The 57,473-nt window shown below is 51.5% G+C and carries 60 protein-coding genes (2 of these 60 running past the window's edge); 6 read left to right on the top strand and 54 right to left on the bottom strand.

All coding sequences use genetic code 11. The annotated features are described in order from the left end of the window. Positions 1–1,410 carry the 3' portion of an FAD-dependent oxidoreductase gene (locus F459_RS0109225; protein ID WP_020612449.1) on the top strand. Its footprint begins 675 nt before the window's first position, so the window shows 1,410 of its 2,085 coding nt (coding positions 676–2,085); its start codon lies beyond the left edge, outside the window; it ends in the stop codon at positions 1,408–1,410. Beyond that, positions 1,411–2,379: a polyprenyl synthetase family protein gene (locus F459_RS0109230; protein ID WP_020612450.1), complete on the top strand. Its 969-nt coding sequence runs from the start codon at positions 1,411–1,413 to the stop codon at positions 2,377–2,379. Here the strand turns inward: F459_RS0109230 and F459_RS0109235 are convergent. Further along, positions 2,376–4,166: a methyl-accepting chemotaxis protein gene (locus F459_RS0109235; protein WP_169517943.1), complete on the bottom strand. Its 1,791-nt coding sequence runs from the start codon at positions 4,164–4,166 to the stop codon at positions 2,376–2,378. The two genes, F459_RS0109230 and F459_RS0109235, sit on opposite strands and share 4 nt — an antisense overlap. 168 nt (positions 4,167–4,334) lie before the next feature. Here F459_RS0109235 and F459_RS23590 point away from each other — a divergent pair, with 168 nt between their 5' ends. Continuing rightward, positions 4,335–4,616, top strand: coding sequence for an HPr family phosphocarrier protein (locus F459_RS23590; RefSeq protein ID WP_020612452.1), 282 nt, complete (start codon positions 4,335–4,337; stop codon positions 4,614–4,616). Beyond that, on the top strand, positions 4,613–4,978 hold the full coding sequence (locus tag F459_RS0109245) for a cupin domain-containing protein (protein WP_020612453.1): 366 nt from the start codon (positions 4,613–4,615) through the stop codon (positions 4,976–4,978). The genes F459_RS23590 and F459_RS0109245 overlap by 4 nt, the downstream gene beginning before the upstream one ends. Here the strand turns inward: F459_RS0109245 and F459_RS0109250 are convergent. The 51 genes from F459_RS0109250 to mraZ form a co-directional block, all read right to left on the bottom strand. Then, a complete protein-coding gene (locus F459_RS0109250; protein WP_020612454.1) occupies positions 4,941–5,873 on the bottom strand; it encodes a carbohydrate kinase family protein in 933 nt (310 codons plus the stop codon). The genes F459_RS0109245 and F459_RS0109250 overlap by 38 nt on opposite strands. 2 nt (positions 5,874–5,875) lie before the next feature. Further along, positions 5,876–7,561 carry an energy-dependent translational throttle protein EttA gene (ettA, locus tag F459_RS0109255; RefSeq protein WP_020612455.1) on the bottom strand — a complete coding sequence of 562 codons (1,686 nt, stop codon included), beginning with the start codon at positions 7,559–7,561 and terminating at the stop codon, positions 5,876–5,878. Positions 7,562–7,585: 24 nt separating this feature from the next. Next, complete coding sequence (locus tag F459_RS0109260) at positions 7,586–9,574, bottom strand: chemotaxis protein CheA (protein ID WP_020612456.1); 1,989 nt, start codon at positions 9,572–9,574, stop codon at positions 7,586–7,588. A gap of 3 nt (positions 9,575–9,577) precedes the next feature. Then, positions 9,578–10,213: a DnaJ domain-containing protein gene (locus F459_RS0109265; protein WP_020612457.1), complete on the bottom strand. Its 636-nt coding sequence runs from the start codon at positions 10,211–10,213 to the stop codon at positions 9,578–9,580. Beyond that, positions 10,206–11,882: an Hsp70 family protein gene (locus F459_RS0109270; protein WP_020612458.1), complete on the bottom strand. Its 1,677-nt coding sequence runs from the start codon at positions 11,880–11,882 to the stop codon at positions 10,206–10,208. Before F459_RS0109270 ends, F459_RS0109265 begins: the two co-directional genes overlap by 8 nt. Next, a complete protein-coding gene (locus F459_RS0109275; RefSeq protein WP_020612459.1) occupies positions 11,866–12,420 on the bottom strand; it encodes a DUF6115 domain-containing protein in 555 nt (184 codons plus the stop codon). The genes F459_RS0109270 and F459_RS0109275 overlap by 17 nt, the downstream gene beginning before the upstream one ends. Positions 12,421–12,427: 7 nt before the next feature. After that, positions 12,428–12,757 carry a hypothetical protein gene (locus F459_RS0109280; RefSeq protein ID WP_020612460.1) on the bottom strand — a complete coding sequence of 110 codons (330 nt, stop codon included), beginning with the start codon at positions 12,755–12,757 and terminating at the stop codon, positions 12,428–12,430. Then, on the bottom strand, positions 12,757–14,703 hold the full coding sequence (locus tag F459_RS0109285; protein ID WP_020612461.1) for a FapA family protein: 1,947 nt from the start codon (positions 14,701–14,703) through the stop codon (positions 12,757–12,759). The genes F459_RS0109280 and F459_RS0109285 overlap by 1 nt, the downstream gene beginning before the upstream one ends. Before the next feature lie 16 nt (positions 14,704–14,719). Then, complete coding sequence (gene whiG, locus F459_RS0109290) at positions 14,720–15,508, bottom strand: RNA polymerase sigma factor WhiG (protein WP_020612462.1); 789 nt, start codon at positions 15,506–15,508, stop codon at positions 14,720–14,722. 3 nt (positions 15,509–15,511) lie between these two features. Further along, positions 15,512–16,126, bottom strand: a complete 615-nt coding sequence (locus tag F459_RS0109295; protein ID WP_020612463.1) for a hypothetical protein — start codon at positions 16,124–16,126, stop codon at positions 15,512–15,514. 54 nt (positions 16,127–16,180) lie between these two features. Next, positions 16,181–17,050: a MinD/ParA family protein gene (locus F459_RS0109300; protein ID WP_020612464.1), complete on the bottom strand. Its 870-nt coding sequence runs from the start codon at positions 17,048–17,050 to the stop codon at positions 16,181–16,183. A 2-nt stretch (positions 17,051–17,052) separates the two neighbouring features. Next, on the bottom strand, positions 17,053–18,258 hold the full coding sequence (flhF, locus tag F459_RS0109305; RefSeq protein ID WP_020612465.1) for a flagellar biosynthesis protein FlhF: 1,206 nt from the start codon (positions 18,256–18,258) through the stop codon (positions 17,053–17,055). Between the two features lie 21 nt (positions 18,259–18,279). Further along, positions 18,280–20,370, bottom strand: a complete 2,091-nt coding sequence (gene flhA / locus F459_RS0109310) for a flagellar biosynthesis protein FlhA (RefSeq protein ID WP_020612466.1) — start codon at positions 20,368–20,370, stop codon at positions 18,280–18,282. Between the two features lie 24 nt (positions 20,371–20,394). Next, positions 20,395–21,534, bottom strand: a complete 1,140-nt coding sequence (gene flhB / locus F459_RS0109315) for a flagellar biosynthesis protein FlhB (protein WP_020612467.1) — start codon at positions 21,532–21,534, stop codon at positions 20,395–20,397. After that, entirely contained in the window at positions 21,531–22,331 is an 801-nt protein-coding gene (gene fliR, locus F459_RS0109320) for a flagellar biosynthetic protein FliR (RefSeq protein WP_020612468.1), read from the bottom strand. The genes flhB and fliR overlap by 4 nt, the downstream gene beginning before the upstream one ends. Before the next feature lie 8 nt (positions 22,332–22,339). Continuing rightward, a complete protein-coding gene (fliQ, locus tag F459_RS0109325; protein ID WP_020612469.1) occupies positions 22,340–22,609 on the bottom strand; it encodes a flagellar biosynthesis protein FliQ in 270 nt (89 codons plus the stop codon). A gap of 11 nt (positions 22,610–22,620) precedes the next feature. Beyond that, on the bottom strand, positions 22,621–23,403 hold the full coding sequence (gene fliP / locus F459_RS0109330) for a flagellar type III secretion system pore protein FliP (protein WP_020612470.1): 783 nt from the start codon (positions 23,401–23,403) through the stop codon (positions 22,621–22,623). Then, positions 23,400–24,011: a FliO/MopB family protein gene (locus F459_RS0109335; protein WP_020612471.1), complete on the bottom strand. Its 612-nt coding sequence runs from the start codon at positions 24,009–24,011 to the stop codon at positions 23,400–23,402. The genes fliP and F459_RS0109335 overlap by 4 nt, the downstream gene beginning before the upstream one ends. Before the next feature lie 64 nt (positions 24,012–24,075). After that, positions 24,076–25,203 carry a flagellar motor switch phosphatase FliY gene (gene fliY, locus F459_RS0109340; protein ID WP_020612472.1) on the bottom strand — a complete coding sequence of 376 codons (1,128 nt, stop codon included), beginning with the start codon at positions 25,201–25,203 and terminating at the stop codon, positions 24,076–24,078. 1 nt (position 25,204) lies between these two features. Further along, entirely contained in the window at positions 25,205–26,230 is a 1,026-nt protein-coding gene (gene fliM / locus F459_RS0109345; protein WP_020612473.1) for a flagellar motor switch protein FliM, read from the bottom strand. A gap of 9 nt (positions 26,231–26,239) precedes the next feature. After that, positions 26,240–26,785, bottom strand: coding sequence for a flagellar basal body-associated protein FliL (gene fliL / locus F459_RS0109350; protein WP_013254165.1), 546 nt, complete (start codon positions 26,783–26,785; stop codon positions 26,240–26,242). Between the two features lie 92 nt (positions 26,786–26,877). Then, complete coding sequence (gene motB, locus F459_RS0109355; RefSeq protein WP_020612474.1) at positions 26,878–27,606, bottom strand: flagellar motor protein MotB; 729 nt, start codon at positions 27,604–27,606, stop codon at positions 26,878–26,880. Between the two features lie 11 nt (positions 27,607–27,617). Continuing rightward, positions 27,618–28,400 (bottom strand): motility protein A, encoded by a 783-nt coding sequence (locus F459_RS0109360; protein ID WP_020612475.1) that lies wholly within the window; start codon positions 28,398–28,400, stop codon positions 27,618–27,620. 3 nt (positions 28,401–28,403) lie between these two features. Continuing rightward, positions 28,404–28,601, bottom strand: a complete 198-nt coding sequence (locus tag F459_RS0109365; protein ID WP_013254162.1) for a flagellar FlbD family protein — start codon at positions 28,599–28,601, stop codon at positions 28,404–28,406. A gap of 29 nt (positions 28,602–28,630) precedes the next feature. Beyond that, positions 28,631–30,016, bottom strand: a complete 1,386-nt coding sequence (gene flgE / locus F459_RS0109370) for a flagellar hook protein FlgE (protein ID WP_020612476.1) — start codon at positions 30,014–30,016, stop codon at positions 28,631–28,633. Further along, positions 30,013–30,462 carry a flagellar hook assembly protein FlgD gene (gene flgD / locus F459_RS0109375; RefSeq protein WP_020612477.1) on the bottom strand — a complete coding sequence of 150 codons (450 nt, stop codon included), beginning with the start codon at positions 30,460–30,462 and terminating at the stop codon, positions 30,013–30,015. The genes flgE and flgD overlap by 4 nt, the downstream gene beginning before the upstream one ends. A gap of 18 nt (positions 30,463–30,480) precedes the next feature. Beyond that, positions 30,481–31,902, bottom strand: coding sequence for a flagellar hook-length control protein FliK (locus F459_RS0109380; protein WP_020612478.1), 1,422 nt, complete (start codon positions 31,900–31,902; stop codon positions 30,481–30,483). A 32-nt stretch (positions 31,903–31,934) separates the two neighbouring features. Further along, positions 31,935–32,552, bottom strand: a complete 618-nt coding sequence (locus F459_RS0109385; protein WP_020612479.1) for a periplasmic-type flagellar collar protein FlbB — start codon at positions 32,550–32,552, stop codon at positions 31,935–31,937. A gap of 3 nt (positions 32,553–32,555) precedes the next feature. After that, on the bottom strand, positions 32,556–32,996 hold the full coding sequence (gene fliJ / locus F459_RS0109390) for a flagellar export protein FliJ (RefSeq protein WP_020612480.1): 441 nt from the start codon (positions 32,994–32,996) through the stop codon (positions 32,556–32,558). Then, positions 32,971–34,332, bottom strand: a complete 1,362-nt coding sequence (locus tag F459_RS0109395; RefSeq protein WP_020612481.1) for a FliI/YscN family ATPase — start codon at positions 34,330–34,332, stop codon at positions 32,971–32,973. Before F459_RS0109395 ends, fliJ begins: the two co-directional genes overlap by 26 nt. Beyond that, positions 34,329–35,249, bottom strand: coding sequence for a flagellar assembly protein FliH (fliH, locus tag F459_RS0109400; RefSeq protein ID WP_020612482.1), 921 nt, complete (start codon positions 35,247–35,249; stop codon positions 34,329–34,331). The genes F459_RS0109395 and fliH overlap by 4 nt, the downstream gene beginning before the upstream one ends. Positions 35,250–35,282: 33 nt before the next feature. Further along, the gene (gene fliG / locus F459_RS0109405) at positions 35,283–36,335 is read right to left on the bottom strand and encodes a flagellar motor switch protein FliG (protein WP_013254154.1); all 1,053 of its coding nucleotides are present in this window, start codon (positions 36,333–36,335) and stop codon (positions 35,283–35,285) included. A gap of 3 nt (positions 36,336–36,338) precedes the next feature. After that, on the bottom strand, positions 36,339–38,048 hold the full coding sequence (gene fliF, locus F459_RS0109410) for a flagellar basal-body MS-ring/collar protein FliF (protein ID WP_026294977.1): 1,710 nt from the start codon (positions 38,046–38,048) through the stop codon (positions 36,339–36,341). A gap of 64 nt (positions 38,049–38,112) precedes the next feature. After that, on the bottom strand, positions 38,113–38,451 hold the full coding sequence (gene fliE / locus F459_RS0109415) for a flagellar hook-basal body complex protein FliE (RefSeq protein WP_013254152.1): 339 nt from the start codon (positions 38,449–38,451) through the stop codon (positions 38,113–38,115). 3 nt (positions 38,452–38,454) lie between these two features. Then, positions 38,455–38,913, bottom strand: coding sequence for a flagellar basal body rod protein FlgC (gene flgC, locus F459_RS0109420; RefSeq protein ID WP_020612484.1), 459 nt, complete (start codon positions 38,911–38,913; stop codon positions 38,455–38,457). 14 nt (positions 38,914–38,927) lie between these two features. Then, positions 38,928–39,344, bottom strand: coding sequence for a flagellar basal body rod protein FlgB (gene flgB / locus F459_RS0109425; protein WP_020612485.1), 417 nt, complete (start codon positions 39,342–39,344; stop codon positions 38,928–38,930). 53 nt (positions 39,345–39,397) lie between these two features. Then, the gene (hslU, locus tag F459_RS0109430) at positions 39,398–40,741 is read right to left on the bottom strand and encodes an ATP-dependent protease ATPase subunit HslU (protein ID WP_020612486.1); all 1,344 of its coding nucleotides are present in this window, start codon (positions 40,739–40,741) and stop codon (positions 39,398–39,400) included. Then, a complete protein-coding gene (gene hslV / locus F459_RS0109435) occupies positions 40,738–41,289 on the bottom strand; it encodes an ATP-dependent protease subunit HslV (RefSeq protein ID WP_020612487.1) in 552 nt (183 codons plus the stop codon). Before hslV ends, hslU begins: the two co-directional genes overlap by 4 nt. After that, complete coding sequence (locus F459_RS0109440) at positions 41,286–42,227, bottom strand: tyrosine-type recombinase/integrase (protein ID WP_020612488.1); 942 nt, start codon at positions 42,225–42,227, stop codon at positions 41,286–41,288. Before F459_RS0109440 ends, hslV begins: the two co-directional genes overlap by 4 nt. Further along, positions 42,220–43,233 (bottom strand): DNA-processing protein DprA, encoded by a 1,014-nt coding sequence (gene dprA / locus F459_RS0109445; protein WP_020612489.1) that lies wholly within the window; start codon positions 43,231–43,233, stop codon positions 42,220–42,222. Before dprA ends, F459_RS0109440 begins: the two co-directional genes overlap by 8 nt. Next, complete coding sequence (locus F459_RS0109450) at positions 43,226–43,948, bottom strand: tetratricopeptide repeat protein (RefSeq protein ID WP_020612490.1); 723 nt, start codon at positions 43,946–43,948, stop codon at positions 43,226–43,228. The genes dprA and F459_RS0109450 overlap by 8 nt, the downstream gene beginning before the upstream one ends. A 16-nt stretch (positions 43,949–43,964) precedes the next feature. After that, the gene (locus F459_RS0109455) at positions 43,965–44,900 is read right to left on the bottom strand and encodes a site-specific tyrosine recombinase (protein WP_020612491.1); all 936 of its coding nucleotides are present in this window, start codon (positions 44,898–44,900) and stop codon (positions 43,965–43,967) included. Positions 44,901–44,912: 12 nt separating this feature from the next. Then, the gene (gene ftsZ / locus F459_RS0109460; protein ID WP_020612492.1) at positions 44,913–46,091 is read right to left on the bottom strand and encodes a cell division protein FtsZ; all 1,179 of its coding nucleotides are present in this window, start codon (positions 46,089–46,091) and stop codon (positions 44,913–44,915) included. Between the two features lie 94 nt (positions 46,092–46,185). Beyond that, positions 46,186–47,421 carry a cell division protein FtsA gene (gene ftsA / locus F459_RS0109465; RefSeq protein WP_020612493.1) on the bottom strand — a complete coding sequence of 412 codons (1,236 nt, stop codon included), beginning with the start codon at positions 47,419–47,421 and terminating at the stop codon, positions 46,186–46,188. Between the two features lies 1 nt (position 47,422). Beyond that, positions 47,423–48,241 carry a cell division protein FtsQ/DivIB gene (locus F459_RS0109470; RefSeq protein ID WP_020612494.1) on the bottom strand — a complete coding sequence of 273 codons (819 nt, stop codon included), beginning with the start codon at positions 48,239–48,241 and terminating at the stop codon, positions 47,423–47,425. Further along, positions 48,238–49,383, bottom strand: coding sequence for a putative lipid II flippase FtsW (gene ftsW, locus F459_RS0109475; RefSeq protein WP_020612495.1), 1,146 nt, complete (start codon positions 49,381–49,383; stop codon positions 48,238–48,240). Before ftsW ends, F459_RS0109470 begins: the two co-directional genes overlap by 4 nt. Before the next feature lie 9 nt (positions 49,384–49,392). Further along, positions 49,393–50,472: a phospho-N-acetylmuramoyl-pentapeptide-transferase gene (gene mraY / locus F459_RS0109480; RefSeq protein WP_020612496.1), complete on the bottom strand. Its 1,080-nt coding sequence runs from the start codon at positions 50,470–50,472 to the stop codon at positions 49,393–49,395. Further along, a complete protein-coding gene (locus F459_RS0109485; RefSeq protein ID WP_020612497.1) occupies positions 50,465–51,901 on the bottom strand; it encodes a UDP-N-acetylmuramoyl-tripeptide--D-alanyl-D-alanine ligase in 1,437 nt (478 codons plus the stop codon). The genes mraY and F459_RS0109485 overlap by 8 nt, the downstream gene beginning before the upstream one ends. After that, positions 51,894–52,187, bottom strand: a complete 294-nt coding sequence (locus F459_RS0109490) for an FtsB/FtsL family cell division protein (protein ID WP_020612498.1) — start codon at positions 52,185–52,187, stop codon at positions 51,894–51,896. The genes F459_RS0109485 and F459_RS0109490 overlap by 8 nt, the downstream gene beginning before the upstream one ends. Continuing rightward, positions 52,188–53,135: a 16S rRNA (cytosine(1402)-N(4))-methyltransferase RsmH gene (gene rsmH / locus F459_RS0109495; RefSeq protein WP_020612499.1), complete on the bottom strand. Its 948-nt coding sequence runs from the start codon at positions 53,133–53,135 to the stop codon at positions 52,188–52,190. It abuts the gene before it with no gap. A gap of 23 nt (positions 53,136–53,158) precedes the next feature. After that, entirely contained in the window at positions 53,159–53,614 is a 456-nt protein-coding gene (gene mraZ / locus F459_RS0109500) for a division/cell wall cluster transcriptional repressor MraZ (RefSeq protein ID WP_013254135.1), read from the bottom strand. Positions 53,615–53,797: 183 nt separating this feature from the next. Between mraZ and F459_RS0109505 the strand changes: the two genes are divergently transcribed. Continuing rightward, positions 53,798–54,046, top strand: a complete 249-nt coding sequence (locus F459_RS0109505; RefSeq protein ID WP_020612500.1) for a hypothetical protein — start codon at positions 53,798–53,800, stop codon at positions 54,044–54,046. Positions 54,047–54,055: 9 nt separating this feature from the next. Here F459_RS0109505 and F459_RS0109510 read toward each other — a convergent pair whose 3' ends face one another. Beyond that, positions 54,056–55,639, bottom strand: coding sequence for a glycoside hydrolase family 57 protein (locus tag F459_RS0109510; protein WP_020612501.1), 1,584 nt, complete (start codon positions 55,637–55,639; stop codon positions 54,056–54,058). 18 nt (positions 55,640–55,657) lie between these two features. Continuing rightward, complete coding sequence (locus F459_RS0109515; RefSeq protein ID WP_020612502.1) at positions 55,658–56,413, bottom strand: DUF4912 domain-containing protein; 756 nt, start codon at positions 56,411–56,413, stop codon at positions 55,658–55,660. A 109-nt stretch (positions 56,414–56,522) separates the two neighbouring features. On the opposite strand from F459_RS0109515, the gene F459_RS0109520 reads away from it, so the two are divergent. After that, a protein-coding gene (locus F459_RS0109520; RefSeq protein WP_033301507.1) for a DUF3536 domain-containing protein crosses the window boundary here: on the top strand, positions 56,523–57,473 show its 5' end (the start). The gene runs 1,464 nt beyond the window's last position; only the first 951 of its 2,415 coding nucleotides appear in the window; it begins with the start codon at positions 56,523–56,525; its stop codon lies beyond the right edge, outside the window.

The raw sequence follows: 57,473 nt of genomic DNA on the forward strand, positions 1-57,473 counted from the left end.
CACGGCGTGGAAATCTGCCTCGAAAGCAGAATTACCGAAGTAACTCCCGATGGCTTTTCAACAAACAACTGTGATTCCCACGACGCAAAAACCTTTATCTGGACCTGCGGCGTTTTCGGAACGGCCTTCGGCGGGGAGTTGGATCTCGAGCAGGGACACTGTAGCAGACAGCGGGTGGATGAATATCTGAGAAGTCCGGGAAAAGAGAATGTCTTTCTTACCGGGGATATGGTGTGGTTCCTTGAAAATGAAAAGCCACTTCCCCAGATTGTAGAGACGGCATTGCAAACCGCAGAGGTGGTTGCTCACAATATTATCGCTTCCATCGAGGGAAGCCCCATGAAGGCTTTTAAGTCGAACTACCATGGTTTCATGGTCTCTATCGGTGGAAAATATGCAGTAAGCCACAACATGGGCATGTCCATGTCGGGCTTTTTCGCAATGGCCCTAAAGCACCTCATCAACGTTCATTATCTTCTTGGTCTTGCAGGTTTCAATGCGGTATGGGGCTACCTGAGACACGAAATCCTCGATATCAAAGAGGGCCGTTCTCTGGTTCGAAACCTTATCTCAGCGAAGATTCCCAATTACTGGGCATTCCCTTTGCGCCTCTGGCTTGGCCTGATGTGGGTCATCGAAGGGGTCAATAAGATCGGTGAAGGATGGTTTCATTTCTCGGCCGGTTCGAAATCGGCATGGATGTTTAGCCAGGGAGTAGTTCAGGCGGGCGTACAGGCAGTTACAGACGCAACCAGCGCCGCTTCCGCTGCAGAGGCAGGAACACAGGCTGCTCAGACTGCCACCGAGGCGGTCACTGCCGCAAGTGGTGCCGCAACAGATGCAGCCGCCACCGTGGCCCATGCAGCCTCAGATGCCGTTACAGCCGCAAGCGGTGCAGCGGCAGACGCCGCCGCAAATACGGTCAAGGCAGCTTCAGACGCTGTATCCGCCGCTTCCGATGCCGTTGCAGGTGCCGCATCCACTGCAGTTGCCTATGCCGAGCAGGTCTTCCATACTATCTGGGATACGACGAACTCTATCCTTGCCTATGATAATCCCCTGGTGACATGGTTTCGCCAAACCTTTATGGACGGCATCTTTGTTCACCTACCCTTTCAGTTGTTTCAGGTTATGGTTGTTGTCACAGAGCTTGGTATCGGTCTTGCCCTTATGGGTGGCCTTTTTACCTGGCTTGCCGCAGTTGTATCGATCGGTATGTGCCTGATCTTCACCTTGTCTGGAATGTTCAGCTGGAATCAGCTCTGGTTTGTATTCGCGGCCATTCTTATGATGGGCGGAGCAGGTCGCGGCCTAGGTCTTGACCACTGGGTAATGCCCTGGATCAAAAAGTGGTGGAATGGAACAAAATTGGCGAAAAAGAGCTACCTCTACAGTGGTGAACCCAAATAGATGAAGCAATCCGTTCTTGGTATTCCCTCCCTCGACTCCGATCTCCTTCGGGTCAGGGAGGTTATACTTACTCATATTAGAAACAGCAGCCCGACAATCAGAGAGGGACTTGAAGAGCTTATTCTTGCACAGGGTAAGATGCTCAGGCCATCCTTTCTCCTTCTCACGGCGCGATGCGGTAAGTTCTCTAAAAAAAAGGCGTACGATATAGCCGCGGCCATTGAGATGCTTCATATCGCGACACTTATTCATGACGACGTCATCGACGATGCGGATACCCGTAGGGGAGTTCCCGCCGTTCATACAAAAATAGGCATTCGAAAGGCTATTCTGATGGGGGACTACCTCTTCAGTCGCTGTTTTTCGATTGCCGCCCAATATGCGACAATTGAAAACGGCAGGTCCCTTAGCACTGCTGTTGGTTTTATCTGTCAAAGCGAAATTGATCAGTCCACAAAAGAGTACGATTTTGCCGTTTCCCGCAGGACATATCTTCGAAGAATTGCGGGAAAGACAGCAGCGCTTTTCCTTCTTGCATTTCATGCAGGAGCGAGCCAAAGCAAAATGAATAAAACTCAGGTGATGTGGGCACGACGGGCCGGGTATGCCATAGGCATGGCATTTCAGATCATCGACGACATCCTTGATTACACAGGCAGCAAAGAGGTACTTGGAAAACCTGCGGGCAGTGATCTGCGCCAAGGCGTATGTACCCTACCGTTGATTATTGCCAGAGAAACAAAGCACGCGGAAGAGATCTCCGCTTTGATTCAACGACTGCCCAATGATCCCGACGTAGTTGATGCGCTTCTTTCGATAGTGGAAGAAAGCGGGGCCCTCGCCACCGCCCGGGAGGAAGCTCGACGCTACACAGACAGGGCCATAGAGGCACTTGATCATCTTCCGGCAAACCAGGCAAGAGAGCAGCTACTTGAGCTGACCAGGACCGTCCTGGCTCGATCCTATTAATCTTCCAATCGAAACCGGCCGATTTTTTCTGCAAGAGAGGCAATCACGGCAGCAGCACTGCGGCCGGCCTCTCCCAGCTGCGTCACCCTTTCGCCCATCGACAGGACCGCTTTGCCAAGGTCTGTGGTCGCATTTTCCATGGTGGAAGCATGCCCGCCCACCTGTCCGATGGTCTTGCTTACCTTCAACGACGCATTGTCCATCTCCGCAGACCGTTCATCCATTTCCACAGATGTATCACGGATAGAGAGGATCGCTCTGGTAATTTCTCCGCTTCCGGAAAGAATCTCTTCCATTGCTCCGACGATCTCCGACATCGACGACTGAGCCCTATCGCTTTCCGCAAGGATATCCCGAAAGAGCTGTAAGGTATTGACTGCCCCCTGGTTCATCTCCACAGATCGCTTTGCAGCCGTTTCAATGGCTTCCTGAATCATATGGGCATTTTCACCTGTGCTATCGGCAAGCCTGCGAATCTCACCGGCAAGAACGGCAAAGCCCTTACCCGCCTCTCCCGCATGAGCCGCCTGGATAGCGGCATTCATCGAAAGCAGGTTAGTCTTTTCGCTTATGTCGTTAATAATAGTAACGATGTCTTTGATTTTTTCCATATCAGAAACCGTATCGGAGACCATTTTTCCGGTTGCCTCAAGCATCGCATGCCCTTTCTGAGTACTTACGGCAAGTCGGCCGGAAGCTTCCTGTCGTTCTCTTGCAATACGGGTGGCACTTGCGATTGAGGCGTTCATCTCCTCCACTGCGGCACTCGATTCACTAATCGAAGTGTTCTGAGTTGAAAGCTTCACACTGAGATCGGAAAACCCTTTTCGAAGATCTTTTAGTTCCGACTCACCAGCGGATACCATTGTGTGGAGCTGTTCCGCCTCTTCCTCAGCAGTATTGACACCAGCGACAGCCTCTTCGCGTACACGATCGGAGGTCTCAATAATACCTATCGTTTCCTTTTGACTTTCATGATGAGCAAAGATGATTTTACGAACATCATGCAATAGTTCTCTTAAGAGGATAATAAACTGATTCATCGCCTCGGCAATAGCCGAGAACTCATCCCGTCCAGACAGGACCACATCGGAAGAAATATCCCCTGTCTCAAAACGGAGAAGTTGCCGCCGGAATTCCCCTATTCTTCTATCAAGCCCCCTGATCGTTAGAAGCGAAAAAAATGTGAGTATAAAAAGAATAGCGGCAGAAACAACGATCGAGAACCGAATTGCCGAGGTTGCAAGCCGAGCATTCTGTCGAGACACCTCGTCAACAAGTGCTTTCAGGCGTACCGTAAGGGTTTCGCTTAAATAGGTTGAAAGCTGTAACACCTCTTTTGCAGCTCGATCGATGGTAAAAACCTGGTAGTAGGAGTAAGCCTCGACCAACCCGGGCAGGTAATCGGGGTAACGCTTTTCGATCTCCTCAACCTTTGCCAAAACCGATTCCAGCTGCCGTTTTGTAACATCGTATATCTCAAGAACATCTTTGGTTTCCCGGGGAGCCGTCTTAACACTCGCTGTAAGATACGTTTCGATTCTATCATCGACACGACGGACCTGTGCGGTAACCTCAGGAAGCGTATCGTGTAAGTCCTCGGTAAGCAGGATCTCCTTCGTAAGGTTGCTTAACTCATGGAGTTCGCCTATGAGGCTGGTTCCTTCAAGGCCGATATGGTATTCGGACATAAGTGTCCGGATGGAAAGGGTCAGTACAAATCCGGCACAGACAAAACCGACTAAAAAAACAACATTCAGTAAGAGCAATTTTGAACGAACTTTCATGGAATAATAGTATCTGACTTTTTCTTTGTAGTAAATAGTGTCCGGAATCCTGGTGGCATCCACCGATTGGCTATCTTCCCTCGTATGCCTGGGGCTGAGAATCACCAGGATTCGGAACACTACCCTTTGCTCTGGTAAAATGTTCGTGACTTTTATATACTTTCCGTTATGGTTCAGCGTTCTGCAGTGATACAAAACAAGGCGGGAATTCATGTTCGGCCTTCCGGTGTCATTATGAATGAGGTCTCGCCGTACGAAGGGAAAGTCATCCTGGAAAAAGAGGATGTCGAGGTCGAATTGACAAGCATCATGGCATTGCTTTCCCTCGGCCTTGTCCAGGGTGACAGGATAACAATCCGCATTGAAGGTCCCGACGAAAATAAAACGGCAGAGAAACTGGTAGAGTTGTTTCAACACAATTTTGACTATCCTGGGAGGGAATCGGGATGATTATTAGACAGGCGTCGATGCGCAACGAAGTGAAAGAGCACATGAGGGACGGAGCAGGTACTGTCGCTTTACGTCATTTGCTCTCACCGGAGCAGGTACCGGGAGGACGTCTTTTCAGTGAGCTGACTCTTGCTCCCGGCTCGTCTATCGGACAACATACCCACACGGGAGAAACCGAATACTATTACATTCTTGAGGGGGCAGGAGAAGTCGACGAAGGGGGCGGACCTATAGCGATAGCAGCCGGAGATTTGGTGGTGACCGGCAACGGGGAAAGTCACAGCATTAGAAACGACGGAGATACGCCCCTTCGCTTTATCGCTCTCATTCTCTTCGACCAGGAGAATCGTTCATCGCACTGATGTCATCAAGGATCCACCCCGTATATGTGGGGACGGCACCGCTGCTGCCTGCGACGAAACTGCTTAGTCTGCTTGCAAAGCGAAGGGCCTTTGCTTTGCTCAGCCCCTTGAGATAGGCAGTCAGGAAGGCGGCCGAGAAACTGTCTCCCGCTCCCACGGTATCCACAACGGGGATATCAACAATTGGCTCGTCGTAGCGCACCTTTCCGTCAAAGAGTGTCGATCCATCTTTCCCTTTGGTTATACATATCATCCGGACGGGAAAGGTATCAAAAATGGCTTTACAAAACTCCTCCTCCCTCATGGTTCGGGAAAACAGAGCATCGGAGACTATGGGAACCTCTTCGTCATTCAATTTAAGAATAGTGGTAAGCATAAGGGACTCATGGAGAATTTCCGCTGAATAATAGCTGAGTCTGAGATTTACATCAAAAAAGCGCTCGCGTGCATTGCTGTGATCCACAAGCTCTTTGAGCACCTGACGATTTGGCCCGCTTCGTTGGGCAAGGGTACCGAAAATAAAGAGATCCCAATTGCGATTCGAGATAGCCTCCAAAGCCGCATCCGAAAGGGTTATCGCATCCCAGGCAACGTTCTCAACGATTTCGTACTCCGGTTTGCCTTGAGCATCAAGGGTAACAGGAACCGTTCCCGTAGCCAGATAAGGATGAATATTGATAAACCTATTGTCAATACCGAGGAGCTTCACCTTTTCGAGGGCTGCAGTCCCAAGGCGATCCTTGCCGACGGCCGAAGCTATTGAGACTTCTCCGCCGAGGGCCGCCATATGCGCGGCGAGATTGAAGGGGGCCCCGCCGATATGGGGTTCTTGATCTATAATATCCCAGAGGATCTCTCCAAAAGCAAGTGCATGAATTGTGCCGTGTTTCTCCATTATCAGTCCCTTGTAAGTTTTCGAAATTTAATCCTGTGAGGAATGAGAGCATCATCACCAAGTCGGCGACGACGGTCCGCAGCATATTCGCTGTAATTACCTTCAAACCAGAAAACCTTGCTTTCTCCCTCGAATGCAAGAATATGGCTCGCTATCCTGTCCAGAAACCAGCGGTCATGGCTGACCACCATAACCGATCCCCCGAAGTCGATAAGGCCTTCCTCCAAAGCCCGCATGGTATTAACGTCCAGATCGTTTGTAGGCTCATCGAGTAGTAAAAGATTGGCACCGCTTTTAAGTATCATGGCAAGTTGTACCCGATTTCGTTCTCCACCGGAAAGGTTCTGCAACTTTTTCTGCTGGTCCGCTCCCAGAAAGTTGAACTGAGCAACATAGGCCCTGCTGTTGACACTTCTCTTTCCAAGCGGAATTTCATCTTCACCGCCAGAAATCTGTTCCCAGACACTCTTCTCCGGGTCAAGAGAGGCTCGGGTCTGTTCCACATAGGCAAGACGTACGCTCTCGCCGATACGAAGCGTTCCCGAATCGGGAACCTCACTGCCCGTCATCATACGAAACAACGTTGTTTTTCCTGCTCCATTCGGACCGACAATACCGACAATTGCACCAGGCGGAACAGAAAAGCTCATATCTTCTACCAGAATATTTTCGCCGTACGCCTTGGAAACGGCTTGGGCCGATACCACCAGGGAACCTAAACGTGGCCCCGGCGGTATGTAGATTTGGAGATCACGATCCCGCTGTGTGGATTCCTGGGAGAGTAGTGATTCGTAGGCGTTGACCCTTGCTTTTCCCTTGGCATGTCGCCCCTTCGGCGCCATTTTTATCCACTCAAGTTCCCGCTCAAGGGTTTTTCGGCGACTGGTTTCCTGCTTTTCTTCGGTAGCCAGCCGTCGGTTCTTTTGCTCGAGCCAACTCGAATAGTTTCCCTTCCAGGGAATTCCTTTTCCACGGTCCAATTCGAGAATCCAGCCCGCCACATTATCAAGAAAATAGCGGTCATGGGTGACCGCTATAACGGTGCCGCTATATGTTTGCAGATGATGTTCGAGCCAGGCAACGGTTTCTGCATCAAGATGGTTTGTCGGCTCATCAAGCAGAAGGATATCGGGCCTTTGAAGGAGCAGCCGACACAGGGCGACGCGCCGACGTTCTCCACCGGAAAGGGAATCAACGATCTGATCTTGAGGTGGGCAACGAAGGGCATCCATGGCAAGTTCAAGCCGGCTGTCGAGATTCCAGGCATCAAGATGATCCAATGCCTCCTGAACCTCACCCAGGCGGGCAAGCACTTTTTCCATCTGTGTATCATCCATCGGTTCGGAAAAGCTCTCATTGATCGCATCATATTCGGCAAGAAGGGCAACAAGCTCCTGGACACCCTCTTCAACAATTTCACGAACAGAAGCGCCCTTTCTCAGCCGAGGTTCCTGCTCAAGGTACCCGATGGAAAGACCGGGAGCCAGAATGGTCTGACCATCGAAATCTTTGTCGGCCCTGGCAAGAATCTTCAAGAGTGAGCTTTTACCCGCTCCATTGAGACCAAGGACTCCTATCTTTGCACCGTAGAAGTAGGATAGGGAGATTGAGTCGAGAATCGTTTTGGGTCCGTGCCGCTTACTGACACGGACCATCGAATAGATGATCTTCCGATCGTCGTCGGCCATGAAATGCTCCTGTCATCCGATGTGTTAGTTGATCGCCACAACCGAAGGCGAAAGATAGAGGAAACCGCTTTTACGCCCTCCTATTGAGCTACGGTAGAGAAACGGGCTCTCCTCCACAAAGAGGGTAAACTGCTCTTCGGGCACTTCTCTGGTAAAGAGGAGTTCGTCAACCAAAAAGGCACCCTTACGATCAAGGTGCTGCATGATAAGAACAAGCTCTTGAGGAGGAAGGCGATCGGTTCGGAAAAGGCGTCCATCGGGACTAAAAACCGGTATGCCGTTCCACTCAAGGCGCCCTTCAGCATCCCCTCCGAAGGTCCCGTCCGAGGCCTCTTCGACAGAGAGAATACTTCGTTCAGGAACAGCCAAGACAAACCGCTCGCAGCGTACCATTTTCAGGGTAATGAAGGAAGCCCCTCCAGGTATGGTAATGGTAAACATAGTACCCTTTCCATCTTCACTCTCCGCTTCAAAATATGCTCCCTCGATGCGACCTATCTTTCGGTATACAATATCCAAGCCAAAGCCACGGCCGGAAAGATCCGTCGCTTCATCCTTTGTCGTTATTCCCGGCCTGGCAAGAAGTGCGGCAAGTCTGTTGGCCCGACCACCGTCCGTTCCCTCAGAATCCCCATCCAAGGTGATATCTTCACCAAGCCTGGCAGAAAGCTTTTCTTTATCAATCCCCCTTCCGTCGTCGGATACCGAAAGGCTCAAGCCTCCAGCTCCACGATGGACATCAAGGCGAATCGTTCCTTCTTCGTCCTTGCCCGCTTTCAGGCGTTCCCCGGGAAACTCAATCCCGTGATCAACGCCGTTCCTCAAAAGATGGAGAATCGTCTCCCCCAGAAGTTCGGCGATTCTTCGATCGACATCAAGCTCTCCCCCGGACAAGACAAGCCTGATTTTTTTCCCAAGCCTCCGGGCCATCTCTGCCACATATCCGGGATATCCGGCAAAAAGTTCCGAGAGACGAACCTTTGAAAGGGTCTTACCGACCGATTCCAATCCCTCCACAAGATTACCCAATTCCGATAGGTTGGAGGCAACTGCCTCCGGTTCTTCTTTCCGTCTATCGATTCGCCGTTCTAGCTGATGAAGTGAAAGTTTCAACTCGTCAATGTAACCGGCAAGGAGATTCAGCAGTCTCGGTTCGACCCTAATGGTAGCCGAAATATCCCCATGCACCCCTTCATCTTCTTCGCCCTCGCCTTCCAGCACTGCGGCATAGGAGACGGGCGTCAGGCTGATCGAATCGACCTGATCGATATGCACGGCCTGATACAGCTGCTTTACAGCACCCTTGCTTGTAAGGAAAATGGTCAGAGTCCTAAAATCATCACCATTGGCAGAGATATCCTGATCAGGACGAAAAAGCGGAATGGTGCGAATCACATTGGAGACCTGTTCCAGGTTACTCAAAAGGAGATAAGCCTTGGCAAAAGGCATGACCGCTTCACGGCTAATATTCAAAAAGAGGCGGTAAAGCCCTTCGCCCCGGCGACGGGCTTCTTTCAGCAAACTGGTTTCGAAGGGTGAAAAATCGGGAAGGGCCGTTCCGACGATGTCCGGGATCGAAGTGCTGACCCGTTCCTTTCGGCCGGAAAGGAACGGGCCGTTTGAACAAGGCTGCACAGGGGACGTCTCCGAATCCTGTGAGCCTTGGCCGGATATAGTGTCCTTTGAATCGCCTCCGGATAGAAGAAAATCAAGAATCTCCCCGATGCGATCGTTGGAAAAAATCAGGTCACCCACCTTCCGTGAAGAAAGGAGCTCTTTGCCTGACAAAGCAAGATTAATGGTCGTTTCCATCTGATGGGCAATGGAGGTGACCTCATCAATTCCGATATAGGCGGCCTCGGATTTAAGCGAGTGGGTGTTTCGCAGAAGCTGACGAAGGAATTCCACACTGTTCGGTCTGGAGCTCAGCTTCAGCAATAAATGGTGAATATTTTGAGAAAAGGCCTTTCCGTCGTCGAGAAAGGTCGTATACAAGCGATCGCCACTCTGCATTCCTTAAGCCCCTTTTCCTGCGACGAACAGAGTAACGGCCCGATTCCTGACCGCTCTGTTTCCATCCTGCATTGCAAGATTGATGATCGTGGAAAAGCCTCCGCCCCCTATCCGTCCCACAGCATCCAAAACGGCAAGCCGTATTTCCTGATCGGAACGGGAAAAGACAGCGGAAAGCTCACCGGCACATTGCCGGACACCAAGCTTTCCCACCGCATCAACAGCCGATCGTACCACAAGAGGGGCGGGATCAAAAAGGGCCTTTCGAATGAATTGATAGCTACTTCGCTTACCGCTGTTACCCAATTGTTTTACGGCAAAGGCACGGAGTTCGGGCACTTTTGCCTCCGTGACCATTCTGCCGAGGGCATCGGTATTGATCTCTTTTTTTGTAGTCTGGGCGCGGGGCGAGGGCCGTTTACGCCCCCCGCCGGGAAACTGTATACAACTGCCTTCCACCTGCCTTACACTTAATACCTTATAGGCACGAACTACCCGTTTAAACTGCTCGCTTGTGGCAGGGGTGTGAGAAAGATCGGGATGAAGCTGTTTGACGAGCCTTCTGTAGGCAGATTTTATCTCTTCCTGGCTGGCCCCACGCCGAAGGCCAAGAATTTGGTAGAGTCGACTATCATCCATATTTGAGCTCCTGATCACGAAGAATGGCCTCAATCTCGCCCAATACTGTTTCCAAAGCGATACGACAACTGTTCAACTCTTTTCCTCCATTGCCTTCACACGCTTTTGCCGCAGCAAGGAGGATTTCGGAAATTTCTTTATGAAAAGAGGAGTCGATGCCACTACCGGCTCGCCGCCTTCCCTGCTTCACCCGATCGACAAGACGGAGGACCTTGTCCCGTACACCTGTTTCGAAATTACCCGAAACCGGCGAGGGATTCGGTTCTCTGCTGATCGTCACTTGCTGAAGCGATCCCGTATCTACATCGCGTGCAAGGGCATGGAGAATACCATCCTCGTCGACCCGAAAACTAACTTCGATTAAGGGTTCGCCCTTGCAACCGTTTCGAATACCACCGAGCAAAAATCGTCCAAGAGAAGTGTTCGCTTCGACCCTTTTATTGTTTCCCTGGAGGACATGAATCTCAACAGAACGCTGTCCATCGCAGATTGTGGTAAAATGCTGTTTGCCAACAGCAGGAAGCGGGCTGTTTTTTTCAAGGATGGTAACGACATTTCCTCCTTCAATTTCGACACCGAGAGGAAGAGGAGTCACATCATGAAAGAGGCTCTTTCGTCCATCCTGGATCATACCGGCATGAACCGCAGCACCAAGTGCAACGACCTCTTCCGGATTGATGCGATTTTCAGGACGAAGCCCTGTCAGTTCACCAAGAAGGCTTTTGACCAGGGGGATCCTGCTGGAACCGCCGGAAAGGATAAGCGTGTCGGGACGGACCTTCGCATCATCCATGGCCTGACGACACAGAGAAACGGTTTTCTCGATAAAAGGACGAATAAGTTCATTAAAACGGTTTCTTCTGATCTCGAAGGAGAGATGCAATGGAGAAGCCCCTCCTCCGATAAAAGGCAGGCTAATGGAAGCACTCTCACGGCTGGAAAGTTCGATTTTTGCCCGCTCTACCTGTTCCATCAGCTGCTGGCGAAGGGTCTGATCTCCTTCAAAATCCACGGAAGGTGCCCTACGGGAAAAGTCACGAACCACCTCCTGGAAAAGCAGTTGGTCGAAATCGATTCCTCCGAGTTTGTTGTCGCCACAGCTCGAAAGAACTCGAAAGTGACCATCGGAAGAAGAAAGAATCGTAACATCAAAGGTTCCGCCTCCGAGATCATATACCATGATATTGCGGCTCTTCCCACACGAAGATGCATATGCCAGGGCAGCAGCGGTCGGTTCGTTGATAATACGCGATATTCGCAAGCCTGCAAGATGCCCGGCCTCTTTTGTCTTGCGACGCTGAGGCTCCGTAAAATAGGCAGGGACGGTGATAACCGCCTCTTTTATCTCTTCACCAAGATAGGCCTCGGCATCGCTTTTCAGTTTCCTGAGGATTTCGGCACTGACGACCTCGGGCAGCATCTCCCGATTTCCAAGCTTTAGGGGAGAGGTGCTTCCCATACTTCGCTTTACGGCGATGGCTGTTCCCCCGGGGTTTATCATTGCCTGATTTTTTGCCGCTTCGCCGACTAAAAGTTCACCGGAGCCAGTCACCGCCACAATGGAGGGGGTAATACGATTACCCCGATCGTTCGGTATGACAGTGGGCTGCTCCTGTTCGAGAAAGGCTGCTGCAGAATTCGTCGTTCCAAGGTCAATACCGATTACCATGCTCTACCTCTTCCCTGCCGCTGGAAAGATTGATCATAAGTTCCACCTCACCAACGGTAGCACCGGTTTTCTGAGCAATAACCTGACTGGAAAAGCCGTTTCGGCTCATCTCAAGAACTCGCTCCCGAAGGGGAGGCTGTGTTTCCTGCTTCTGTTTCGCAGAACTCTCTTTTTCATCTCCCCTCATCTGATCAAAATCAGGTAATGGGTTCTGCATCTCCGTAAGGGGGCGACGCAGATGAGAATAGGTTATTCGCTCCTTCTCTTTATTTTCGGCCGCTTTTCCGAGGAGCGTAATTCTTTTATCAGCATCAGAGAGTTTTTCAGTGAGGCGGCGTATGCTATCCTCGATTAAACCGACATTCCGATCGGTAACCTGATTGATTTCACGGACGATCTCTTCCGCCTCCTCCCTGATCTCCCGCAACAGGGAATCGCTTTTTCGTCTTCGTCCAATCTCCTTAGAGAGTCTTATATAAGCAAAGGCCATAAGAATAATATTAATGGCAACACTTAAGGCGATAGCGGTAACAAGCATTTTTTCATCACCCGCTTATATCGATATTGTTTCCGATATCCGGATCCTCATATATTTGTCGTCCTTCCCCATCGTTTTCCTCTTCCTGATTCTTCTTTTTGGATTTCTCCTCTCCGGAATGGGGATTACGATTTTTCCTGTCCTCCACCTTCCCGGTGCCGTCTTCCATCTCTCCGGCTTCATTGACACTCTTGTCCCGATGTTGCGTCTCTTTAACGAGCTCCGACCCCTGGGCTTCCTGCTGCAAAACGGCGGCATCCTTTAAAATCGCCTGCTCTTTACCGACACTGTGGAGATGGGCAAATAGGGTTTGTAGGTCAATAGGTTGAATCGACATTACCGTTTTTGGGAGTAATCCTCCTCCGGTTCCTCATACTTCGTTACCTTCACAAGATTCCCCTCATTGATGAAGGTAGTGGCTTTATACTCACTCTTTGTTTCGAGCGTAGCATCCTTGATGACAATCTTTACCCCAGGGAAAATACGATCGCTTGCCGATATCTTTCCCCGCACCTTTAGGCTGGAAAGATAGTTCTGAAGCTCTTCGATCTCCTCGGAAAGGGTGTTTTTTTCTTGCTGAAGAATCCGCCGTTGCTTCAACAGATCCTGGAGATATTTTTCCTTTTCTTCCGAAAGCTCTTTTTTCCGTTGCTTCTTCAAGGTCTCAAGGGTGGTGATATTCCGGCCGAGGTCGTCAAGCTGTTTTTCTATATCGTTTCGTTTTTCATTCAAACGCACAAGCTTTTCCTTGCTTTTGGGATCGAAGCCAACTTCAAGAATCGTCTCCGATCCGGAAACCGAACCAAGGGTTTTTGCTGCAATCTCTTCGGCGGAACGAAGGCGGCCGCCGACAATGGTCGCCCGTTTTCCCTGACAAATAATCCGTTGGACAGCCTCAACGGAACTGTTGATGATCCCGTCGCTGGCAACCACCAGTTCCCCTGCTTCGACATTTGCGTTCTCAATAAATTTCGCCCATACCCCTTTTCCTGCGACAACCTTACCGCCACCTTTACCGAGAATTCCCTGATGAACAATCACATCACCCTCGGCATCAAGCTCGCACTTACCCACATTGCCGAGGACCTCGATATTGCCGGCGGCTTTCACCTTAAAACCGTCGTCGACATTTCCCTTCACCATCACCGTTCCGAGGAATATGACGTTTCCACCGGTTTTTAAATTGACATCGCCGGGAACGACATAGACAGGTTCGACGTTGATCTTTTCGTTTTGAAGCATCACCTGCCCGTTGATAGAGGCAATGGCGGTAAGACCGTCCTCCGATAACCTGGTGTTCTTTCCGATACCGATCTGGACATCCTTTCCGTCCTTCGCCGGTAAGAGCTTGCCGGAAACGGTGCGTCCGGACTGCCCCTCCCCAGCCGGTATCTTCTTTGCAAGGGCCTGGCCTTCAACCACATTCTGAACAAGGTTGGTTTCTTTGAAATCAACCTTTCCATTCTTCTCTTTAAGGCGGATCTTGGAACGGTCCACTTCAAAGTTGTAGATAATCCTGGCGTCATCCCCATTTTTCGGTTTCGTACCGGAGGCAACAAGAAAAGGTTCTCCATAGCGGGGATCGGTCTCAAAATCGCAAACCGCATCTTCATCGATTCCGTGTACGACACCGTTATTTTTTAGTGCACTTATGATACTATCGAAATTGAGGTCGGCCCCTCCGGGAGAAGGGGGTTTCGCAACAATAAAAGCCTTCATATCGAAGTCGGTTATATCGACCGAAAGCATTGCATCGGCGGCGGGATTGTAGATAAACTCTCCGACCTTGATAAACTCCCCGTCCGCCTGTTTTACAACCCGCTTTACCATAGACCGGTCAAAATCGTGAACAACCCTGCCTGTAAGGGCATCAACTGCCGCTTTCTCGCTGATCGCAACACCGGAACCGACAGGTGGAAGCACCTTGAGAAAAGCCCCTTCGGGACGGAGTTGGACCACGACGGCACCGTCCCGGTCTTTTACCTCTTGCTTATCCCCAAGGCCGAGATCCATGGAAAGTAAATCCGCCCCCTCCGTCTCTTCAACCTGTTCGACCATTGGATATGCAACGACAACACAATGACCTTTTCCCAGGCCGAAGAGCCCACGTTTCCCCTGATCACGAATCTCATACTCAAGTTTTTTGACAGGAACCCCCAGCTCTATGGCAGCCTGTCTAAGGGCATCTTCGAGATCCTCTCCTTCAGTCTGTACCCAACGCCGATTACGATCTTCATCAGCTTGAGCCTTCATGTATTCGCGAATCTCTTTCAACTCGACCACTTGATCTCTCCCGGGGTCAATAGATCCCCTTTTTCATGTTGGTCAGTTTTGAGCGAAGACGCATGATGGCCTTTGTATGGAGTTGGCTCACCCGCGACTCCGTGACATCCAGGACCTTTCCGATCTCCTTCAAGGTCAAGTCTTCATAGTAATACAGGACCAGCACCTTTTTTTCTTTTTCGGGAAGTTCGCTGATCGCCTGAACAATAACCCTTCGAATTTCTTCTTTCTCAATGATGATATCAGGATTCAAGCTTTGGGGGCTCTCTATACCGTCTACGATGGCAACCGTATCATTCTCATCTCCGGTATACCAGACATCATTGAGAGAAAGGACTGAAGTACCGCTTATCTTGAGCATCAGTTTCTGAAAGTCTCCGACACTGATCCCCAGCTCATCGGCAATTTCCTTATCGGAGGCAGCCCGCCCGAGAGAGGCCTCAAGTCGATGAATGGTTTCTTCGATCTCCCGCGCTTTCTGACGTACCGATCTGGGGACCCAGTCGATGCTTCGGAGCTCATCGTAGATGGCACCCCTGATTCTCGTAACCGCATAGGTTTTGAACTTTACATGCTTCTCAGGGTCGAATTTCTCAATGGCATCGAAGAGCCCAAAAACTCCGAATCCGACAAGATCGTCGAATTCAACGTTCTGAGGCATTCCGATCGCCACTTTTCCGGCCACATACTTGACCAGCGGAGAGTATTGTTCGATGAAGCGATCCCGGATTTTAGGATCACGGGTGTTCCGGTAGAGCTCCCAGAGCTCGGCTTCCGTCTTCTCTTCCAATAACTGATCCCCCATATATTACCCTTCCTGATCTTTTTTCATAAATGTCCTTACCGCCTTTGCCACCGTTGCAGGATCATGACTGGTACCAAGAAAATCGACTTCGGAACCAGGTGATGCGCTTCCCTGGTTCTCAACCTCTTCCTGACTTGCCGCAACCGACTGAAACGAATCGCTAAAGGAATCCAGGTCGGGCAAGCTTCCTTCATCTTCATCATCCGAGACAGCCTCGAGCGTTCCCATATCATCGTCTCCTTCGTCATCGCCATTCGTATCGACAAAAGAGTCCTGCTCCTTTTCTTGTTCACTCCTGTAGATGGAAGAGGTCGAATCGTCGTCATCCTCGACAACAATATCTACCATACGCTCTTGCTGGTCACGTTCCGCATCGGCCGCAGGAGCTGCATCCGCAATCATACCATCCTCTTCATCACCCCGGTTGGCTTCAAACAACTCGGGCAGGAAACGGACGAACAGAGAACGAACCCCGAAACCGGCGGCTGCAAATAGCAGACCGAAACCTATCGCCCGTAACAAAAGAGCCAAGAAACCGACCCCGAACAAGATACCGGTAAGAAGGGAAAGAGCAAAGGCGGCTGCCGCAGGTATGTAGGCAAATTTCAGTCCGTCCATGACAATAATTCCCCTCCTCATCTCAGCTTAGGACAAGCAGCCGCAAGCGTCAAGCTACATCCTTCCGATCAGACGACGGATGAAACGGCCGACTCCGCCGCCTTCCTTGTATTCTACCTTTTCCAGCCGGGAAACAATATGTTTCACACAGATGGCGGCCTTTCCGTTCGGTTCGTTCACCATAAACGGGCGTTGTTTCAGTACCGATTGCGGCACCGAAAGGTCGTCGTAGACGTAACCGAGATAATCGACCTTCAGATTAAGAAACTGCCCGGCGATGTTGATAACCCGTTCGGCAACCTTTTTCCCTTCGGTAACGCTCTTCACCCGATTCACTATCAGCTTAAGTCCCAGATTCAGACTGTCGATCTCCGTGGCGATGATTTTGATGATGCCGTAGGCATCGGTAATTGCTGTAGGTTCGGGAGTCGTAACGATGATTGCATCATCGGCTGCAGCCACAAACGAAAGCACGTTTGCCGAGACACCCGCACTCGTATCGATGATAATAACATCAGCCGATGATAAGGAAGCAAGTTCCATGACGAAACTTTCCCGCTCTTCCGCCGTGAGGTTTGCAATCTTGGAAAAGCCCGATGCTCCGGCAACAAAGCTGATTCCGTATTCCGTATCAAGGATAATATCCTCGAGCCGTTTCTGCTTCCGAATCACGTGATAGAGGTTGTATTTTGGGATGATGCCCAAGGCAACGTTGACATTCGCCAAGCCCAGGTCGGCATCCATCACGATGACCCTTTTTCCCAGCTGGGCATAGGCAATGGCAATATTGACCGACATATTGGTCTTTCCCACCCCGCCTTTCCCGCTGGTTACGGCAATAATCCGTGTATTTTTCTTTTCTTGTACAGGAGCCTCTTCCCGCCCCTTCATCATTTCCCGCAACTGCTGAGCCTGATCCGCCATGCTTATCTCCATTCCTTTCCGCTAAGATAACGCTGCTCGACTTCGGTAATTCCTTCCTCTTCTTCCTTTCTGATGAAGGTCTCCCGCAGATCAAATCCCTCGAGGGTCTTCAGCAGGACCATTCGATCGGCCTGCAAAATATCCTCCGGGACCGATTGTCCGTTGGTAATATAGGAAAGTATTTTCCGCTTCTCATAGAGCGAACTTATGATATTGCCTATGCGCATTGTTTCGTCAAGCTTTGTAAGCACTACGGACGAATATCCGAAGGGCTCGAACTGAGCAAGAATATCTTTTACGTCGCTGGCCTTGGTGGTGGCGCTTAAGGCAAGATGAACCTCGGCACGAGTTCCGCAGGCAGAGAGCATCTCCCGCATTTTCGCAAGGTTGACATAATCCTTCGGGCTCTTACCGATGGTATCCACCAGCACCAGGTCGGTATCTTTGTAGATCAGAACCTGTTTCTGCAGCTCCTGATAGGTTTCGACACAGGAAACAGGCACCCCCATGATATCCCCGTAGGTCTCGATCTGCTGCCTGGCACCGATTCGATAATTGTCGATGGTAATGAGTCTGACCGATTTCTGCTTCTCTCCCTTCGTCCCGAGGCTGTGGATCGCCGCCATCTTTGCAATGGTGGTGGTCTTTCCGACGCCGGTCGGGCCGATGAGGATCATAACCTGCGGTCCATCCTGGCCCGTACGGGGGGCGAGTAAAATCGTATCCATGATCCATCCGAGGACCTTGTCCTGCACAAGCTGAAAATCCTCCAGCTGGTCAACGGAAAGCTCCTTTCGAAGTCGTTCTACCATGGCCGTGATATAGGTGTAGGTAAATTCATTTTCGGAAAGAAGCCGTTCGATTTTCTCGATCGACTGATGCTTTTCAGCTTTGACGGGATAGGGTCCCTCCTCAATCTTTTCACGCAGACCTCGAACCTCATCGAGCAGCTGTTGAAGGGTTTTCTCGCCCCTGACACTTTCGAGGATCTTTTTCTTCTCATCCGCAAGATCACTCTTTTTCGGGCGAGGTCCGGGATCCTGGGCAATATAGCCGCTCATCTCTACCCCCTCCTTGCTGAACATACCGAGGAATCCCCCCATACGTATGGAGCGCTGGGTCAAAATTTTAGCCCTTTCTCCGTACTTTTCCCGAATCTTTCGAAGTACTTCCTGGTGGGTGTAAGCTTGTTCAGTAAAGTACTGCATCGTTTTCGCTCCTTTGGGCTCTCATTCTTCATCCAGGTTGATTTCACCGACCCCTTCGGTATCGATGTCGGCGGCTATTTCAGGAACAGAAAGCACCGCTATCTCGGACAGCTCCCGCTGAATACTTTTCTTTACCAGTAGTCTTGCAGCCTCTGAACAAAGAATGACAGGGAAAACGCCCTGTTGCTGGACTGTGTGAATGCCATTGGTAACGGCCCGTATCCATTGTCTATATATTCCCGGCTCCAAGGCCGCAACAGGGCCCGATGCCGTATCGACTCGGGCATCGACAATCATCTGCTCAAGAGCAGGTGCGATGGTCAAAACCCTGAGGACCCGCTCTTCTCCTGCATATTGGAGACATATCTGGCGTCCCAAGGTTTGTCTGGTCTTTTCCACAAGAAAAGAGGTCTCTTTTGAAACGGGACCGAAATCGGCCAGGGTTTCAAGTATGGGTACCATATTACGAATAGAAACCTGTTCGATCAATAATCCCTGCAACACCTTCTGAATCTCTCCAAGGCTAAGAGCCTTGGAGACCTCATCGACAACAGCGGGAAAATCTTCCCGAAGGGTATCCAGGATCGATTTCACCTCCTGCCGTCCCAGCATTTCGAAGGCATGCTTTTTAATCACCTCGGTCAGGTGAGTGGCAACAATCGAGGGGCCATCCACTACTGTGTAGCCGGCCCGCTCGGCATCATCCCGGTCCTGTTCGTTAATCCAGAGTGCAGGGAGCCCAAAGGTAGGATCTTTTGTCGCCTCACCCGGAATCTCTTCTGCTGCGGTTCCGGGATTGATGGCAAGGAAGTGTCCCACACGGATACTACCCCGCCCCACTTCCACACCCTTTATCTTGACGCAATACTCGTTGGGTTCCAGGCGCATATTATCGATGATTCGGATCCTCGGCACCACAAGTCCCAGCTCAAGGGCTGCCTCCCGCCTAATTCGGGTGATTCTGTCCAGAAGTTCGGCACCCTGGTCCTTATCGACCAAGGGAATCAAGCCGTAACCGAGTTCAAGGCTCAACGGATCAAGAGGTACCACGGGGCTCATCTCTGCGGGAGCAGAACGTTCGGGGGTTTGCGCCTCGGCGCTTTTCTGGGCCTCAAACTGCTTCATTTCCTTACGGCCGAGACGATAGGCAAGCAAGCCGGAAAGAAAACTTAAGGGAAGCATAATATACCAGGGAAAACCGGGCAGCAAGGCCAGGACGGCCAGAGAAACCGCGGCAATCCAGTAAATCTTGCTTTGCTGGGTAAACTGTTTTGAGATATCGCTTCCAAATGTCCCGTCGCTTATGGCCCTCGTAACAATCAGACCGGTGGCCGTTGAGATAAGGAGGGCCGGGAATTGGCTGACAAGGCCATCACCGATGGTGAGGGAAACATAGGTACTCGCGGCCTGGCCCAGCGGCTCGCCATGGATCGTCGTCCCCACAATAAGGCCACCGATAACATTGATGGAAGTGATGAGGATACCAACCTTGACATTGCCAGAGACAAATTTACTGGCACCGTCCATGGCTCCGTAGAAGTCGACCTCCCGCTGCAGATCGTTCTTTTGCCGCGAGGCCTCTTCCTCTGTCAAAGAACCGGAATTATAGGCAGCTTCGATGGCCATCTGTTTTCCGGGAAGAGCATCCAGGGTAAAACGGGCCGCTACCTCGGCAACCCGCGTGGCCCCTTTGGTGATGACGATAAACTGAACGGCGATGATGATGATAAAGATAATAAACCCGATGACAAGGCCTTCGCTTCCACTCGTTCCCGTAACAAAACTGGCAAAGGCCTTTACCACCTTACCGTCGAAATCGATCCCCTGACTCAGAATCAGTCGTGTTGAGCTGACGTTAAGGGCCAATCCGAAGACGGTGATTACCAATAAGAGAGTCGGAAAGACCGAAAAATCAAGAGCCCGCTTTGTGTACAGGACAATAAGGATAATCAGAAGGCTCAGCATCAGATTAAGACTCATGAAAAGATCCAGCAGAACCGTTGGCAGGGGAATAATAAGCATCGCAACAATAACGATGACACCGGCTGCGACAAGCATATCGCTTCGCTGGTTGAGAAAGGTTCTCCCGAGAATAGTATGTACGTCAGCCATACAGGCCTCCATCTATTGCTAACATCATGATACCTTTGATCCTCCGTTTACGCGATACACCTCAGCAAGAATAGTGGCCATAACCTCATAGTAGCGTTCCGGAATGACCTCTCCGACCTCTACCTCCGCGTACAGTGCCCTGGCAAGGGGTTTATTCTCTACAATGGGAACATCATGCTCTCGGGCAATGGCCTTGATCCTCTGCGCCATGTTGTCCTGCCCCTTGGCAATCACCATGGGAGCAACCATTCGCTCCCGCTCCCATTCCATGCCAACGGCGAAGTGGGTCGGGTTTGTAATAATGACATCCGCTTCGGGTACCTTTCTGATCATATCCCGATTTAAAACATCACGCATCCGCTCCTTTAGCCGGCTTTTGATCAAAGGGTCTCCTTCCATGGTTTTCCGTTCTTCTTTTATTTCCTGCTTGGTCATCTTCAGGGATTCCCGATGCTGACGCCTTTGAAAAAGATAGTCGGGAAGAGAGAGGGCCAGGAGAGCGATGCTCGATTCCACCAAGATTTTAAAGGCGACACTTCCAATAGTGCTAAAGGCAACCTCAAAAGGAGCATTTACGAAAAAGGCAAAAATATCGAGGTTATTTCTTATGTTGATATAGGCGATGATCCCGATAATCAAGACCTTCAAAATAGATTTCATCAAATTGAAAAGCGCCTCACCGGAGAGGAAACTCCTTTGAATGAATTTTCCGAAACGTGGCACAATCTTTGAAAAATCGGGAGTAATCGGCTTTGAGGTAAAGAGAAAGCCGACCTGAATGACATTACCGAAAAGAGCGGCGGCAACGGCGACGCCGGCAACGGGAGCCACAAGCCGAATGAAATATCGGAAAAAGGCCCAAACCTGTTCAGCAGCCAGGGTACCTTCGGAGAGAAGCGAAAGGTAATAACGGAGCATCTCCTCCATGGTACCGAACATGCGAGGCGCCAAAATACCGAGGGCGACAATGGGAAAGAGAAGGACCAGGGAGGAGGTAAATTCAGCACTTTTGGCGACCTTCCCCTCTTCCCGTGCCTTTCTGATTTTCTGCTCGGTAGGATCCTCGGTACGCCCTTCATCCTCGGCGGCAAACCACTGAAGATCGATATTCCAGCGGGATTCGGCGAATGGGGTACCAAAAGGACGCAACAATACTTCCATCATAGCCCCCCTGCTTGTGGCACAACGCCCGTCAGAAACCCGGCTATCTCGACAAAACCGGCATCGATCATCTTCCCGAAGGCCTCCATAAGAAAGGGCATGGTAACGAACATCATAAAAAAGGCAATGGCGATTTTCAGAGGGAAACCGAGCATAAGCAGATTCATTTGCGGGGCAGCCTTTGCAAGAAGGCCGAGGGCCACAGAAACAAGCAACATCGTTCCGAGAATAGGGAAACTGATGATCATCGCCTGGCGGAAAAGATCAACCATTGACCGGACAGCAAGGGTGGCGAATTGCTGGCGGCGTTCCAATAGGTCCCAGGCGCGAAGAGAGTGAAATGAGCCGAGTACACCGTAGAGGAAGAGCTTTCGCAGGCCGTCGTTGATAAGAAAGACAAGCATGGCAACCAAATTGAGGAATTGCCCCATCAACGGGATTTCCACCTGAGCGAGGGGATCGTAAACCTCGCTCGCCCCGAAGCCCATCTGAAATGAGAAAAACTGACCGGCAACCAGAAAAATGGTAAAAATCACCGTCATCATAAATCCGATTACCACCCCGATAAGGGCCTCTCCCAAAAGGAGCATAGCGTATTGGAGAGCAGCCTCGGGAACAGGATAACCGGCTTCTGCCACCCATGGGTAGATGATAATCGAAGAAAGGAGTGCCAAAACCACGCGAACGACTCCGGGAACGGTGCTGCTGGACATGACAGGGGCAACCGCCAGCATTGCAAATATGCGGGCGAAGAGAAGGAGAAGAAGCTGTGCACTACCGGTCAGGGCATCGATATTCAAGGCTTACACTATCCTCCTATCCTGGGGATCACCATAAACAAATCTATGGTAAAGGTTTTGAGTGTCTGAAGCATCCAGGGACCGAAAACAGCGAGCGCCAGCAGAATAGCGGCGATCTTCGGCACAAAGGTGAGGGTTTGTTCCTGAATCGAGGTCGTCGCCTGAAAAATGGAAATGATGAGACCGACCCCGACCCCGATCAGAAGAACGGGACCGGAGAGCACCAAAATCTGAAAAACAGCACTTCGAATAAGCTCTATTGCAAAACCCAACGACACCTTTCACCTCCCTATTTAAAACTGAGGATCAATTGCTGTGTAATAAGATCCCATCCGTCGACAAGCACGAAAAGGATCAACTTAAACGGCAAAGAAATCATGACCGGCGGCAACATAATCATACCCATGGACATAAGGGTCGAGGCAACCACCATATCGATGATGATAAACGGAACAAACAGCAATATGCCGATCTTAAAGGCTACGGTCAGTTCATGAAGCACAAAGCTGGGAATAAGAACGTAGGTGGGAACCTGGGAGAAATTTTCCGGTTTTCCTAATCCCCGCATACGCATAAAGAGCTGAATATTCTCATGATCACCGTCCATCTGGCGATACATAAAGAGTCGCAAAGGCGCAGCAGCCTCATCGTACATCTCCCGGATGCCGATCTCGCCATCGGCGAAGGGACGAAAGGAGTTTTGATATATCTGTTCTCCCGTCGGCCACATGATGAATATCGTCAAAAAAATCGCCACCCCCATCATTACCTGATTTGGAGGCACCTGCTGAAGAGAGAGGCTTCGCTTTATAAAATCGAAAACAATGGCGATGCGAAGAAAGCAGGTGGTAAGAATGATGATCGAAGGGGAAAGGGTAATGACCGCAAGCAAAAGCAGAAGCTGTATCGAGAGGGCCACCTCCTGATTGCTCTGTGGTTCGCGAACCGTAAGATCGATAAAGGGAACGGTAATGCCGTTGTCGCTACGTTCGGTAGGCCGCTCTTGTGCAAAGGAGCTACCGCCGACAACGAAAAGTAAAAACAGAAGAATAACCGTTATGCGCTTTTTCATAGCTTTTTCAACCGGTCCCGCTGTTTTTGAAGGAAAAGGGCCCCGGAATCTCCACCGTTTCCCCGGGCTGCATCACCGAAAATTGAACGAAAGGTACCGGCAAAGCTCTTCCCGTCTGCCTTTCTGCCGGACTCGAAGAGAGCTATGCGATCAAGGGTTTCTTTGTCTTCCACCTTGGAAACAAGACTCACACCGCCATCGGCGGAACCGATAAGAAAGACCTCGTTTCCGACACCGACAAGATGAAGTGCACGGCTACCGGAAAGTGGCTGGCTTGCAAGAAGCGTAATCAATTCACCGCCCCCGCTCTTCGGATTACCGATTCGCTTGAGAAAGAGAAAAAGAACATAGATAACGGCTATGACGGCGGCAAGGACCAGCACCATCCGAAGAAAATCCCAGACCGAAAAAGTCGTCAGCTCACTTTCCAGCTGAACGGCAGGCTGCTGGGCATCATTGACAACCAAGTCCTGTTCGTCGACCGGTACATTCTCCTGAGCGTTTAGCGGCTGAGTATCTTCCGATTCCTGAGAAAAAAGAGTAAAGGGCGCTATCATGGCTGTACAAAAGATAAGAGCCAGGACCACCCCTTTGAGTGTCCAATTCATCTATTCCCCTCCCGTTTGCCGCATCGTTCCCCGTTCGATGCGGCTTGTCGATGAATCTAACGCATCACGAAAACCCCTCCACCCTATCCATGGGCGAAACGATCTCCGTAACACGAACGCCGAAGTTTTCGTCGATGACGACGACCTCTCCCTTGGCGATTAATTTATGATTTACCAATATATCTACCGGTTCACCGGCAAGCTTATCAAGTTCGATGATGGTTCCCTCTCCCATCCCCAGGATATCTTTGATGAGCCGTTTTGTCCTTCCCAACTCAACGGTCATCTCCATGTAAACATCCATCAGCAAACCGATATTACCCTGTTCGCCGCTTACCATCTGGGGATTCAGCGGAGGAAACTGCACAGGCTGCACATTGGCCTGGTTGTACATTCCCTGACCGCCTCCGTAACCGGGCATGGCACCCATGCCCATATTATTCATACCCATATTCCCCATGTTTGCACCGCCCATGGACCCAGGAGCTCCGCCCTGGACCTGAGATTGCTGGTTCATATTCATGCCGGACTGCGGGGCCTGAGCAGGCCCGCCCGATGCGCCGAGGATTTCCTGCACGGCACCAACGGAAAAAATCTCGTAGAGATAACTGGGCGGAGTATCGTCGATAACCAGGGGATAGCTGGCACGAACCAGCGATGAACCTGCCGGAACACGAATATCGGACGAATCAATCAGTTTGGTATCACCGGGAGCATTCATTACGGTTTTACCGATGGAATCCCCGATCACCGTGGCCGCGGAACCGGCAAGGGTGTTACCAGCCTCCTCAATGGCAGATAAGGCCGCCTCATTGAGTTCGACCCCCTCCTGGCCCATCATCTTTCCGGCTATCTGAACGGCAATGTCCTCCGGAATGAGATAGGAATGCTCCCCGGAAATACCGTCGCTATAATCAATCTTAATCTCGACAAGCCGATCAGGAAGGCCGGAACCCGCCTCGCCGGGAGAGAGTACCTCTACCTTCGGGGCCTTGAGGTCGACATTCTCATCGATCATTCCCGAGAGATTAGAGGCCTGGGGGCCCACGATTCCGCCAAGCAATTCCGCAAAGCGGTTCCTCTCCTGAGGCGAAAGCCCCTGATCGGCCCCGCTGTCCGCAGCACCGAAGTCCATTCCTCCGCCCTGAAGCAGAGCATCAATTTCGTCTTGTGAGAGAGAGCCGTCGCTCATGCTATTCCCCTTCCTCGGCTACAAGCTCTTCGAACTCTTCCTTGCCGAGTTCCTCGAGTCTGTGCACTATCTGTACCGCAACCTTGTTCCCGACAAGGCCGGGGCGGCACTCAAACTTCTTTCGGTTTCCGATTTTGATGGTCATCGGATCCCCTACCCGTATATCCGGCAGCCGGATGACATCTCCCGCCCGAAGACTCAAGACATCCCGTACGGTAAGATTCATTTCGCCGATCTCGGCGACCACCGGGATGGCCACGGTCGAAAGGCGATCTTTTAATATATTGAGGTTCTCGGTGGTGGCGCCACTGCGAACCGAAGAGTACATATACTGGGCCGACAGTTTCGAAATGATCGGCTCAATGGTCAGGTAGGGAATACAGAAGTTCATCATACCTTCCACCTCACCCACCTTCGTCTCAAGGGTAACAAGGACAACCATCTCCGTGGGGGGCACAATCTGGGCAAACTGCGGATTCGTTTCGATTTGTCCCAGACGGGGACGGAGGTCGATCACCTGACTCCACGCTTCCCGCAGGTTTCCCAGTATCCGAACAATGATTCCTTCCATTACCGTCTGCTCAATATCGGTAAGATCACGATTTACCTTGCTTCCTTCGCCCTGGCCGCCCATGAGGCGGTCGATCACCGAAAAAGTGATTGCAGGATCGATCTCCAGCACCGCCGACCCCTTCAACGGGTCCATATTGATAATCCCGAGGGTAGTTGGGTTTGGGATGGAGCGAATAAACTCCTCGTAGGTAAGCTGATCTACCGAAGCAACATGGACATGGACCATACTTCGAAGCTGGGCCGAAAGCGCAGTAGTTGTCAAACGGGCAAAGGTCTCGTGCATGATGGAGACCGTACGGATCTGCTCCTTGGAAAATTTATCAGGACGTTTGAAATCGTAGATCTTGATCTTGCGCTGATCCTGGACCTGAGTAACCGATTCGGTCTCAATCTCTCCGCTCGAGATGGCGGTGAGCAGCTGATCAATTTCGTCCTGGGAGAGAACCTCGTTCATTCGCCCTTCCTAAAACTCCATGACATTGAAGGAGAGGAACACCACATCCTTCACATAGGGTTTATCCATCATCTTGTTGATCATCTCTTTCAATTCGTTCTTCAGCTGCGGCTCGTAGTTGGCGTTCAACTCCGCTTCCAGCTTCCTGGAAAAAAAGTAGCGTGTCTGATCTACAATCTGCTCGCGGCGCTGGTTGATCTCGTTCTGAGCGTTTTTATTGTCCATGTCATAACCAAGCTTGATGGAGACAATAACCGTCGCAGGATTTTCATCGCTTGTCCGGGTACGGATTTCACCTACATCGTACCACTGCAAAATCGGCTGAACCTGCTGGTACGCCTCGGAGGGGGACGGATAGGCCTCGGCCTTCGGCCCCTTGGTCATGACGCTGACGGTAATGAACACAACGGTTACGATAAAGATGATGGCTGCAAGCCCGAGGGCTACCCATTTGAGAATTTTGAGAATAGCTGCGGGAACAAAGCCCGGCTTTCCACCGCCTCCGGCATCGCCGCCGCCTATTTCTTCATCGACAAATACTTCTTCATCGCCCATCACACGCTCCTGAAGCTCATATCAGGAAAATTTTACCAGAGAAGCGGGATTATTGCAAACCCCGCTTTCACCAACTTATATCCTCGGAAGGATCAAAGGTGTCCATCGGAGAGTATAATGATATCGACCCTCCGATTATAGGCCTTTCCTTCCTCGGTAGTCTCCGAAGCGAGGGGGACCGTATCTGCGAACCCCGCCACCTGAAACTGATTCTCGGTTACGCCGAAATCAACCAAATAGTGCAGAACATTGGTTGCCCGATCCGTCGAAAGCTCCCAATTGGTCGGCCATGGGCCGGTGGGGTCGGTAGGGGTCGAATCGGTATGCCCCTCTATTCGGAACTTCCTGCCCGGCATGGATCGCAGCAGAGCCGAAAGCTTCTGAAGGGTCTCGCGGCTCTCCTCGATCTGAACCTCGGCACTGGCCGGCTTAAAAAAAGCATCGGAGGCAAGGGTTATGATCAATCCCCGCTCATCCTGCTGTACCCGGACCTTCTGACTTTTGATCTCCGGCTCAAACTGGCTTATTGCCTTGCGCCTCGCCTCGTCCAGAGCCCGCCCACGATTGGTCGAGGGAAGGGACATGATCATGTTTCCGAGTTCGGCCAGCTTTCCCTCCTGAAGGGTCTGACCGCCGGTATACATTCCCAGACCGCTGAAGGCGGCCAGGATCAAATTCATCTTTGAATCGTCCGGGGTCGAGGTAGTGTAAAGCATGACGAAAAACGTAAGAAGAAGCGTTACCATGTCCCCATAGGTGTTCATCCACGCCGGAGAACCTGTGGGACATTTCTTCTTCTTTTTTTTCGGCCCATCTGCCATAGTATACCCCGTTACTCCTGCATCATCACGTCAAGCATCTCTTTTCTCTTTGCCGGCTCAAGGAAGGAGATCAATTTGTACTTGAGAATATTAGGGTTGTCCCCGGCCTGTATGGAGAGGATTCCCTCGATCATGATATCCCTGCTCAGTCGTTCCGCCTTGTCTCTGTCTTCGAGCTTATTCTTAAAGGGAATGAACAGAAGGTTGGCCAGGAATGAACCGTACAACGTAGTGATAAGGGCGGTCGCCATACCGGAACCGATAGCATCAGGATCGTCGAGGTTGGCAAGCATGGCGATAAGCCCGATCAGAGTTCCGATCATTCCGAAGGCGGGAGTCAGGGCACCCCAGTCATCAAATATCTTGATACCGACTGCATGGCGTTCCTCCAGCTGTCCCACATCGTTGTAGAGGATGGACTTTATCAGTTCGGGATCCGTCCCGTCGACCACCAGCTGTATACCGTTTTTGAGAAACTCATCCTCCACCTCTTCGATATCATCCTCCAGGGCAAGCAAGCCCTCTCGGCGTGCCCGCTCCGAAAAGTTTACCAGGGTGGTGATCGTTTTCTCGACCTCGTAGTTGGGGACTTGAATGGCGTGACGGACATACTTCATGACTCCGAGAATCCTGGGAAGGGGGTTCGAGACCATCAAACCGGCAAAGGAACCGCCAAGGACGATCAAGATAGAAGGAATATCAATGTAGATGCCGACACCGACGCCGCCGATGATGATTCCCATGGCGACCATCGCCACACCGAGGATCAATCCGCCTATTGTAGCTATATCCATTCCCTACTCCTCGTTGCCAAAGGAGCCGATGAGACGCCGGTATTCGACGATTCGATCAATGACGACATCCGCAGTTTCACGAAGGATCAGACGTTTTCCCGAAAGCATGGTCAGCACCGTGTCGGGCACCGCTTCCATCGACTCTATCTGATGAGGGTTAACAAAAAACTCTTTTCCGTTCAGCTGGGTCACCTTGATCATCCAGATCGGCTCCTATTCATAGTATCCTATTAGCGTTTGAGCGTCAGAAGCTCCTGAAGCATCTGATCGCTGGTGGTTATGGTCCTGCTGTTTGCCTGAAAACCACGCTGAGTCACGATCATATCGGTAAACTGTTCAGCAAGGTCCACGTTGCTCATCTCAAGGGCCCCCGCAATCAGCTTACCTTTTCCCGCCACGCCTGATTCTCCGATACGCGCCTCACCGGAGTTGTTCGACACGACAAAGGTGCTCTCGCCGGCCTTCTCCAGGCCTCCGGGATTGGTAAAACTGGCAAGGGCCACCTGCCCCAAGGTTCTGTTCGCACCGTTGGAGTAAACCCCGGTAATGACGCCACTCTGATCAATCTTGAAGCTTTCGAGATACCCCATGCCGTAGCCGTCCTGCTTGAAGGCCTTGGTCGAACTCTTTTCGGCAAACTGGGTAATGGTGTCGACGACGCTTCCTACATCTCCAAGATTGAGAACCATGTCCTGACGAACCGGAGCCCCGGCCTCGGGCGTTGCTCCGGCGACATCGAAGGCGACATTCACCTGGAGGGTTCCGTTATCGATTCTGTCGCCCTGACCGTCGACGGCAGCCTGGAGGGTTCCGAGATTATCAAACTCCACCACAAAGGTGTTGGTATCGTTGTTGGCTTCGCCAATATCAACTTGGGTGTTGGTGGGAGTTTCGGCATCGGGATCAACGGTAACAGAGCCCTGCCACTGATTCTCCGTACCCGCTACACGGGTAAAATTAATACGGAGGGTATGCTCTTCACCGAAACTGTCGTAGATGGTCTTGTCGATACTCCAGGTACCTTGGGCGACATCCGCGGCACCGGCACCGGCAGGAATCAAGGGAGTACGTTTATCCAAGTTACAAGCAAGATCGACTTCACCGGTGGCGCGTGCAGGGTCCTTGCTCCCTACAGGAATAACAAGGTCTTCCACATCGGTAGCGGTATTTATGAAGGTCCGTCCATCGACATCCTGTGCCATCCAGCCCTGGACCCTAAGGCCGTTTGCGGGATTAACCAGCGTACCGTTTTCATCAAGACCAAAGGCTCCGGCCCTGGTGTAGAACTCTTTATCGCCGGAACGTTCAATAAAAAAGCCGTCACCCTGAATGGCGATATCGGTCATGATACCGGTAGTCTGAAGAGACCCCTGGGTGTGGACCGTATCGATGGAGGCCACATTCATCCCCAGACCGACCTGCTTCGGGTTGACACCGCCGACCTCGTCGGTAGGTCTGGCTGCCCCGGACATGGTCTGACTCAAAAGATCCTGAAAGTTGACCCGTCCTTTTTTAAAACCAATGGTATTTACATTCGATATATTATTTCCGATGACGTCCATCCTGGTCTGATGGTTCTGCAGGCCGGAAACACCGGCATAAAGTGATCGCATCATCTGGAAGCCTCCTTGTTGCTCACTGTCTCAACCGAATCGTAGTCATAATAGGTCCCGTTCACCAGCAGTTGGGGATAGTCCTTACCCGAAACAGCCTCCACGGTCCCGTGAATTTTCTGATCACCCTGAAGGATATCAACCTGTCTGCCAATCAGATCATAAGCAGCATTTCGTCCCAAGGTATTCTTGACGGAAACGAACTGCTGGGAAAGGTTATTCATCTGCTCAAGGGAGGAAAACTGAGCCATTTGAGCAATAAACTCCTTGTCTTCCATCGGCTTGGTCGGGTCCTGATACTGAAGCTGTGTAAGCAAAAGCTTGAGAAAATCATCTTTGCCCAGAGACTGATTGAGCCCCTTCCCTTCCGCAAGGGATTTATTCAGGGAATCAACCTGCATCTGCACCTTCAGCTGGTCCTGTCCCGACATGACCGTGCTAAAATCCATCAACCTTCCTCCTCCCGGTCACACGACCAGGTTTATCAAATTCTCTTCGCCGACATTGTATTGATCCGCCGACGCTATGTTCGCATCCATCGCCTCTACCGCAGAAAAACGGTTTCCGTGAAAAGCCGGCGTTTGGGCCTGTTCGGAAGAGGCATCGCCCCTGGCCTGGTCGCCACCGACAAAAACATTCAGCTTCGCCGATTCAAAACCGTTTGCCTCAAAGTTCCGTTCCAACTGTCGCAGGCTTGCTTCAAAGGCGTCCCGTACACTTGTATTGTCGACAAAAATTCTCCCGGCTATATGGTTATCTTCCAATTGAAGCCGAATCCTCACGCTTCCAAGATTTTCTGGATGGAGAATGAGACGGATCTCACCGGCACTGTCGCTTTTGACGACAATCGAAGCCTGCTTTACAATCTTTCCGGAAAGGTCCTGCTGTAACCGCGAAGAAAGGAGTTGGGCAGAACGCTCGACATTTTGAGCTCCTCCCCTTGCCGTCCCGTCGCTCTGGGGAGATAGATGGACATGCATAACCTGATTATGTTCACCGCCGTCGCCCTTAGCCGATAGAGTATCGCCTGTCTTGCCGGCATCCGCCGCATCATGGGATGTATGGACCATGCTGTTCATCCGATCCTTCATCCCCTCTGTTTTCTCTTTTACAAGCGCTGTCGGTTTCGTCGTAGAAGTCAACTTCTGTTTTTCCAAAGCAGAAGTTGATTTTTCGCCTTTCGCCTGCTGCTTCACCTTTTTTCCGGGGACAAGTGCCGATTCCTTTATAACGGTGCTGTGTTCCGCATTCTTTTTTGCAAGCGCCTTAGCATCGTGCTTTTTCTTCGAAGCCGCCTCCGCAGATAGCATTCTCTCGTGCTGGCCGCCATGCTTTCGCAGATCTACGATCCGAAGCTTTGCGCCTTTTTCGTTTTCCTGGGCAAGGTGGAGACGTTCAGCCTTTTCCTGCACCATTTTGCCTTCTTTTGAGGAATTATCAGCTGTTTTTTTCACCGTGTCGGAAAGATCATTCTTTGCCGGGGCATGGGCCTTTTTATCGGTATCCGCTTTAAGAAGATGAAGCCCTATACTATTGAGGTCCCCGGAAGAATCTTTTTTTTCGGACTTTTCAGAACGCTTTTTCTTACTTTCTTCGACGGCTTCCTCATCGCATTTATGCTTCGAAGAGAGCTTTTTACTCCCCGTGTTTTCGGGCAACTCATTCGGCTTCTCTTTCCGTTTTGGTTCTCCCGTTTTCGGGCTTCCTTTTGCTTCGACAGGAGCCGCTTCTGATCTCTTTTTTTCCTCTACTTTTTCTTCTTTTGCGGCAGTGATACGATCGAAATAGCTCCCGAAATTCGCCCCCTCTTCCTCAGAAGAGCGAACCTCTTTGACTCCGGATGCAGTAGAAAGATCGACTCCGGTACTCTTTTCCGAAATCGCCATCATTGGAATCACGTTTCCTCCATACCCGACGTCGGTCAGGGCTTTACGATCATTTTTCTGCTCAGGACAGCGGCACGATCCGCAGGCATCAGGCTCAGCCAGTAGGAGACGGTGGAAGCTTCACCACTTTCCTGGGCTATCTCCTCTACCGTCCGAAGAATATCGATCACATCCTGGTCGTCCATCTCCAAAAGACGGTCGACGGCCTGCTGAGGCGGCATACCGACGTAATATTGGGCTGCCTGTCGCAGGTTCGCTCTTTTATTTTCGTACAGTTTAAGCCTTTGGTTAAACGAATTTTCTTGTTCTTTCAGGCCATTTTCCCGTTCCTGAAGCACTTCCAGTTTTTGCTCGATCTCAGCTTCCCTGGTATCAAGGCCACTCTCCCGCCGATCGAGCTCTTCATCCCTAATATCGAGAGCCTCAAGCTGCTTGGCAAGACGCTCCTTCTCGAGCATAAGGGTGTCCAGATTTTGTGCTTCGGGAGGCTCTTCAGGAACATCCACCCCCACCATATGCAGGACCGGTGCAAAAAGCGGTTTCACCTGAATCAGACCGAGATAATCGAACCAAAGCAGTCCGGAGAAGATCAGGACTATGATGAGAAGAACCAATACAAAGATTCGTGCTCCGGTTTGTGCCGCTGATGCCACAAATTACCTCCCTTGCCTTACTCGTACCGACAAAGAAGAACCAATCTCGTCGAGGCTCCTCTGCTGCACGGCCAGCTCCTGCTTTCTATGAATTTCGGCCTTCCGTTCTTTCAGTTTCTCCAGGACCTTGCGTTTACGGGAAGCCTCAAGGAATTCATGTTGAGCCTCAGCCCGTTTTGCCTCGAGATCTTCCAGTCTGATGGAAAGCTCCTGTCGCTCACATCGCATGCGACGACCGAAATGCTCAATCTCCAGAAGCTCCTCAAGATCGAAGCCCTCTCGTCTGTCGAGAAAACTTTGTCGCTCCTGCATGGTACGCTCTTCGATCTGACGCCTGACGGTAACACATTCTCCAATAATCTTTCCAAGATTGATTTCCTTCTGTCGCTCCTCCCATTGGCGAAGCTCCAGGATAGATTCAAGCGCGAATTGAAACCGTTTCATATGCGTCCAGCTCCTCTTCAGGAATAGGAATTCCCGCAATCTCTCCCATACGGGCTATGGTTTCTCTGATCGGTGCCGCTTCGGTAATACCTTGCCCCAGGAATTCACGAATTGCATCGATCTTTTCTATCGCCTCGTCGATGGCGGAATTGCTGCCTTCGGCATAGGCCCCGACATTGATCAGGTCCTCGGCGTCGGTATAGACCGCAAGAAGCGATCTCAGCTTTCCTGAGGCCTTCTGGACCAAAGGAGAGGTGATCTTCGTTCCGAGACGACTCAAACTGGCAAGCACATCAATGGCAGGATAACGATACGCCTGGGCCAGCTTTCTGCTCAAGACGATATGTCCATCCAGAATACCACGAACGGCGTCGGCAACCGGCTCATCCATATCGTCGCCCTCCACAAGGATGGTATAAAAACCGGTAATAGTTCCCCGCTCTCCTGTCCCACAGCGCTCAAGTAGCTTCGGAAGGGTGGAAAAAACGGAGGGCGTGTAGCCCCTGGTGGCGGGAGGTTCTCCGACCGCAAGCCCGATCTCCCGCTGAGCTCTGGCAAAGCGGGTAACCGAATCAAACAACAGCATGACATCCGCACCCTTGTCACGAAAATGCTCGGCTATGGTGGTAGCCACAAAGGCCCCGCGAAGTCGGCTCAAAGGGGAGGTATCACCGGTGGAGACAACGAGAATGGAACGCTCAAGCCCTTCAGGCCCGAGGTCGTATTCGATAAACTCCTGTACCTCCCGTCCTCGTTCCCCGATGAGGGCGATGACATTGATATCGGCCGAGGTGTTGCGCGCGATCATCCCCAAAAGGGTCGATTTTCCCACTCCACTTCCCGAGAAGATACCGATACGCTGTCCCTTGCCGATAGGGGTCATGGTGTCGACCGCCCGGACCCCGGTGACCATCTGACGCTTGATTGGCTTGCGAGTCAGCACATTTGGAGGGGTATTGACGGTGGAGACACTCTCAGCCCCGCCGACCGGCCCCTTTCCGTCAATGGGGCGGCCCATGGCATCAAGGACCCTCCCAAGCATCTTTTCGGAAACGGGAACCGAAAGGGTTTCACCCATCGCCACGACCTGGGAACCAGGCTCGATTCCATCCATTGATTCGAAGGGCATCAGCTGAACGGTTCTGTCCCGAAAACCGACGACCTCGGCCCATACCGGTTCCCCTCCAGAGGTAAGGATCTGACACAATTCTCCGACAACGACCTGGGGCCCGTGGCTCTCCACAAGCAAGCCCTTGACCTCACGGACGGTACCGATCTCCTTGATCGGATCCATTCGTTCCAGAACATCGGTATATTTCTGAAAAAGAGCGGTCATACCTCCAGCTCCTCATTCGTACGACTGCGTATGGGAGCCAGCTCCAGAATTCTATCCTCAATCTCTTTCAGCTGACTGGAGATCCTGGCATCGATTTCACCGAAATCGGTCTCGATAACACAGCCCCCCCGATCCACGGTGGAATCCTCGACAACGGTAACGGCCCGTACATTCTCAACCATACGGATAAAATCCTTGATACGGTCACTGGCAAGTTCCACATCCTCGAGGTTGACCCTGACAAGGACCTCTCCCCGGCTTTTAAGCTTTCTCAAGGCCTGGATGACGTTATTGACGACCACGTTTTTCTGGTTTTCGCTGATCACCTTCACGACCTTCCGGGCGATCATTAAAACAAGTTCGATGATCTGGGTCTCCGATTCTTCGATGATGGCGGTCCGCTTCTCGATGGCCTTGTCGAGAACCCGCTGAAGCTGTTCGGCAAGACGGTGGGCATCTTCAAGCCCCTCATCGTATCCAGCCTGTCTTCCTTCATCAAAACCCTCTTTTCGTGCGTCCTCCCGAACCGCGGAGGCCGCAGCATCGGCATCTTCGGTCGTCTGTTCGGCCTGGCGGTGGGCATCCTCCAAGATACGGCGAGCATCCTCTTCCGCATCCTGGATTGTTTTGCGCGCCTCGTCACCTTTTTGTTTTACCTCGGCAAAAGCCCTCTCCTCGGCGTCGGAAACGATTTGCTTCGCCTCTTGTTCGGCGCTTTCCATCATGTGCTGCTTTTCCTGCTCCCAGTTTTGCCGGAAAAGCTCGGCTTCCCGTCGCAGATCATCGGCGGTAGGTCCGGTATACTCCTCCACCGCCGCAGGAATCTCTTCCTCGATCATGGGCTGGAAAGGAGTTTGCAGCACAACCTTATCCTGTAAGGTTGCGACCTCCTGGGAACGAAACACATTCTTGGCCAAATCGATATCCTCCCGGTCCTATCTCCCGCGAAATCAGACGACCATCTCGTCTTCGCCGGAACGGGCCACAACAATTTCTCCCTGATCTTCGAGTTTCCTGATGATGGCGACAATCTTCTGCTGGGTCTCTTCCACATCCTTGAGCCTGATCGGTCCCATGTATTCCATCTCTTCCTTGAGAAGTGCGGATGCTCGCTTGGACATGTTCCGGAAGATCTTGTCCTGGACCTCCGCTTCCACGCCGCGCAAGGCCTTTGCAAGCTCGGCGGTATCCACTTCCCTGAGAACCTTCTGGATCGCCCGGTCGTCGAGAAGAACGATATCCTCGAAGACAAACATTCGCTTTTTGATCTCTTCGGCCAGCTCGGGGTCCTCTTCCTCAAGGGATTCGATGATCGCCTTCTCGGTGGTACGGTCCACGAGGTTGATGATTTCAACAATGTTCTCAACACCACCGGCAGCGGTAAAATCCTCACTGGAAAGGGTCGAAAGCTTTTTCTCGAGCACCCGTTCCACCTCACGTAAGGTCTCGGGGCTGGTTCTGTCCATGGTGGCGATTCGCTTGGCAACATCGGACTGGAGTTCGTGGGAAAGGCTTCCGAGAATCGCCGAAGCCTTTGCCGGTTCCAGGTAGGCAAGAATCAAGGCAATGGTCTGGGGATGCTCCTGCTGGATGAAGTTCATCAGGTGCGCAGGATCGGTACGTCTGATAAAATCGAAGGGACGTACCTGTAGACTGCTGGTGAGGCGGTTGATAATATCCACCGCCTTTTGGCTGCCGAGGCTTTTTTCCAAAAGTTCCCGAGCATAGTCTATACCACCGGAAGTGATGAAGTCCTGAGCCATCATAAGCTCCTTGAACTCCATCAGGACCCTATCCCTATCCTCGGAATCCACATTATCAAGCCGTGCGATCTCGAAGGTGAGGGTTTCGATCTCGTCCTCCCGCATATGCTTGAAGATCTCGGCGGAAATCTCCGAACCGAGGGTTACGAGGAAAATAGCAGCTTTCTGCCGTCCCGAAAGCTCTTTCTTGATCTTTTTCCCGCCGGCAGCGGCGGCCTGCCCCCCGCTCTGTTTTGCCATACGCTACTCCTCCGCCAACCAGGTCCGTATCAGCTGAGCGACATCCTCCGGATGCTCCCGCGCCATATTGATGGCGTTTTCCTGCATCTCCATACGAGCCCGCTCTTCCACCGACATGGCCACTTCCATCTCTTCCTCTTCCGCATTCCGCAGGGCCGCTTCCCGCATCATCTGATGCTGACGGGCAAGCTCTTCTTCCCGAAGTCTTCTTCGCCGCTCAAGTTCCCTGCTGATCAGCCTGAACACAATAAAGGCGACGATGATGACGGCGAGGCCGATAATCGAGTAGAGGATCGCCTGCTGCAGCCGTTTCTGGGCCCGAAAATGTTCGTCTTCCTGGGCGAACTGACCGGAACGGTCGAACTGAATGTGCTGAACGGTAACGGAATCGCCCCGCTCCTTGTTGAAGCCGACCGCGTGTTCGATGAGGGTCTGGGCCTTTTTCAAGTCATCGTCGGAGACCGGTGTGTATTCACGCACGATGGAACCGTCGGTATCCAGCTTCACCGTTCCGTTTTCATTGTAGCTCCAACGCCACACCCCGTCGACGGCCACACCGACGGTGATGCGTCGAATGGTCCACGGGCTCTTCTCTTCGACGATATTCCTCGTATTGACTTCCTGATTAACGATTTCGGAATTCTTGCTGTAGTTTCCCACGAGGTTATTCATGTCCTTGTAGGCGGGAGGGGTTTGCCCTTCCTGTCCAGGAGGCCCCTCGGGATTGAATCCGGTTCCCTTAAATTCCTCCTTGACAATCTCACTGGAACGGGGAATGGAGAGCACATATTCGCGCTCGTTGTAGGGGGTATTGGGATTATCCTCCACGGTTGTAACGGGAAAATGTTCTTCGGTGGAGACCGTCTCCTTTCGGAAGTCGAGATCGATATCGACCTTGAGGATGCTGACACGATCGGGGCCGAATATCTGACTCATCTCTTTGAAGATCTGATTCTTGTAAGTAGATTCAAGCCGCTGCTTTTGATCAAGCTGTCGCTTCGAAAGTTCCAGACGATCAAAATCGGCCATGTCGGCAAAATCGTTCAGAACAACACCACGCTGGTCGCTAATAACGATGTTTTCATCCTCCAAACCTTCAACAGCCAGGCGTACCAGTTTTACGATTCCTTCAATTTTGGATCGGCTTTGGGTGATATCGGAGCCTGGTCTGGGGGTAATAATGACCGAGGCGGTAACAGGATTTTGGTCCTCCTGAAAAAGCTTGTCTTCGGGTAAAACCAGGGTTACCTGCGCATTGTCCACATCCTCAAGTGCTTCTATATGCTGTTCGAGGTTTTCGGTAATGGCCCGCCTGAGGTTTACATTCCGTTCGAAGTCCGTAAGGGTCCAGCGGTCCATCTTAAAGATATCCCAGGGAGAGGTATCTGCAGGGATTAAATCTTCCCGGGCCAAAATCGATACCATTCGCTGGGCCGTACGCTTATCGGGAACAAGGATCAATCCCTCGGCGGTTATTTTATGTTCAACCCCTTCTTCATCGAGACGAACACTAATCTTGTCCAGCTTATCCTGGTCTGTAATGGGCGCCGTTATCAAAGGCACCATGCTCGGTGTCGCACTGACATGCAACATAAGCACAATTCCCACCACGGCCACCACTACCACCGCTGCGAGAATAAGTTTTTGAACCATCGACCACTTTCCCCATAAGGTCTTCAATTGGTCGATACTCTTTTTCAACCATTCGTTCATGTCCCCTCCCATATCCTCTGACGATTATGCGCTCTCTTCCCCGTTGAGAGCACAAAACCGATTACTATCTCAGGTTTATAATCTCACGATACGCTTTCAAGGCTTCGTCAACAACACTCTTGGTCATCGATACCGCCATATTCGCCTTTCCCATGGCGATGGTGACATCGTGAACATCCACACTATCAGGATCGGTAATAAACTGCTGGGCAAGGGCATTGGCCTCCTGCTCCTGGTTACTGGCCCCGGTAAGGGCCTTTTCCACCAGGGAGCCGAAATCCTGCCCAACCATGGGAGCATCGACTTTCTCCTCATTGGCGTGCACGATCCCGGAAAGATGCGAGGGGTTGGTTTTTGCCAGCCTGACGATATCACCGACGGCGGCTCCTGTAATCGCACTCATCTATTACCTCCCGATCTCGAGGGCCCGCATGAACATTGCCTTGCTTCCGTTCACCACGGCCACATTCGCCTCATAGGAGCGGCTGGCACTCATCATGTCCACCATCTCCTCCACAATATTGACATTGGGCATTTCAACATACCCCTTCTTCGGACCTGTCTGAATGGCATCGGGATGGGTCGGATCGTAGACCAGCTTGGGCTTCGCATCCATATCCTTTTGAACGGAAGCAACCCGAACTCCTCGTCCCACGCCATTATCAAGGGCGGTGGGAAGGAAAGGACTTCGCCAGTAAGGCTGGCTGTTACGTGATCGAAAGATGACCCGACTGCGTCTGAAGGGTCCCCCTTCGGGGGTTCTCGCCGTGCTTGCATTGGCAATATTATCGCTCACCACATCCAGACGTAAGCGCTGGGCGCTCATGCCGGTGGCCGCCACGTTGATGCTGCTAAAAAGGCCCATACTCTATCTCCTTACTAACGCAGAACGATGTTGACCCGGGAAAATTCCCCTGCAACAACCCTGCTCATCATGTCGTATCGCAACTGATTCTGAAGAAGAAGCATGCTCTCCTCCTCCACGTCCACATTATTACCGTTGTTGTCCGATTCACTCAGGTAATCCAGGACCCTTTTGGGTCGGACATCACGATAATTCTGAACACGATTAAATGGAATGTGACGCTCATTGGTAAGGGCGGCCTGAGGCTTGGTTACCTTTTCCGAATCGAGAGCCCTGGCGAGCTGCGATTCGAAATTAACGACACTCCGTTTATAGTTCGGCGTATCGGCATTGGCAATATTATTCGCCATCACCTGGCGCCTGAGCATCTCCACATCCATGGAACGGTGCAAAATATCGAGGGTTTTTCCAAAACTATTATTCAGAAACATCCTGTGCCTCCGTTCTTATCATCGGTCCGATACCCATCCCACTTTACCATCTTCTACAGGATGTACCGTGCAAGATCCTGGTCCTGCACAATATCTCCGAGTTGACTCTCCACATACTCGGGGGTAATCGGTATCTTCTGCCCTTTAAGCTCGGGAGCGGTAAAGGAGATGTCCTCCAGCAACAGCTCCATAATGGTGTGGAGACGCCGTGCACCGATATTCTCGGTCCGTGCATTCACCTCAGCAGCAATCTCGCTCAGTTTTCTGATCGCGGGATCGGTAAACTCAATATCAACCCCTTCGGTTTTCAAGAGTTCGATATATTGCCGGGTCAGGGCATTTTCAGGCTCCGTCAGAATCCTAACGAAATCGTCGGCATCGAGGTCGTCGAGTTCCACACGCAGGGGGAAGCGCCCCTGAAGTTCGGGAATCAGATCACTCGGCTTACTGGTATGAAAGGCACCGGCAGCAATGAAGAGGATGTGACTGGTATCGATCATACCGTACTTGGTGTTGACGGTCGAACCTTCCACAATGGGAAGGATATCCCGCTGGACCCCTTCCCTGCTCACGTCGGCACCACCCTGGTCCGATTTCACGGCAACCTTGTCAATTTCATCGATAAAGATGATACCCATCTGCTCGCATCGCTCCCTGGCGATATCTCCGGCCCGTTCGGTATCGATCAATTTATCCATCTCTTCGTCGAGAAGGATCTTTTTCGCCTGTTCGACTCTCACCCGTTTGCGCTTCTTACCACCTCCGAAGATTGAACCGAGATTTCCGAAGTTAACATCCATTGCCTCGGGGCTCTGTCCGCTGAATACTTCTATGGTGGGAAATGAGCCGCCGCTGACCTGGACCTCCACAAGCTTGTCGTCCAGCTTTCCTTCTCGCAGCATGGTCCGGAATTTTTCCCGGGTAGCGCCCTGCCCGCCACCGACCTCGGGAACAGATGGATCTCCCCCAATACCCGGAAGCAAAAGGTCGAGAAGGGCCTCCTCCGCCCGGTTTTCGGCCTCCACCTTGACACCTTCGGACATCTCTGCCTTAACCATATTCAGAGAAACGGTCATGAGGTCTCTGACCATGGATTCGACATCCCGTCCCACATAGCCGACTTCCGTATATTTCGTCGCTTCAACCTTGATAAACGGCGCACCGCTAAGCCTCGAAAGTCTTCGGGCTATTTCGGTCTTTCCTACGCCGGTCGGCCCTATCATGATGATATTTTTCGGTGCGATTTCATCCCTGAGATTTTCGGCCAGCATACGACGCCTGACCCTGTTTCGCAGGGCAATTGCAACGGCCTTTTTCGCCTTTTCCTGACCGACAATATATTTATCCAGCTCGGTGACAATCTGGCGGGGAGTCATCGTGTCGAAATTCTGTTTCATAGTATCTCCTCCAGGATGAACTGATCGTTCGTATAGATACAAATACCCGAAGCGATCTTCATCGCACGGAGGGCAATTTCTTTCGGTGGAAGGTCGGAGGCGTCAAGATAGGCAAGGGCCGCGGCATAAGCAAAATTGCCACCGCTACCGATGGCAATGGCGTTGTTTTCCGGCTCTACGACATCGCCGGTCCCGCTGATAAGCAAGGTTTTGGTATGGTCGGCAACAAGCAGCATTGCCTCCAAACGGCGAAGGGCCCGGTCGGTCCTCCACAGCTTTGCAAGCTCCACCGCTGAACGGGTAATGTCCCCCCCGTGCTGCTTCAATTTCCCTTCAAAATGCTCAAACAAGGTAAAGGCATCTGCGGTTGCTCCTGCAAAGCCTGCAAGTACCTTTCCGTCATACATCCGGCGGACCTTTCGCGCGTTTCCCTTCATTACCGTTTGGCCCAATGTAACCTGTCCATCACCGGCCATCGCCACGTTTTCTTCACGTCTGACAGCGATGATTGTCGTCGCATGCATGGTGAGGCTCTTTTCTTCGCTCATGATTTCTGCTCCTTTTTCCCGACAGAACCTGTGGATCCATGGGGATGTGCATTTCGATAAACATCCTGAAGCCGCTTCAGGGAAACATGAGTATAGATCCCGGTGGTGGAGAGATCGGCATGTCCGAGCAACTCCTGAACCGTTCTGATATCCGCCCCCCTATCGAGGAGGTGGGTTGCAAAACTATGCCGAAAGAGATGGGGATGCAGCCGTTTTCCCGAAGCAAGTCGCTCTTGATGTTTTCTTAAGATAAAACCGGCACCTCGTCTGGTCAATCTTTCTCCATGCGCATTGAGAAAAAGTGCCTGAACAGCGTCTTTTTTGTCCGATGCGACCCGCGCTCTTCGGTAGGGAAGATAGGTGGCAAGTGCAGACATTGCCTGGGGACCCAGATAGGCAATCCTTTGGCGATCTCCCTTTCCCAAGAGTTTTACCGTCCTTTTTTTCGTATCGAGGTCAAGCATATCTATTCCAACAGCCTCGGAGACACGGGCCCCGGTACTGTACAAGAGTTCCATGAGCAATTTGTCCCGTACCCCTATGAATCCATTTCCCGAAAAGGACAGGAGTTCAGAGGCTTCCACCTCGCTCAGAACCTCGGGAAGATGTCGTTCCCGCCCTTTACCCCTTACCGAAGCAAAGGGATTCGATACAACATCTCCCTGCTTTACCGCATAACGGTAGAAGCCCCTGATCGAAGAGAGGGCCCGTGCGGAGGAGGCGGGGCTCAAAGTATCTTTGAGTTCGGCAACGAAACGTCTCACCAGGGAGGGGGAGAGTTCGAGCCCGCAGCCTTCATCCTCAACGAAGCGACAGAATCGGTCCAGATCGACACCGTAGGCATCGACCGTACGGGGAGAAAGGGTCCTAACCGCAACAAGATAGCGAAGATACGTGTCTACCAACGATCGAATTTCGCTTTTTTCGGCTTCAGGCATTCTTTCGGTCCCCCTGAAAGGCGGAAAACCATGTTCCGCTGTAGAAAAAGAGGTCACCCTCTATTTCCTGTCTCACCAACCGGGCAAAGGAAGAAGGTTCTCGTGCTTCCTCGCCTCCGACAATAGTCCGGCAGCCATCGCTGCCCCAATGACGAAGCAGATCACTTCCGTGCTCAAGCACAGCGGCCCCGTCTCGTTCGAGATGCAGGGTCCCACGAAAGGCCTCACGTTCAACCCCGCAGCGATGGACAAAGAGGTCGCGCCCCTGTTCCAAGGCATAGTCCGCTGTAATGAGGGCACCGGACTTTGTCGGGGCGGCTATCACCACGGTGGAGCGGCAGATACCGGAAATGATTCTATTCCTTGCGGGAAAGTGGAAACGCAGGGGCGCCGTTCCCGGAGGATACTCACTGACAAGCCCCCCGCCCTCGGCGAGAATGCGCTTTGCAAGCCGATGATGGGCCTCAGGATAGATGCGATCGACACCTGAACCGAGAACCGCAAGGGTGTATCCCCCGCCACTGAGGGCCCCTTCATGGGCGGCCCTGTCGATTCCTCTGGCAAGCCCCGAAACAACGGGAACGGAAGAAAGCGCCAGTTCTGCGGAAAAAGAGAAGGCAGCGGCTATCGAAGCGGGATCACCTTTCCGGGTACCGACCACGGCAACGGCAGGATCGGCAGGAGCGGGTAATGATCCACGGAGATATAAGAGATAAGGCGGATCATAAATCTCCCGCAGCAGAACCGGATAGCGAGAATCCCAGTAGGAAATAATGGATGCACCTATGGCATTTACACCCTGGACCACCCCTTCGATGTCTTTCTCGATATTCAACAACTGTTCGTTCTCGAAATGAAGGCGTCTGCCGGTCAAAGCCTGGAGATCGAATCGGCCCAGACGCAAAAGCTCCCGCAGGTCGGGAATAATGTCGGAAAGCATAAGACGCTCGGCACTACGAAGGCCGGGAAGAAGCGATATACCAATGTCAAACCGGATATCATTCATAACTTCCCTCCAAGAGTGCCGAACGGTTTTCCGTGGCCTTTGCCTTCTGTTCCTCGCTCGCCTGTTTGCTCTCGCTGATCTCCTTATAGAGCTGGGCCGCTTCCTGTGGAAAGCCCTCAAGAATTCGGATACGGGCAAGCAAAAACTTTCCTCCGACATGGTTCGGATAGACCTTCAAAAGCCGCAGGGTTCGACGTTCACCCTCGACTACATCATCCATATCATAGAGGGCAAGAACGGCAGAGGCGTACAAAGCGCTTTCATATCTACCATCAAGCTCCACCGCTCGTTCGAGATAAAAGGAAGCCTCCTCGATCCCCTTCTCTCGCAGGGCCTTATCACCTTCGGCCTTTGCAACATAGCCTCGGCACAGCCCTGCATAATAGAACAGGACAGGATTTGCAGGGTAGATATCGAGGGCCCTTGTAAATTGTTCGAGAGCCGGACCGTACATCTTCTTTTCCATCAAATCCAGTGCAAGGATTCGATAATAGAGTCCGAGCTGACCGGTATCCTGTACACGCTTTTCAATATCGCTATCGTAGCGGCGGATAGCCTTTTCCAATTCATCAATCTTCTTTGCATCAACACTCTCATCCCGATACCCTTCCCGTTCGGTAGAGCTAAGCAGCTGAAGCATCCGATCTCCTCCCCGGGAACAGGAAGCAAATAGGAGCGGAAGAAGGAGCAGAAGAAAACAGCGTTTTTTATTCATAGAGACCTCCTTCTTTCTATACATCGGGATAGCCCTCCGACGATTCATCATGGGAGGCAGCACAAGAGCCCCGGGGATGAAACTGTTCGTGGGTACTACGAAGGGTCGGATCATCGATATGGGTGTAGATCTGGGTGGTCGAAATATCGGAATGGCCAAGCAGTTCTTGAACGGAACGAAGATCGGCTCCACCGGCAAGCAAATGCGTGGCGAAGCTGTGACGCAGGGTGTGTACCTTCCCATCGACCCCGGCAAGAAGCGAGAACTGTTTGAAACGCTTCCATACGTTTTTACGGGAGAGGGGCGTTCCCCTTCTGCTGAGGAATAAAGCATCTGTGGGATGAAAACTCTTTGCCAAAAGGGGCCGGGCATCGGTAAGATAGCGTCCGATCCATTTTCTGGCCTCATCCCCTAAGGGGACAACACGTTGTTTCGACCCCTTTCCTGTAACCCTGATAATCCCATCCCGAAGGTAAAGCGATCCAGCTGAGAGGCCTACAGCCTCGGAAACCCGCAAACCAGCCGAATAGATGAGCTCAAAAAGGGCCCGATCCCGCAGCCCCTCAGGAGTTTCCAGAGGGATGGCGTTCAGAAAGGCTTCAACCTCTTCTATGCTCAATACCGAGGGGAGGCTACGTCCAAGCTTGGGAGCGTCTACCATCCGTGCAGGATTATCCTGCCGATACTCCTCCGAAACAAGAAAATCAAAAAAACTTCGCATGATCGACACCAATTTGGCAATGGTGTGTTTATCGCTTCCCTCCTCGAAACGGAGGGTGAGATAGTCGACCAAATCGGCATCACCGGCCGAGAAAGGGGTCTTCCCTTCTTCCTCAAGCCAGCCGAGAAGACGTGAGATAGCGGACACATAGCTCTCCCGGCTTAGGGGTGCCAGGGAAAGAACGGCACCGAGATGAGCATCATAATCCCGCAAAAGCGTCTTACCGGTCATACCCTTTGCCTGCTACTTTTCGCCCTGCTGTCCGGCGGCCTTGCGGTCCCGCAATACCGTGGGAATCCCCAAATCTCCATCCTCCGAATTTCGCCCGAGAAGATAACTCGGACTGACTCCCTGACTCATACCCCGCTGGAGCTTGATCCAATCTTCGTACTGAATCACCTCTTCATTCTGCTCTTCGGGAACTTCGGGCATGATCTTCTCACTTGCGGCGTCGAATCCGGTGGCGACAACCGTAACGGTGATGGTATCTTCCAAGGCTTCGTCAACAGACTGGCCGGGGATGATGAGAGCATCATCGTCCGCGTTGGCGGTGATGATCTTGATAACCTCTTCATACTCGGTCAGGGAAAGATCGAGCCCTCCGGTCACATTTACGAGGATACCCTTGGCCCCTTCGATGCGCGCATCCTCAAGCAGAGGATTGTTGATGGCGTTGGTCGCCGCATCAACGGCACGATTATCCCCGCTACCGACACCGATCCCCATGAGGGCATCGCCCCTTCCCTTCATGATGGTCCTGACATCGGCAAAATCGATATTAATCTCACCAGGCTCGGTGATAAGTTCACTGATTCCCTGAACTCCCTGACGGAGCACATCGTCGGCAAGCATGAAGGCTTCGCGAATGGTGGTATTTCTTTCCACTATTTTCAATAGATACTGGTTCGGAATGGTTATGAGGGTATCTACCTGTTCCCGCAGTCGCGCGATCCCCTCTTCGGCAAGCATCATCTTCCGCTTGCGCTCAAAATCAAAGGGCTTCGTTACCACGGCAACGGTAAGAGCATCGAGTTCCCTGGCGATCTGCGCAACAACGGGAGCGGCTCCTGTTCCCGTACCACCGCCCATACCGGCGGTGATGAAGACCATATCGGCCCCGCGAAGGATCTTGGCGATCTCCTCTTTCGACTCCTCGGCAGCCTCCCGCCCCTTATCGGGAACGCCTCCGGCACCGAGCCCGCCAGTTGCCTTTTCGCCAATCGGCAACTTTATCTTTGCCTTCGAACGGCTGAGGGCCTGAAGATCGGTGTTTATCGCAATAAACTCCACCTTTTTCAGGCCGCTTTCGATCATGCGGTTGACGGCATTACTTCCGCCTCCGCCCACCCCGACCACCTTGATGACCGTAGGTTCGCTCTGATCCATCTCAAAGGATCCCTGTTCAACAACTTCAATCTGCATAGCCCCCTCCCAGAAGCATCTAAAGTGCCTTTTACCGAAGAGCAAACACACCACATATCCCCTCTTCGGCCGTTAGCTATTTTCAATCTCTATGTTAGAAAAACTCCTTCATCCAGTTTTTCAATTTCGCCATCATACCGCTTCCGCTTCTTCTCGGGGAGACGGAAGCTCCTCCCTCACTCTGTATCTGGGCGGCCTCATAAAGGACAAGGCCCACCGCAGTAGAGTAGATCGGCGTCTGATAAACATCGGAAAGCCCGCCCAATTTCGTCGGAACGCCAACCCTTGCGCGTCTTCCGAATATCTCCTGAGCAAGCTCCGCCGCACCGGGGATCATTGCCCCGCCGCCGGTGAGGACCACCCCGCCGCCGAGATGACGCAGGTAATCCTTTTTCACCAACTGCTCTTTAACAAGGTTATAGATCTCAGCCATTCTCGGCTGGATGATCTTACACACCTCACGGCGCTGAACCGTTACCGACGGCCAGCCGCCGATACCGCGAATCACCACATCCTCATCCTTGTCGACAAGGGGCAAATAACAGACCCCGGATTCCCGTTTAATACGTTCGGCTGCCTCGTTGGGAATTTTCAGCATAAAGGAGAGATCGCTGGTAACCTGCCCGCCCCCAAGAGCAAGTACGTTGGTGTGGTAGGGAGCACCATCGATGTACACAAGGATATCGGTAGTCCCCCCCCCAAGATCGATCAGCAGAACCCCCATCTCTTTTTCTTCTTCGGTAAGGACCGCTCCCGCCGCAGCCAGAGGCTGGAGAACAATATCCTTCACCCGAAAACCGGCACGGTTCACACATTTAAGCAAATTCTGGGCGCTGGTCACCGAACCGGTAACAATATGGACCTCCGCCTCCAGTCGAATGCCAATCATGTCCAGAGGATCCTTGATCCCCCCCTGGTCATCTACGACAAACTCCTGCGGGATAACATGAATCACCTCACGATCCATGGGGATGACGATCGCCTTGGCCGCATCGATAACGCGCCCAATATCCTCACGGTTGATCTCCCGTCCCTTACCGGTGACCGCAACAACGCCCCGTGAGTTGATGCCCTCGATGTGCGCACCGGCAATGCCGGTAACCAAATGCAGCACCTCGCGACCGCTCATCATCTCGGCGGCTTCAATCGCGGAGGTCACCGACCGCATTGTCGATTCGATATTGATAACGACTCCCCGGCGCAGTCCCTCCGAAGGACTTGTTCCAACTCCGGTGATCTGGAGCCGGTTATTTTCATCGAATTCGCCGATAACGGCACACACTTTGGTCGTCCCGATATCAAGCCCAACGATCATATCATCAACCGGCAAGTCACTCCTCCCTAATCTTGTAGACCACTTCCCCCGTCCGGAAATCGATCTCATCAAGTTTATCAACCATGTTCTGTTGCGACACCACGTCGAGAACCATCATTATATAGGTCAGCAGCTGCTCATCGATGGAAGTCCCAATTCGAACCCTAACTTTCCTGTGTGCGGGAAAGAGCAGCACTTCGTAATCATCACCGTTCTTTTTAATGAATTTTAGCTCAGATATCAACCGGTAGAGCTCAGGAGAAGTATTTCTTACCTTTTCCAGATCCGAAAGAAAAGAGACAAGTGCGGAAGGAACGAACATTCGCCCCGATAACTTCGGAATCTCAATACCGGAGAGCACCGGCATCCCCGAACTCTCCTTACCAGGATAAGGAAACAAGACTCCGTCTGCAGATACAAACAGTGGAACACTCCGTCCGTCAAGCTCGGCAATGGTGGAGGCGACGGGAACACGCTCGGTGATGGAAATCGAAAGGGAACCGGGAAACTTTTTCTCCACAGCCGCCTTAGCAATAAAGGGCACGGATTCAAGTTTTCGCGCCACAATTTGCGGATCGATGGCAAGATAAGAGCCTCCGGAATCGATACCGGCTATCGAAAGTATCTCGGAATCGGAAAGAGGAAAGGAACGTCCGACATGGATAGTGATATCATTCACCACCAGGCGGGGAGAAATGACAAAGTGAAAACACAACTCCCCGAATAGAACCAAAAACAGAAAGAGGATAACGACAAAGAAGATCTTTTCAAGTCCGTTGGCGGATTCGCTGTTTTTTCTTCTAACCGAATCCTGCCAATAGGCAATGCTGCTCATGAACGTAAGCTCCTATCCAATTCAGCTTCCCTGGAGACACCAAGGATGATACCACACATCATCATGGTCACAAGCACCGAAGACCCCCCGTTCGAAAAGAGGGGAAGCGGAAGCCCCGTCGCGGGAACTAATCCGCACACCACCGCCATGTTCAGCAGTGCCTGATAAAAAATAACGGATGTAAGGCCGAACACAAGGTAAAAACCGAAACCGCTTTTATCCCGTATTTTGAAAGCGGTCATATAGCCGCGAACCGCAAAGGCGGTAAAAAGTGCTATAACGAAAAGAACGCCGAGAAACCCCGTCTCTTCTCCAAACACGGCAAAAACAAAATCAGAATGAGCCTCGGGAAGCCCACCAAGCTTTTTTGTTCCCATACCGAGCCCGCTTCCCCACAAGTGTCCACGGCTGAGGGCCGTTTGAGAGGCAAGGACCTGGTATCCCGTTCCCACAGGGTCGCCGTAGGGATCAAGGAAGGCAAGAAGTCTTCGCACCCGATGTTCCTTGGTAAACAAAAGCATGGCAAGAATCGGAAAAATCGTGATAAAGAGGAAGAAAAAGTGAATCAGCCTGACTCCTGCAACAAAAAACATGATGAGGGCGACCAGAAGGACAAAGGCCGCTGTGGAAAAATCGTTCTGTAAATAGATCAGTGCGGTAAAGCCTCCAACCAAAAGGAGAGGAGGCAGGACTGCATTGCCGAAATCGTCGAGACGGTGTTCCTTTTTACTCATGATTCGTGCCACATAGAGCACTACGGCAAGCTTGACAAGCTCCGAAGGTTGAAAAGAATTGCCGCCGAGAAGAATCCAGCGTCGGGCCCCCATGATTTCCCTGCCGATGCCGGGAATGAAGGTAAGCACCATGAGAAAAAGTGTTCCGACAAGAATAAGGGGGACACTTTTCTCCCAGAAATCAAGAGAAAGCCGGGAAGAAACTACGGCAAGGACCAAGCCTATAACGAGGAACACAAGATGGCGGTCCAAAAAATGTCGAGGATTGCCGAAGGCTCGTTCCGCATAGAAATAGGAAGCCGAATAAAGCGCCGCGATTCCAATGCCGGCAAGCAGCAGCATGAGCACGAGGAGGATAAAGTCACTGTTTTTTCGTTCGATCTTTTCCGCTGCAAAGAGCCCGTTCATGCTTCTCCTCTACTGAATCTTCAAGGTCGAGAGGCTGAGAATGGTAAACAGCCCTCCGAGGATCCAGAACCTGACGACGACCTTTGTTTCGTCCCAGCCCTTCTTTTCAAAATGGTGATGAAGTGGGGCCATGCGAAACACCCGCTTCCCTCGAAGCTTGAAAAAAACCACCTGAATAATGACCGAAAGCGCTTCAAGGACAAAGACACCTCCGATGATCACCAGTAAAATCTCTTTTTTTGTCATAAGCGCAATGACACCGATGACCCCTCCTAATGAGAGGCTGCCGGTATCACCCATAAAAATCTCGGCAGGGTGTGCGTTATACCAGAGGAAACCGATGCTTGCACCCGCAAGGGCAAAGCAGAGTACCGTAAGTTCCGCACTCTCCGGCAAATAGGGAATCTGAAGGTAGGCGGCAAAATCGGCCCGCCCCGAGATATAGCTGATGGCGGCAAAGGAAAGCCCTACCAGAAGGATCAGTCCGGAAGCAAGGCCGTCGAGCCCATCGGTAAGATTGACCGCATTGCTGGTCCCCACCAAAATCAACATCCCAAAGGGAATATAAAAGAGTCCCATATCCAAAACAGGATTCTTTAAAAAGGGTAAATACAAAAGTGTGGTATGCGCATTACCGTTCAGGTAGAGCACCACCATAATAAGTAAAGAAAGAAGCACTTGAGCGGAAAATTTAAAACGCGCCTGCAGACCTTCGGAACTTTTGCGAAAGATTTTCAGATAATCGTCAACGAATCCGATAAGCCCAAATCCGAGAAGCGATATTAAAGCAATCCAGGTGAAACTATTGCTGATATCCTGCCAGAGAAGTACTGAAACAGAGAGAGAAAGAAGAATCATCAAACCGCCCATGGTCGGCGTACCGCTCTTCGAAAGATGGGTAGCAGGGCCATCTTCTCTGATCACCTGCTCCGCCCTGCGTTTTTTCAATTTTCTGATAAGCCAGGGACCGAAAAGAAAAGAGATAAAAAGGGCGGTTACCGCTGCATAGGCACTTCTAAAGGTGATGTACTGAAATACATTAAAGGCGGAAAAGCGGGAAACCAAAGGTAGTAACAATTCTTTAAGCATGGAGAGACTCCTTTTCCTCGTGCTGCAAAAGGGGTATCAATCGTTCAAGTCCCATTGTTCTGCTTCCCTTAAGCAGGACAAGGTCGCCCTCCCTTACAAAAGCAAGAAGCTTTTCGGAAAGTTCATCAAATTGATTTTCGGAAAAATGAAGGATTTGCGACATGCTTCCCTGTTCTGAGATTTCCCGAAAGCTCTCCGACGTTTCCTCTCCGTACAGGAAAACAGCATCGACACCGGAAGCGGCAATGGCTTGCCCCGCTGCCCGATGAGCGTCAAGGCTTGAGGGACCAAGCTCTTTCATTGAGCCGAAGACAATAATCTTGCGTCCGTCCCACGGTAGTGATGCGATATATTCAAAAACCCGTTCGGAGGAATCGAGATTTGCGTTATAACAATCATCAAGAACGGAAATTGGCCCACGAAGCAGGCGGCATCTTCCGGTAACGGGAACAGCAGCCGATAAGGCAGCGCCTATAAGCTCGGGAGATACCCCAAGTTCGAAAGCAAGGGCGATAACGCCACAGCCATTTCGCAGGTTGTGCTGCCCAAGGAGGGGATAGTGAATCGAGACCCCACGGTACCGAAGGAGCCATCCTTCCGTCCCAAGATCTTCAACAGTCTCGAGTCCGGTAAGGGTGGCAGGGCCATACGGGCGAAAGGTAAGAGAGGGGTACCGATTTTTCAGCGCATCGATACGGTCATCATCTTCGGGATAAAAGACAAAGCCCTCTCCCTGCATGTGCGCAAAAACCTTTGTCTTTTCCCGAAAGACACCCTCCTTACCGCCGAGAGGACCGCTATGTGCGGTACCGATATTGGTAATAAGAAGATGCTGAGGATGGTAGAGCGAGGAAAGCAGCTCCATCTCACCGATTCGATTGATACCAAGCTCAAAAACACCAAAATAATCGGCAGGGCCAACTCCGAAGAGTGCCAATGGTAACCCAATCTCCGAGTTGAGGTTCCCCGGATTTACCACAGTGGGAGCCTTCATCGACAAAACCGAACCAAGAAGCTCCTTTGTCGTGGTTTTACCGCTGCTTCCGGTCACTGCTATCCGAACAAGGCTATCGAAGCGGTCGATCCACCAGCGGGAAAGCCGTTGTAGAGCAACAAGAGGATCTTCGACTGCCATAACGACAAGTCCGGAGTGCGTTGCAAAGGTCGCCCACCCCCCTTCGACACAAGCACTTTTTTTGTGATCAACCAATACGGCGGGAGCACCAGCCCGAACAGCTTCGGAAAGATAATGGTGACCATCCGCACGTTCCCCCTCCAGAGCGACAAAAAGATTCCCGGGTTTCACATTCCGGGAATCGATGGCGATACCGTCGATCGTAACAGTTTTTTTCTCGGAGGGGGAAAAGACTACAGCACCGATAACGGCGGCAGCCTCCCGGGCTGAAAAGCCTTCCGTTTTTTTATCCATCTGAAGCCCTCCGTATGGAAGGCAATTTTATTTCCAAAAGCGATCGACCGCTTCCTTTTTTCAGGCCCAGTTCCCGGGCAATACGATCGATTCGTTCCGGGGCCCGTAGAATGGCAATATTGACAACGGTTCTTTTATTCTCTTCAAACAGCTCGGTCTGGCGTGCATGGAGCATTTCGACCTGTCCCATCAGATGGTCGTAGCGATAGACCTGATCCACCAGCAAAAATGCAGACACGGGCAACGCAGCCGCAATCAATAAAATAAATACCCGTTTGTTGTTCATCTATCTATCCTCATCGATCAACTTCCGGACAACACGAAATTTGGCACTTCTCGACGGTGCATTGCCCCTCACTTCCTCTTCCGTCGGGCGTAACGGCTTCTTTGTCAGAATTTCAGCCGCAGTTACTCCCCTATCACTATCTATCGGCGCGCCTGAAGAGGATATGCACCCTTTCTTTTTATCCAAAAAGAAGTGCTTCACAATCCGGTCTTCCAGGGAATGAAAGCTTATCACACCCATCATGCCGCCGGGTCGCAATCTGGCAAAAGCATCGCCCAAGGCCGATTCCAGCCTGGCAAGCTCACCATTAACCGCAATACGAAGGGCCTGAAATGTTCTGGTTGCGGGATGAATCCGGCCATGCCGGTACGACTGGGGTGATGCCGTCCAAATAACCTCTTCGAGTTCTTTGGTTGTGGCAAAGGGTTTACTTTGTCGTCGGGCCACAATAGCGGAAGCAAAACGTCGCGACAAACGCTCTTCCCCAAAACGGAATATAAGATCGGCCAGCTCGTTCTCCGGATATGTGTTGATAATATCCGCAGCCGACTGCTCAAGGTGTGCTTCAAGCCGCATATCAAGAGGCTCATCCTCTCGGAAGGAAAACCCCCTGCCCGATCTCTCATAATGAAAAACAGAAATACCAAGATCGAACAAAACGGCGTCGGGACGTTCATCTCCCAGTGGATAATCCCGGAAGAAAACATTAAACCAGGTGTTGAACAAACGCACCCTTTCCCCAAAGGGCGCAAGCCGCTGTCTGGCAACTTCCAGAATCTTCTCATCGGCATCCAGTCCGACAATCCGGCAACCCGGAAGCCGGGAAAGAAACAGCTCGCTATGCCCCCCCTCCCCGAGGGTGCAATCAACAAGCAATCCCTTGTCAAGGGTCGGAGAGAGATAATGAAAGGCCTCCTCCGACATTACCGACCGATGAACAATATCCATGAACGTCCCTGTCATACCTGAAATCACTCCGAGGGCGTTGCGAGTACATCGCCAAGCTCTTCAGCTGCAGCGAGGAATTCGCTTTCGCTTTCATCGAGGTAGGAACGATAGGCATCGGTATCCCATACCTCAAGATAAGAATCGATTCCCAGTATGACCGCCTCCTTCTTCAATTCTATTCCGGCAGAATCCCGCAAGGTGGGCGGAATGGTGATTCTTCCGGAACGGTCTATCTCGCACTCCTGAGCGGGAGCGATGATGCGCCGCTGCAGCAATCGCGTCTTGGATTTAAACAGCGACGACGAGCCCATGATCGAATGGGCAATCTTTTTCCACTGCTCCGGGGGAAAGAGCCAAAGGCAGGTGTCGACACCGCGGGTTACAACGACCACATTGCCGGTCACCTCTGACCGAAGACGCGAGGGAATCATGAGTCGTCCCTTCTCGTCTATGGAGTTTCGATATTCCCCCATGAACATCTTACTGCCACTTTCTCCTATTTTTTCCCACTTCTCCCCACCTTTTCCCCTTTTATACTATCCCAACGGGCCGAAAAGTCAACCAAAGCCCCCAATTTGCAAGAGTGCAAAGAAAAAAAGAGAGAGATCACTGCTCAACAGAAGTTTAGTAGAGAGATTCGTTTACCCATGTCACTATGTTATATGTTTATTGAAAGCCACTATCTCGTTTATCCCGATGGAGATACTCAAGAAATTAACGGTTCTGTAGCTTTTAATGCTTTGGTGGATATGAATGGAGGCGCGGTTCGGCTCCCTTTAGCAAGCCATCGAATGATTGTCTACAGGGTATTCAAAATCACCAGAAAAGAGACAAAAGGAGAACGCTCATCCTTCTACCACTTGGAGCTGGTAAGAGGCGAAGAGCTGTTCTCCCTTGCCGGGGGACACTAAAAGGGACGATTAACGCTTGCGAAAAAGGCGATAATCGACATCGGGGAAAATGTTGTTCTTCTTTTCAATCCTCGTCAGCCACTCGGTATTCACCGTGTTGCGGCAAAGATTTTCATAGATGAAGTTGAAGTTATGAAGATGTTCGCGTATTCGCTTTTCGGCATAGGGAACGGTCGTTCCGGTCTTCATGATGAAGGGCCAGTCCGAAGCCATGCTCAGCAGAACCTCGCGGGATGCCTGATTGAGCACGCGCTCCTTCAGACCACTTTCATCGGGGTAGCGGTCAACGAGTTCGATCATACGCTCTATCGCCTTATGAACGTGCCGATAGATCCAGTCGTTTTTGCCGTCGAGCCAAACCTCGGCATAGCCTTTGTTCCCCCAACTGGAAAAACTGGGCGTGCCCTCCTGATGGTCTGCGTGGCGCTTCAAATAATCAGAAGGGGTGATCATTTCAAGCCCGTCCCCGGACTCCGCAATCTTGCGGAAGAGATTTTCCAGCCAATCGATCCCTTCAAACCACCAGTGGCCGAAGAGTTCGGCATCATACGGACAGATAATAAAGGGAGGCTTATCCATCAGCGCCTCCAGTTTACGAACCTGATTCTGACGCTGATAAAGAAAATTCTCTGCATGCTCTTGGGTCTTTCGTAAAGCGACCTCGTGACGATAGGGACGTTTATCATCACCGGCACTGGTGATCGCATAGTATTTATAGCCCGTATACACCCGTACCTCAGGCTCGTGAATATAGGGACGGATATACTCCATCGGAAGATCATAGCCGATATCGCGATAAAACTCCCGATAGACGTAATCACCGGGATATCCGTCGCTGTTGCTCCAGACGGCTTCGGAGGAAGGATAATCCCGTCCAAAGGCCGTTAAACCATTCGGAAGCTGCATAGGTGCATAAACCCCGTAGCGGGGCTTTTTATCGGCAAGAAGGATACCGTGAGCCGCAGTAAAGAAGTAGGAAATATCGGAACTTTTCAGTAGTTTTTCCAAATCCGGATAATAGCCGCATTCCGGTAACCAAAATCCCTTGGGATGGGCTCCGAAATTACGCCCATGACTGATGATAGCACTTTTGATTTGGGCATCCACGGCCTCGGGATACTGCTGAAAAAGCGGCAGGAAGGCATGGGTTCCCGCCGTGGTGATGATTTCGATATACCCCTCTTTCTCAAAAGCACGGAACGCGGAGAGGATATTCCGTCTGTAGAGGTTCTCAAAGTCGGCAAGGTTTTGACGGTAAAACCCCAGATACATGGACGCCAGGGGAGCGAAGTCCCCATTGGAAGCCGTGCGCTCCACCTCTTTTTCGCCAAGCTCGATAAGCCTGTTCACATGATCTACATAGCGCTGCTGAAGAAGATCGTCTGCAAGCATATCCGACAGTGTAGGACTGATAGACATGGTCAGGCGAAAGGGAACCTTATCTGCTTTAAGCCTGCCGAACATTCGGAGAAGCGGCAGGTAGGTTTCAGAAATCGCCTCGTACAACCAGTCTTCTTCCAGAAACCGGGGATACTCAGGATGCCGAACAAAGGGAAGATGGGCATGTAGAATAATTCCGAGATAGCCTTTCATGAAGCCTCCATTTCTCCATTAGTTACCAATCGACAAATCCTGATAATCGAGAATCTGCAGGACCCGCTGAGGAATCCGCTCATGCTCATCCTCACGCCCTTCAAAATCCCACAAACCGGAAAGGAGAACCTTCATCTGGTCGGGATGGGAAAAGAAATCTTCCTGATTCTCGGCGATATAGCCGAGAGGACTTTTGATCATATTCGAACGACACAGTAATGTTTCACCATGTAGTGACTTTCCACGGAGATCGACACAAAAGAAACCGCCGGGTTTGGGAAGACTTATATACCAGTTGTCATCCTCTTCCTTGACGGGAATATCGAAATAATCTATGACATGGTCTTTGCTTGGTATTGCGGAAGAAAATTCATAGACCCGCAGGAAAAGCCCCTCATAATAGGGTTCGTCACAAAGACTTTTCAAACGTACGTCCTGAATATCCCAATAGGCATAGGCCCAAAGAGGATCACGAAGGAGCAAAACGATTCTGGTCTCGTTATAGTGGTCGGGAAGCAGATATTCCTCGGTCTCCTGAGAGACGATTTCTTCATCAAGAAGAATATCGTATTTTCGCCCCTTTGCCTGCATTGCCGAATTATTTCCGGCTATACGCTCGGAGCGATCTTCTTCCAGGGCATCCATGATCTGATCGATTATCTCTTCCCGATCATCTCCGTCAAAATCAAGATCCTCTTCCACATAAAGCCCTTCCCGACGAGCAAGGGCGACCAAGGTCTCTTTGGAAAGGGTAAGCAACCGTTCCCTTGTCATACCACCTCCCGGTAACAGTAAAGAGTATCCTAGGAAAATAAGTGAAACCTGTCAACCCGTAGAAAAGAGACGCTTTACAAAGACTTAACAGTTGCGCGACAATTATTATATGAAAACCCAATTGATCCTTCATGGCCACTTCTACCAGCCTCCGAGAATGAATCCCTGGACAGGAATTGTTCCCGTTCAGAGGTCGGCAGCCCCTTATCATGACTGGAACAGCAGGATAACCCGTGAATGTTACGCGGCAAACGCCTATTCACGTTATCTCCGCTACGACGGAAGGATCGATGATATTATCAACAATTACGAGATGCTCTCGTTTAATATCGGTCCGACACTCCTGGGATGGCTTCAGGAAAAGGCCCCGAATGTCTACGGAAGGATCATCGATGCCGACAGGAAAAGCAGAGAAAGGCTGGGACACGGTAATGCCCTTGCACAAGGCTACAATCATACGATTCTTCCCCTCGACGATCCGGAAGATGCGGAAATTCAGATTCGGTGGGGCATAGAGGACTTCAAACACCACTTCGGCAGGGCTCCGGAGGGAATGTGGTTGCCTGAATGCGGGGTAAACGACACGGTTATCAATCTTTTGATCGCCGAAGGCATATCCTTCATCATCCTCGCACCATGGCAGGGTGAGGCGATACGACAAAGCCCCTCGGACACATGGCTCGAACTCGGCAAAGAATCGGTCCCTTATTATCGAAGTTACCGTATACAGGGAGAGGAAGGAAGCATATCAGCCTTTTTCTACAACGCCGAACTCTCCGGCGGAATCAGTTTCAATCACTACCTGAGAAGTGCCGATACCCTTTACTCAAGGATCCTGAAGATAAAAAGCGAAAACGAACATCTTCAACTGATCCACGCCGCCACCGACGGAGAGGTGTACGGCCATCATGAGCCCTTCGGAGATATGTGCCTTGCGGCACTCTCAAAGTTGATACGGGCGGGAGAGGAGTTTGAGTTTACCAATTACGCCACCTACCTTGAGCTGAATCCCCCCACATGGGAAGTCAGACTAAGGAAAGGCGAAGAGCATTTGGGAACA

The sequence above is a fragment of the Sediminispirochaeta bajacaliforniensis DSM 16054 genome (assembly GCF_000378205.1).
Taxonomy (GTDB): domain Bacteria; phylum Spirochaetota; class Spirochaetia; order DSM-16054; family Sediminispirochaetaceae; genus Sediminispirochaeta; species Sediminispirochaeta bajacaliforniensis.

Bases quoted from the DNA above. Each gene is read 5' to 3' on its own strand.
- F459_RS0109230 (WP_020612450.1), top strand. From the start codon at position 1,411: ATGAAGCAATCCGTTCTTGGTATTCCCTCCCTCGACTCCGATCTCCTT.
- whiG (WP_020612462.1), bottom strand. From the start codon at position 15,508: ATGGGGGATCAGTTATTGGAAGAGAAGACGGAAGCCGAGCTCTGGGAG.
- F459_RS0109505 (WP_020612500.1), top strand. From the start codon at position 53,798: ATGTTTATTGAAAGCCACTATCTCGTTTATCCCGATGGAGATACTCAA.
- F459_RS0109235 (WP_169517943.1), bottom strand. From the start codon at position 4,166: ATGAAAGTTCGTTCAAAATTGCTCTTACTGAATGTTGTTTTTTTAGTC.
- fliJ (WP_020612480.1), bottom strand. From the start codon at position 32,996: ATGAAACGGTTTCAATTCGCGCTTGAATCTATCCTGGAGCTTCGCCAA.
- F459_RS0109335 (WP_020612471.1), bottom strand. From the start codon at position 24,011: ATGAATTGGACACTCAAAGGGGTGGTCCTGGCTCTTATCTTTTGTACA.
- motB (WP_020612474.1), bottom strand. From the start codon at position 27,606: ATGGCAGATGGGCCGAAAAAAAAGAAGAAGAAATGTCCCACAGGTTCT.
- dprA (WP_020612489.1), bottom strand. From the start codon at position 43,233: ATGAATGATATCCGGTTTGACATTGGTATATCGCTTCTTCCCGGCCTT.
- F459_RS0109265 (WP_020612457.1), bottom strand. From the start codon at position 10,213: ATGGATGATAGTCGACTCTACCAAATTCTTGGCCTTCGGCGTGGGGCC.
- hslU (WP_020612486.1), bottom strand. From the start codon at position 40,741: ATGAAACAGAATTTCGACACGATGACTCCCCGCCAGATTGTCACCGAG.
- F459_RS0109360 (WP_020612475.1), bottom strand. From the start codon at position 28,400: ATGGATATAGCTACAATAGGCGGATTGATCCTCGGTGTGGCGATGGTC.
- rsmH (WP_020612499.1), bottom strand. From the start codon at position 53,135: ATGGATATTGTTCATCGGTCGGTAATGTCGGAGGAGGCCTTTCATTAT.
- ettA (WP_020612455.1), bottom strand. From the start codon at position 7,561: ATGGCCGACGACGATCGGAAGATCATCTATTCGATGGTCCGTGTCAGT.
- fliE (WP_013254152.1), bottom strand. From the start codon at position 38,451: ATGAGTGCGATTACAGGAGCCGCCGTCGGTGATATCGTCAGGCTGGCA.
- fliM (WP_020612473.1), bottom strand. From the start codon at position 26,230: ATGAACGAGGTTCTCTCCCAGGACGAAATTGATCAGCTGCTCACCGCC.
- flgE (WP_020612476.1), bottom strand. From the start codon at position 30,016: ATGATGCGATCACTTTATGCCGGTGTTTCCGGCCTGCAGAACCATCAG.
- F459_RS0109510 (WP_020612501.1), bottom strand. From the start codon at position 55,639: ATGAAAGGCTATCTCGGAATTATTCTACATGCCCATCTTCCCTTTGTT.
- mraZ (WP_013254135.1), bottom strand. From the start codon at position 53,614: ATGTTCATGGGGGAATATCGAAACTCCATAGACGAGAAGGGACGACTC.
- flhA (WP_020612466.1), bottom strand. From the start codon at position 20,370: ATGGCTGACGTACATACTATTCTCGGGAGAACCTTTCTCAACCAGCGA.
- F459_RS0109455 (WP_020612491.1), bottom strand. From the start codon at position 44,900: ATGACCGGTAAGACGCTTTTGCGGGATTATGATGCTCATCTCGGTGCC.
- F459_RS0109515 (WP_020612502.1), bottom strand. From the start codon at position 56,413: ATGACAAGGGAACGGTTGCTTACCCTTTCCAAAGAGACCTTGGTCGCC.
- F459_RS0109450 (WP_020612490.1), bottom strand. From the start codon at position 43,948: ATGAATAAAAAACGCTGTTTTCTTCTGCTCCTTCTTCCGCTCCTATTT.
- fliP (WP_020612470.1), bottom strand. From the start codon at position 23,403: ATGAAAAAGCGCATAACGGTTATTCTTCTGTTTTTACTTTTCGTTGTC.
- F459_RS0109300 (WP_020612464.1), bottom strand. From the start codon at position 17,050: ATGGCGGATCAGGCTCAGCAGTTGCGGGAAATGATGAAGGGGCGGGAA.
- F459_RS0109270 (WP_020612458.1), bottom strand. From the start codon at position 11,882: ATGGTAATCGGTATTGACCTTGGAACGACGAATTCTGCAGCAGCCTTT.
- F459_RS0109440 (WP_020612488.1), bottom strand. From the start codon at position 42,227: ATGCCTGAAGCCGAAAAAAGCGAAATTCGATCGTTGGTAGACACGTAT.
- hslV (WP_020612487.1), bottom strand. From the start codon at position 41,289: ATGAGCGAAGAAAAGAGCCTCACCATGCATGCGACGACAATCATCGCT.
- F459_RS0109245 (WP_020612453.1), top strand. From the start codon at position 4,613: ATGATTATTAGACAGGCGTCGATGCGCAACGAAGTGAAAGAGCACATG.
- F459_RS0109485 (WP_020612497.1), bottom strand. From the start codon at position 51,901: ATGGATAAAAAAACGGAAGGCTTTTCAGCCCGGGAGGCTGCCGCCGTT.
- flhB (WP_020612467.1), bottom strand. From the start codon at position 21,534: ATGATGGAAGTATTGTTGCGTCCTTTTGGTACCCCATTCGCCGAATCC.
- F459_RS0109250 (WP_020612454.1), bottom strand. From the start codon at position 5,873: ATGGAGAAACACGGCACAATTCATGCACTTGCTTTTGGAGAGATCCTC.
- F459_RS0109395 (WP_020612481.1), bottom strand. From the start codon at position 34,332: ATGACCGCTCTTTTTCAGAAATATACCGATGTTCTGGAACGAATGGAT.
- flgC (WP_020612484.1), bottom strand. From the start codon at position 38,913: ATGGGCCTTTTTAGCAGCATCAACGTGGCGGCCACCGGCATGAGCGCC.
- flgD (WP_020612477.1), bottom strand. From the start codon at position 30,462: ATGGATTTTAGCACGGTCATGTCGGGACAGGACCAGCTGAAGGTGCAG.
- flgB (WP_020612485.1), bottom strand. From the start codon at position 39,344: ATGTTTCTGAATAATAGTTTTGGAAAAACCCTCGATATTTTGCACCGT.
- ftsZ (WP_020612492.1), bottom strand. From the start codon at position 46,091: ATGCAGATTGAAGTTGTTGAACAGGGATCCTTTGAGATGGATCAGAGC.
- fliY (WP_020612472.1), bottom strand. From the start codon at position 25,203: ATGAGCGACGGCTCTCTCTCACAAGACGAAATTGATGCTCTGCTTCAG.
- ftsW (WP_020612495.1), bottom strand. From the start codon at position 49,383: ATGAACGGGCTCTTTGCAGCGGAAAAGATCGAACGAAAAAACAGTGAC.
- mraY (WP_020612496.1), bottom strand. From the start codon at position 50,472: ATGCTTAAAGAATTGTTACTACCTTTGGTTTCCCGCTTTTCCGCCTTT.
- flhF (WP_020612465.1), bottom strand. From the start codon at position 18,258: ATGCAGTACTTTACTGAACAAGCTTACACCCACCAGGAAGTACTTCGA.
- F459_RS23590 (WP_020612452.1), top strand. From the start codon at position 4,335: ATGGTTCAGCGTTCTGCAGTGATACAAAACAAGGCGGGAATTCATGTT.
- F459_RS0109280 (WP_020612460.1), bottom strand. From the start codon at position 12,757: ATGTCGATTCAACCTATTGACCTACAAACCCTATTTGCCCATCTCCAC.
- F459_RS0109380 (WP_020612478.1), bottom strand. From the start codon at position 31,902: ATGATGGCGATTTCGGAAAAGAGTACCGGAGTCGATCTTTCTACTGCA.
- F459_RS0109260 (WP_020612456.1), bottom strand. From the start codon at position 9,574: ATGCAGAGTGGCGATCGCTTGTATACGACCTTTCTCGACGACGGAAAG.
- fliF (WP_026294977.1), bottom strand. From the start codon at position 38,048: ATGAACGAATGGTTGAAAAAGAGTATCGACCAATTGAAGACCTTATGG.
- F459_RS0109365 (WP_013254162.1), bottom strand. From the start codon at position 28,601: ATGATCAAGGTGACCCAGCTGAACGGAAAAGAGTTTTTTGTTAACCCT.
- fliG (WP_013254154.1), bottom strand. From the start codon at position 36,335: ATGGCAAAACAGAGCGGGGGGCAGGCCGCCGCTGCCGGCGGGAAAAAG.
- F459_RS0109490 (WP_020612498.1), bottom strand. From the start codon at position 52,187: ATGAACAACAAACGGGTATTTATTTTATTGATTGCGGCTGCGTTGCCC.
- F459_RS0109295 (WP_020612463.1), bottom strand. From the start codon at position 16,126: ATGGACGGACTGAAATTTGCCTACATACCTGCGGCAGCCGCCTTTGCT.
- F459_RS0109470 (WP_020612494.1), bottom strand. From the start codon at position 48,241: ATGAGCAGCATTGCCTATTGGCAGGATTCGGTTAGAAGAAAAAACAGC.
- F459_RS0109275 (WP_020612459.1), bottom strand. From the start codon at position 12,420: ATGCTTGTTACCGCTATCGCCTTAAGTGTTGCCATTAATATTATTCTT.
- fliL (WP_013254165.1), bottom strand. From the start codon at position 26,785: ATGGGCGATGAAGAAGTATTTGTCGATGAAGAAATAGGCGGCGGCGAT.